Source organism: Variovorax stachyos (assembly GCF_051400855.1).
In the GTDB taxonomy this organism is placed as follows: Bacteria; Pseudomonadota; Gammaproteobacteria; order Burkholderiales; family Burkholderiaceae_C; genus Variovorax.
Map to the genome: position 1 here is coordinate 1 of NZ_JBLFFN010000027.1, position 55,712 is coordinate 55,712.

Consider the following 55,712-nt stretch of genomic DNA (forward strand, 5'->3'; position numbering starts at 1 on the left):
CGAAGCGCCGACCGCCCCAGCAGGAGCCCGGGCCGCAGACCGCCTTCCGCGGCGCGCAGGACGCACCCGCACCCGCATCCGCACCCATCGCACAGCTTCGTCAAAAACGAAGCCAGCGAATTCCGCCTCTCAGCCGCTCAGGTCACCCGCCAAGTTGGCCAGCGTCTCCGGCGCGATGACCGTCATCGCAGGGTAGTTCGTGTGGTCGCAACCCAGCTTGACCTGCGCACCCGCCCGCACCGCCGCACGCGCCGCGTCGTCGAACTCGAAGCGCAGGAAGTGCACCGCCGAGGTCTTCTCATCGGTCTCTCGATCCAGGTCCTCGTCTGCGATGGCGTAGACGCGCGCATGACCCTCGACCTCGACGAACATGCGGTCCTCCACGCCGATCAGCCGCGCCAGCTCGCGCTTGCGCTCGTGCACGTCGGTGTACTCGATCAGCATGGTCGCCTTCCAGTTGCTGCCGTCGGGCACCAGCGGCAGGTAGGCCTCGATCTCGCTGCGGATGCCGTCTTCCTCGAAGATCTTCTCGATGTGCAGCATCTCCTGGATCTGGCGGCGGATGGTCGTCTCGTCCTCGAACTGCACGCTCACATGCTCGCCCAGGCGGACCGTGCGCAGCTTGCGATGCGCAATGAACTCCGGAGCGCTGCTCTTGCGGATCTTCGCATAGGCCTCCAGCGTCATCAGGGTGTCGGGCGTGATCGTCATCGTCGCTACTCCAGGCCGTAGGCCATGCGCATCAGGCTCAGCGGGTGCTGCAGCTTCGCCGCAGGCAGGCCGTCCTGCGCCATGCCCTGCGCGATGTGGTGGCCGGCCAGCGCGCAATCGGAGCTGATGTAGTCGGGCTCGTTCTTGCCCATGGCCTTGAACACCGGCTTGCCGATCTTCATCGCCACCGGGTGGTAGGGCGTCTTCACGCCGTAGGTGCCGGCGTGGCCTGAGCAGCGCTCTACCGTGTTGAGCTGCACCGGGACCGTCTGTCCGATCAGCTTGAACATCTCCTCGGTCTTGCGGCCGATCTTCTGCACCCGGCCATGACACGGGATGTGATAGCTGAGCTTGCCCAGCGGGGTCTTGAAGTCGGTCTTGAGCAAGCCGTCCTTGTGGCGCGCCACCAGGTACTCGAAGGGATCGAACATGGCCTGCTGCACCAGCTTCACGTCGGCATCGTCTGGGAACAGCAGCGGCAGCTCCTGCTTGAACATCAGCGTGCAGGAGGGAACCGCCGTGAGGATCGCAAAGCCGTCCTTTGCGTACTTCGCCAGCACGGGGATGTTGGCCTCCTTGTGCTTCGCCACGCCTTCCAGGTCGCCGAGCTCGAACTTGGGCATGCCGCAGCAGCTCTCCTTCGAAACGATGGTGTACGGAATGGCGTTGTGGCGCAGGAGCTTGATCAGGTCGAAGCCGATGCCGGGCTCGTTGTAGTTCACGTAGCAGGTCGAGAAGATCGCGACCTTGCCGGGCGTGCGCTCGCCATCGACCACCGGCTGCGTGTCGTCGTCCTTGGGTGCGCTCCAGCGGAAGCGCTTGGTGGCCAGGTCGGGCAGCCACGCATCGGGATGCACGTGCAGCGCGCTGTCGAGCAGCTTGCGCATGGGCTTGGTCTTGTTCAGCGCGTTGACAGCCTGGACGACCACCGGGATGCCCGCGAACTTGCCGTGCACGTCGGTGGAGGCGAGCAGCTTCTCGCCGCCCGAAACCCCACCGTTCTTGAACTTGATGGCCTTGGCACGCAGCATGGTGTGCGGGAAGTCCACGTTCCACGGATGCGGCGGCACGTAGGGGCACTTCGTCATGTAGCAGAGGTCGCACAGGTAGCACTGGTCGACCACGCTGCCGTAGTGCTTGGGATCGACGCCGTGGACCTCGCCGTCCTCGGTCGCATCGACCAGGTCGAAGAGGGTCGGGAAAGCCTCGCACAGGCTCACGCAGCGACGGCATCCGTGGCAGATGTCGAAGATGCGCGTCATCTCGCGTTCGCAGGCGCCCTGGTCATAGAACTCGGGGTTCTTCCAGTCCACCGGGTGGCGCGTGGGCGCCTCGAGATTGCCTTCTCGACTCGTCATGGGATAACCGTGGCCTGGCGCGCGGCGTCAGCGGGCGGAATCCGCAGGGCCCCTGTGAACAAGTCCTTGCCCGCGGAGCGCCCGCGCGGGGCTCAGTCGACCAGCGCCTCGAGCGCCTTCGTATAGCGGTTGGCGTGCGAGCGCTCGGCCTTGGCCAGCGTCTCGAACCAGTTGGCGATCTCGTCGAAGCCCTCTTCGCGGGCCTGCTTGGCCATGCCCGGGTACATGTCGGTGTACTCGTGGGTCTCGCCGGCGACGGCAGCCTTCAGGTTCAGGCGGCTGTCCCCGATCGGCAGGCCGGTGGCGGGGTCGCCCGACCCGTGCTCGAGGAATTCCAGGTGGCCGTGCGCATGGCCGGTCTCGCCTTCGGCGGTGGAGCGGAACAGCGCTGCGACATCGTTCTGGCCTTCGACATCGGCCTTGTTCGCGAAGTAGAGGTAGCGTCTGTTGGCCTGGGATTCGCCTGCGAAGGCGTCCTTCAGGTTCTGCTCGGTTCTCGATCCTTTCAAGTCCATGGCTGTCTCCTCGGATTGGCTAGGCATGCAAGTGGAACCGTCGCTGCCGGCGGCAGCGGCGCCCTCGCAATCTACACCAAGCAGCGCGGCGTGCCATATAAAGCCTCAATAAGGATCATTGAGGCCGGCAATGGGCCCTGGTACGTCGCCCGGCAGCACGGCCTCGCGCAGCTGCGGGAACACCTTGGCCACCTTGGCGAGCAGGTAGTCGCCGTAGATGCCGTCGAAGGCATGCACATTGGCGTGGTCCCAGCGCGTGGCGCTGTCGTCGACCACGGCGGGCCGGGGCAGGCCTTCGATGGGCTTCACGCGGGCATGGAAGTTGGGGTCGAAGAAGAGCGGGAAGGACAGCCGGTCGCGGCCGGAGGTGTTGCGGACCACGCGGTGCGGCGTCGAGCGGTAGAGGCCACCGGTCATGCGGTCGAGCATGTCGCCGATGTTGATCACGAAGGTGTCCGGGATCGGCGTGGCGTCGATCCAGCCCTCGCCGGTGCGCACCTGCAGGCCGCCGATGTCGTCCTGGCGCAGGATGGTGAGCAGGCCGTAGTCGGTGTGCTCGCCCACGCCCCATGCGACATCGAGACCCTCGGGCACCGGCTGGGTCGGGTAGTTGAAGAGGCGGAACAGGATCAGCGGATCAGCCGTGTAGCGTTCGGCGAAGTAGGCCGCTTCCAGGCCCAGGCTCAACGCGATGCCTTCCATCAGCTGGTGGCCGAGGCGCGTGGCCGCAGCCATGTAGTCGAGGATGGTCTGCCTAAAGCCGGGGATGCCGGGGAACAGGTTGCGGCCGTGCACGGGAGTGCGCGCCAGCACCAGGGGATCGTCGTCGGGCAACTCGGTGCCGAGGTACAGGCCTTCCTTCCAGTCGGGCCGGCCCGAGGTGAGCTCGCCCGCGAGCGGGAAGTAGCCGCGCCAGGCACGCCCGCCCAGTTCCATGCGCCACTGCATCTTGGTGGCCTCGGGCAGTGCGAAGAAGGCGCGGCTCAGGTCCTCGAGGCGCTGGGTCAGTGCAGGGTCGACACCATGGCCGCTGACATAGAAGAAGCCGTGCGCGCGGCACGCCTGGCCGATCTGCGCGGCGACTTCGGCGCGCTCGGGCGTTCGCGCCACCAGCGGCGCAATGTCGATCACTGGCAAGGAAGGGGTCGAGGCGTTCATCTCGGGCAGCGTATCAAACGGCATGGGCAAAAGGCGTGCGGATGTCGGCAAGAAACTGCTGCGCGCGCGGGTGTTGCGGCCGGTTGAAGAAGTCGTCGGGCGTTGCGCGCTCCAGCACGCGGCCGGCGTCCATGAAGAGCACGCGATCGGCCACGTCGCGCGCGAAGCCCATCTCGTGCGTCACCACCACCATCGTCATGCCCTCGCGCGTGAGGTCGCGCATGACCAGCAGCACTTCGCCGACCATCTCGGGGTCGAGCGCGCTGGTCGGTTCGTCGAAGAGCATCAGCGGCGGCTGCATGGCCAGCGCCCGGGCGATCGCCACGCGTTGCTGCTGGCCGCCCGAGAGCTCGGAGGGAAATGCATGGGCCTTGTTCGCGAGGCCGACGCGCTCGAGCAGGGCCATCGCCCGCTCCGTCGCCTGGGCGCGCGAGAGCCCGCGCAGGTGCATCGGCGCCAGCGTGCAGTTGCCGATGACCGTGAGATGCGGGAACAGGTTGAACTGCTGGAACACGAAGCCGATGTGCGAGCGGAAGTCGTTGATGTCGATGCCGCGTGCATGGATGTCCTTGCCGTCGACCGTGATGCGGCCGGACTGGATGGGCTCCAGCCGGTTGATGGTGCGGATCAGCGTGGACTTGCCCGAGCCCGAGGGCCCGCAGACCACCACCACCTCGCCGCGCGCGATGGTCTCGCTCACCTCGACCAGCGCGTGATAGTCGCCGTACCACTTGTTGACCTTGTCGAATTTGATCATGCGGGTGCCTTGGGTGCTTCGCGGGCGGCGGTGCGCCGGCCCGAGCGCCGCTCCAGCCAATAGGCGAAGCGCGACAGCCCGAAGCACATCACGAAATAGGTGAGGCCGAGGACCAGGTACACCTGGACCGGCTTGGTGAAGACCTGGGTGTTGATCTGCGAGGCGATGAAGGACACCTCCGCCAGCCCGATGATGTAGCCCAGCGAGGTCTCCTTGATGGTGGAGACGAACTGGTTCACCAGCGAAGGCAGCATGCTGCGCAGCGCCTGCGGCAGCACCACGAAGCGCATCGCACGCCCCCAGCCGAGCCCCAGCGAACGCGCGCTCTCGACCTGCCCTCGCGGCAGCCCCAGGATGCCGGCGCGCACGATCTCGCCGATGTAGATGCCGTCGAAGACCACCAGCGCGATCAGCATGGTGGTGAACTGGTCGGTCTTCACGCCCGTCACGCTGGGCAGGAAGAAGTAGGCCCAGAACACCACCATCAGCAGCGGCGTGCCGCGCACCACGAAAGCCACGGTGGTGACCGGCCAGCGCAGCCAACGCCAGGGGCTCACGCGAGCCAGGCCCAGCAGCAGGCCGAAGGGCAGGGCGAGCACCAGCCCCATCGCGGCCAGCAGCACGGTGAGTGCCAGGCCGCCCAGCGGGCCGTTGGGATACTGGCCGATGAGGAAGTAGACCCAGTAGTCGCGGACGAGCTCGATCATGATGCGGCTGCGCCCCTCATAGCGCCCGCGGCGGAAAGCGGTGCTGGTACCAGCTGGCCGCGCCGGTGATCAGCATCGACACCGTGAGGTAGGCCGCGGTCGCGAAGGCGAAGGACTCGGCGCTGCGGAAGGTGGCGCTTTCCACCTGCCCGGCCTGGTACATCAGCTCGGCCACGCCGATCACGGTGGCAACGCTGGTGCCCTTCCAGAGGTTGAGGGTCTGCGAGATCAGCGGCGGAATGGTGACGCGCAAGGCCTGCGGCAGGATGACGCGGCGCATGGTAGCGAGGAAGCCGAAGCCCAGCGCACGGCCCGCTTCCATCTGCACCGCGGGAATGGCGCGGATGCCGCTGCGGATGTCCTCGGCCATGTAGGCCGCGGTGTAGAGGCCCAGGGCCACGACCGCACTCATCGCCTCGATGCGGCCCGCGTACAGGCGCTGCTTGATGTCCTCGGGCAACAGCTCCGGCGCGCCGAAGTACCAGAACAGCATGTGCGCGAGCAGCGGGATGTTGCGGATCGACTCGACGTAGGCGAAGCCGAGTCCGCGCAGCGCGGCCACCGGCGACAGGCGCAGCAGCGCCACCGCCAGCGCGACCGGCAGGGCCAGCATCAGCGAGGCGGCCAGCAGCTGCAGCGAGAGCAGGAAGCCCGCGACCAGCATGTCGTGGTACCTCCCGGTGAGAAGCAGGGAGTAGTCGAAGAGCGGCATGGACGATGGATGCGACCGCGCCCCGGCGGGCGGCCGCGGGGCACATGGTACGCATCCGCGGAGCGTGCGGGGCGCGACGCTCCTGCCTTCATCAGCTGTCGATCTTGTCGCTCTCGATCTTGAAGCTGCGCGTCTCGAAGCCCGACTTGGTCTTCGGGCCGTACCACTTGAAGAAGATCTTCTCGGCCTCGCCCGATTTCTCGAGCTCGCGCAGGGTGTCGTCCACCACCTTCTTGAGGCCGGTCTCGCCCTTCCTGATGCCGATGGCCAGCGCCTCGGTGCTGAGGTTCTGCTTGAGCACCACGTACTGCGCCTTCTGCGGTCCCAGCTTCGCGTAGCTGTTGAGCAATGCGGCCTCGTCGTCGACGTAGCCCACGCCCTTGCCTTGCTGCAGTGCCTGGAAGGCCTGCTGGCTGGTGTCGAAGGTCACGACCTCGGCACTGGGCACGGCCTTCTTGATGTTGGGTTCCTGCGTGCCGCCGCGGATGGTCAGCACCTTCTTGCCCGCGAGCTGCGGCACCTCGGTAATACCGCTGTCCTTCTTGACGATGGCCTTCTGGCCGGTCACGAAGGTGGTGAGCGAGAAGTCGATCTGCGACTCGCGCTCCTTGTTGTGCGTGAGGCCTGCAGCGATCAGGTCCACGTGGCCCTGCTGCAGCTCGGGAATGCGCGCGGCCACCGCGATCTGCTTGAGCACCGGCTTGACGCCGATCTTCTTTGCGATGGCGTTCACCAGGTCGACCTCGTAGCCGATGATCTCGCGCGTCTTCGGGTCGATGAAGGTTGCGGGCTCGTCGGTGCCGAGCACGCCGACGACCAATTGGCCCTTCTTCTTGATGTCGTCCAGCTGGTCGGCGTGGACCGCGGTGCCGGCCAGCAGGGCGGCTGCGGCGAGGACGGTGGCGGCGAAGCGAAAGCGCATGTTGTTCTCCTGGGAAGGCCCCGCACCATAGCAACAAAAGGCTGCGCGGTGAAATAGCTCTTTCACATATGCATACTGCCGTCATGCAAATCCAGGAAAAGCCCCCCTTCGACACGCTCTTCGAGTGGATCGGCGGCGAGGAAAAAGTCCATGCGCTGGTCGAGCGCTTCTACGACCTGATGGAGCTGGAACCCGGCTACGCGCGGCTGCGGGCGGTGCACGGCCCGTCGCTCGACAATGCGCGCCAGCGGCTGTTCTGGTTTCTTTGCGGCTGGCTGGGCGGGCCGCAGCACTACACCGATCGCTTCGGGCATCCGATGCTGCGCGCGCGGCACCTGCCGCACAGCATCGGCGGCCACGCCATCGGCATCAAGGAGCGCGACCAGTGGCTCGCATGCATGGACCAGGCGATGGGTGAAGTGGGCGTTGACGAGAAGCTGCGCGAGCGGCTGCGCGCGTCGTTCTTCCAGACGGCGGACTGGATGAGGAACAGGGCCGGCTGATCTGGGCTTCGGGTGATTCCGAGGTGATTCCGAATTCGCGGAAGGCGCGTTGAGCCTTGCGCGAGGGCGGCGCCTTGCGGAACTGGCAGCACACGGCTGTTACTCAAGCGGGAGTCCTCTTCACTACCGCAAGCGCCATGTATGTCCTGCCCCTGAACCTTCTCGTCGAAAACTTTTGCCGCTGCGAGAACGTGCCCATGCCGCAAGCGATGGTCGAGGGGCACTTCGAACTTCCGCTTGGTCTACAGCACCGCTTCGGCGTCCTGGCGGACGAACAAGAGGGCGAGCTGCTCTTCTTCGCGCATCCTGGCGAAGATCCACAGGAGCATTGCCGGGACGATGCCTTCCGTGAAGAGCACGAGGAAAGCTTCGAAGACCTTGCCATTGGATCGGACGAATGCGGGCCATGGTGGCTGCGCATCGATGACACGCATGCCCCGAAACACACGCTGTGGATTCGGGTCCCGCACCCAGGCATCGGGCACGCCGAGTTCGCGCGGGTCGTGGCGGGCATGAGGTCGCGTTTCGACATATGGACGGAAGTTCTCGCGGCGGCCTGAGCCGATGAGGACTCTCGATATGCGATCCCACTGTTGTGCTTCGAATTCACCATGAACTTCACTACTTGCCCTTCGACCAAGCCTGACTACCTTACTTCGCGTCCCCTCGGAAAGAGTCGCCCTGAGCCTCCTGGTCCAGAGAAATCGGTTGGCATGCGCCCTCCGAAAAAGCCGAAGCCCGGTAGCCCCCAGATCAGCTCGCCTTTGCAGGGTCGGTCGGAGCTTCCGGCAATGCATGAGATGCGGTCTGGCCAACCGCTCCCAGTGGGTCCGGAGTGGGACCACGTGTTTGACGTCTATGTCGAGGTCGTCGCAAGGTCGGATTCGGGCAAGTTCCCCGACCACGTCAAGCACACCCCAGCGGCATTGAAGCCTCAGCTTGCCAAAAGGCTTACGGATGACCTGGTCGCCGCTTTGACCGCGCAAGAGCAATCTCTGCCTGCCGACCACCCAGCGGTCTCTGGAAGGCCGACTGTCGTTGAAGCAATGACGCGGGTCGCAGTGGCTCTGAAAAACGGGCTGGCACTGGATCAGGTTGTCACGTGTCTCACTGAAGCGAAGCCGCGATCTTGTCAGGTGCCCGCCCTATCGTTGCTCCTGCGTGATTGCGCGACCGAAGGCAGCGGGCCGGTTGACCTTCTTTCGTGGACGCTGTGCATTGGAGAGTCAATATCCGAGCAGGAATGGACCGAGTTGGGCGAGTCATTGGCACCTGACTTCAAAAAAACAAGCGATGGTGAGCTGCTGCCGCGCTGGCTTTCGGCCATGACATCTCTCATCGATCAAGTCCAGACTCATCATCCGACGGCATCGGATCTCGTACTGGCGCTGCTGAATGGATTCGACAAGGGCTGCAACCCGGGTCCGGATATGGATGTGGATCTGGATCTGGATCTCAATGCGGAGGTAAACCAGGACGCATTCGACGAGGCGCGCGTGAAATGCGCCCGTCTTCGTGCGCAGCTGACGCGCGAGGCCGCAAGGCTTGTCGACGACCTCGATGCAGCCGTACGAAAGACAAGCGCCCTGGCAAACGACGACATTGCGCAGGCAAAAGGGGCAGAGCAATGCAAAAAGCCCATTCGGGAGGATCCACAGGTCAAGCAACTGTGCGGTGACATCGCCCATGGACTCGCCCGCGGAGTATTGACACTGAAGGAGGTGATTGACGCACTGGAGCAGCTTGCCACTGGGAGCGAGACGGTGGCAGCGCTCATGCATGTACTTGTGGTGCGGGCAAGAAGCAGAGGCGACGAGCTTCACGCGTTCTTCAGGACTGTGTTGGACGAAGCTGCTCGACCCGACGAGTTGGTGTTGTGCATGGCGCCTGCGCTGCTGGATGGTGGGGGTGATATCAACCAGGCAGCGGCGCTGGCGTATGGCCTTGCCCGCGAGGTTGCCGGAGCAATCACGCGACTCCTGCCCATCCTGAGGCTGATCGAGGCGTTGTGCCTTCTAGAAGGTTCCTCGACGCTTTTGCTGCTGCGTGAGCGGGTGAATGGAATGGTGCGGGAGGCCGCTGTCGATCTGGTCACGGAAGCAAGCCAACGCGTCGGTCACGCCACGGAACGTCTCTTCGAAGTTCCCAAGCTCGAGCCAACGGCAAGGCTCACGACAGACCAACTCGAAGGGCTCGGAGGGGTTGTCAAAGACTCCATCGAAGCGCTCGCGCGGCCCCTTAACAGCCCCATGGCCAGTGCCTATGTGCTGGAGGCCTTGCGCTCGTCCATCCATCTTCCGGCATGCGGCCACCTCGTGTCGCTTCTCGTTCGTGTCCTGTTGGAGCGCCAGACCGTGTTGGATGCATTCATGGGCGTTCTGGTCAATGCCGATGTGCCGCCAACGGCGACCAAGGCGCACGGCACGCTTGCCCGGCAGGTTGCGTTGGGGTTCGCGGATTGGGCTGTGCCCGGCCCGTCGCTCGTTAAGCGTGTAGACGCCTGGATCGACGCCGTCAAACCCGATGCATCGACAATGAAATTCGGGGTGCTTCAAGTCATCCTTGACAGTCTTGCCTCCATCAAATGGGGAAACAGCATCAAATCGAGCTTGGTCGAGCGCCGCCACCAGGTGGAAAAACGAATGAGGGCCAGGAGAGCGGAGTCCCACATCGCCCCAGCCATCGAGCTGATTGCCAGCACTCGCGGCGCCAAGGAGTGCTCGCTTGTCGAGGACAAAGAGGAAGTTCTGAAGAACGAGAATATAAGTGGCGCCGTCAACGACATCGTGCTTGCGGTGCGAAGCGGAGACATATCCATGGGCGAAGTGATCGAATGGTTCTCCGGGCAGGAGGCGACATTCGATAGGGACTTGCTTCTGTTCACGTTCATTGCCCCGCTGTTCGGAGAAGCGGCAGTTTCCCGGCATTACAACTTAAAAAACTTCCTGAAATCGCTGCTCGACGTTGACGACACATCGGAATTCTTCACTGAGGTAGGAATCGTTTTTGGGGTGAGGGAGGAAAGCGACACCGATCGGGATTGCATGATTGACACCATCGAGGCCCTCGCCATCAAGTGCAAGGACGACAAGCTGTTGCGGCTGCAGTGGTTTGCGAGTGAATATCTAGAAGCTTCGAATGGAGAAGATGCGAGATCCAAAAAACTTAGTGCGGTGATCGACGCGATAGACCGCAAGTTGGACGGCGAGGATGCTTCGCACACAGCTGCCGCTGAGCAAGATATCCCGTTGCTGACAACGGCAGGCATGAAGCCTGGGACTTACTCCCAGTCCGTCATCGAGTCCTGGAATCCTGTGCCCGAGGCGGGTCCTCCCTCCAACTCAGGCCGCATCGACCTCGGCATCAGAAATCAACGCCTGGCTATGGCGCCCCCGGTTGTGACGAACCCTCCTCTTCGACCCGGATTGCCTGCTGGAAGAATCCCGCCGCAGCGGGGTCCTGCCGATGGACTGCTCCCGACTACTTGGCTTTCTCCTCCCCATGGCAAGGATCCCCATGGCAAGGATAATCACCCCTTCCCCAACCTCGGCCGGCAACTTGTTGATGGGCTGTCGAGCGAGTATTCGTTGGCGGAGGGGCCGCCTCAGGACAGTACCCGCATCATCCCGATCTCCCCTCGGACGGAGACCGATACCTTTGCAAAAAGGGTGGTCGATGCGTTGAATAATCAACAATTCGCGTTTGCCAAGCGGCTGATCATGAGAACTCTTTCGAACGTTCTGAACTTGACCGGGCCAGGCGTCCCGAGGCTTCAGGAGCAAGGGCTTAAAACCCTGGGGAGAATCATTTCAGATCCGGAGATAGATTTGCGAGAGCTCGCCCTGGGGGAGGTGGCGCGGGGAATCCGCCACGTGATCGGAGCCATAGCGGAATCAAAATATCTGAAGGTGCTGAATCTCTATTCTTTCGTGGGGTGGGGGCAAGACGACGAAGGGCGCATCGGTGTCTACAAAATCCACAATGCGTTGGAACACATCGTGAATTTGTATCCATCGCAATCAATGCCCCTTCGGCTACTGATCGTTTCCAACGCAACAATCTCCGCCCACGAATCGGAACCGATGCTAGCTAAGCTCGAGGAGGCGTCAGGTGGTCGGCTGAAGGTGGAGCGGAGGAATTGAGTCGAGCCGCAAAGGCACTAGGGCGCTCATGCAGTTGCTGAATGGCAGCAGGATGCTGCGATCGCACGCTCAAGGCATGGCTGCGGCAACTCATGCAGGCCGCAGCAGAACCACCACCGCCCCCGCACCCCCTTCATCGGCCCGCGCCTGCACGAACGCAAGCACCTCGTCCTTCTGCATCAGCCAGCTCAGCACCTTGCCCTTGAGCACCGGCGTCTTGCCCGGTGAGCCCAGCCCTTTGCCGTGCACCACGCGCACGCAGCGCCAGCCGCGCCGGGTCGCTTCGCGCAGAAAGGCGGCAAGTGCTTCACGCGCCTCGTCGCGGCGCAGGCCGTGCAGATCGATCTCGCCCTGGATGGTCCAGCCGCCCTTGCGCAGTTTGCGGGTGACATCCACGCCGATGCCAGGGCGGCGAAAGCTCAGCGCGTCGTCGATATCCAGCAGCGTCGTCGCGTCGAACTCGTCGCTGATGGCTTCCTGCAGCACGCGCTGCTCGTCGAGTTGCTGCTGCACCGCGATCGGCGCCGGTGGCTCGGGCGCCAGATGCACGGCGGGCCGGCGGCGTAGCGGCTGCGTGGCGCCGATGGCGCGCGAGAACAGGTCCTGATCGGCAGCGCGCTTCTTCGCGGCCGCCGCGCGTGCGGCCGCTTCGGCGGCTTCGCGCTCGCGCTGCTCGGCCAGGGCCTTCTGCACGCCTTTGAGCTCGGCGAGGCTCTTGAGGGCTTTGGGTTTGCTTGGCATCGGCTTGTCGTCGGAGGATACGTCCTCCGCGCCGGGCTCGTTCACACCTTCTTCAGATCAGGCCGCGCGCAGCCATCGACAAGGCCTGGCCCGGGGCGACGATCACGTGGTCCAGCACCCGCACGTCGACCAGCGCCAGCGCGGCCCGCAGCGTGTGTGTCAGCGCCTCGTCGGCGCGCGAGGGCTCGACGCAGCCGCTCGGATGGTTGTGCGCCAGGATCACGGCCGCGGCATGGTGGTGCAGGGCGCGCATCACGACCTCGCGCGGGTACACGCTGGTCTGCGTCAGGGTGCCGCGGAAAAGCTCTTCCAGGGCAATCAGGCGCAGCTGCGCATCGAGGAAGAGCGCTGCGAACACTTCGTGCGGCTTGGCCGCCAGGTGCAGTTGCACATAGTGCTTGACGGCCTCCGGCGATTCGAACAGCTCCCGATCCTTCAGGCGCTGGGCCATGGTGCGCCGCGCCAGTTCGAGCACGGCGGCCAGATTGCCTCGCTTCGAGCTGCCGCCCAGGCCCTTGATGCGCTTCAGGTCGTCGAGCCCCGCGTGGAGCAGACCGCTCAGCCCGCCGAAGCTGTCGAGCAGCTCCTGCGCGAACTGCAGCACGTTCTTGCCGGGGACGCCGGTGCGCAGCAGCAGCGCCAGCAGCTCGGCGTCGGCAAGCGCGCCGGGCCCCTTGAGCATGAGCTTTTCGCGCGGCCGCGCTTCGAGCGGAAGATCGGTGAAAGACATGGCTGACATGGGCTCTTGGCCCCCTCCCTAAAATACAGGCCCCAGTCTAAAGCCATCCCCGACCGTGTCTCCCACTCTCTCAGGCCCCATCGTGGCGCCCGGTTCCTTCCTCACGCTGCACTACCGGCTGGCCGGCCCGGCGGGCGACATCATCAACACGTTCGGCGACAAGCCGGCCACGCTCTCGCTGGGCACCGGCGAGCTTTCGCCGGCTGTCGAGCAGCGGCTGATCGGCTTGCCCGAGGGCGCGCACGCGACCTTCGAGCTTCCGGCCGGCGAGGCCTTCGGCGAGCGCAATCCCGAGATGCAGCAGTGGGTGGCGCGCAAGCTGCTCGCGCAGATGGGCGATCCGGACGAGCAGTACGCGGTCGGCGACGTGGTGCAGTTCCCGACGCCCGATGGCAGTGGCAGCTACGCCGGCGCGGTGGTCGAGGCCAACGAGACGGCAGTGTGCTTCGACTTCAACCATCCGCTCGCGGGGCAGCCGGTGAGCTTCGAAGTGCAACTGATCGGCGTGCTCTGATCATGGCAGTACAGGAAGTCATCCTTGCCGAGCCGCGCGGGTTCTGCGCCGGCGTCGACCGCGCAATCGAGATCGTCGAGCGTGCCATCGCCAAGTTCGGCGCGCCGATCTATGTGCGTCACGAGATCGTGCACAACACCTACGTGGTGAACGAGCTCAAGGCCAAGGGCGCGATCTTCATCGAGGACCTGGCCGAGGTGCCTCCGGGCGCAACGCTGGTGTTCAGCGCCCATGGCGTGAGCAAGGCCGTGCAGGCCGAGGCGCGGGCGCGCGGCTTCGAGGTCTTCGACGCCACCTGCCCGCTGGTCACCAAGGTGCACGTGGAGGTTGCAAAGCTCGCAAAGGAGGGCTACGAGTTCATCATGATCGGCCACAAGGGGCACCCCGAGGTCGAGGGCACGATGGGGCAGCTGACCAGCGGCATTCACCTCGTGGAGGACGTTGCGGACGTAGCGCGTGTCCAGCCGGCGCAGTCGGAAAGGCTGGCCGTGGTCACGCAGACCACGCTCTCGGTTGACGACGCCGCCGAGATCTCAGCCGCGGTGCGCGCGCGCTTCCCGAAAGTCCGCGAGCCCAAGCAGCAGGACATCTGCTATGCCACGCAGAACCGGCAGGACGCGGTCAAGCTCCTGAGCCCGCAGGTCGACATCGTGATCGTGGTCGGCAGCCCGACCAGCTCCAACAGCAACCGACTGCGCGAGCTGGCACAGCGCCTGGGCACCGAAGCCTACATGGTCGATTCCGCCGACGAGCTGCAGCCGGCGTGGTTCGAAGGGAAGGCCCGCGTGGGCCTGACGGCCGGCGCCTCGGCGCCCGAGGTGCTGGTGCGCGAGGTGATCGAGCGCGTCAGGGCACTCGGCGCGGTGTCGGTACGCAAGATGAACGGCATCGAAGAAACCCTGAAGTTCCCGCTGCCCAAGGGCCTCAAGCTCGACGACATGCCCGCACCGGGGCATATCTCGTGACGAGCGCCGCCGCCATCGACTGGCGCCGCGACATCGAGGCCGCCGCGCGACGCATCCACGAACACGCCCCGCATTTCCTGCGCAGGACGCCGCTGTGGAAGCTGCCGGGCCGCGCGCTGGGCATCGAGGTGCCGGGCGTCGAGCTCTGGCTCAAGCTCGAGCATCTGCAGGCCGGCGGCAGCTTCAAGGCACGGGGCATGATGAACCGGCTGCTCGCCAATGAGATCCCCGCCAGCGGCGCCATCGTGGCCTCCGGCGGCAATGCCGGCATCGCGACCGCCGCAGCGGCGCAGGCGCTGGGCGTGCATTGCGAGGTCTTCCTGCCCATCGTGTCGCCGGAAGCCAAGCGCGCGAAGCTGCGCGCGCTCGGCGCCACGGTGGTGGTGGGCGGCGAGGTGTATGCCGACGCCTTGGCCGCCTGCCTCGAGCGCCAACGCGAGAGCGGCGCGCTGTTGACCCATGCCTACGACCAGGCTGAAGTGGTGGCCGGCGCCGGCACGCTGGGCCGCGAGATCGAGGAAGAGGGCGGCCTGCCGGACTCGGTGCTGGTCAGCGTGGGCGGCGGCGGCCTGATCGGCGGCCTCGCCGCCTGGTTCGAGCAGCGCAGCCGCGTGGTGGCGCTCGAGCCCGAGCGCGCGCCCACGCTCCATCGCGCGCGCGAGGCCGGTGAGCCCGTCGATGTGGACGTGGGCGGCGTAGCGGCCGATTCGCTGGGCGCGCGCCGCATCGGCGCCCTCGCCTGGGACATCACCCAACGCCATGTGCGCGATGCCCTGCTGCTGCCCGACGAGGCGATACGCGCCGCGCAGCTGTGGCTGTGGAAGGAGCTCAAGCTGGCCGTCGAGCCGGCCGCGGCCCTGCCGCTGGCGGCGCTGCACACGGGCGCCTATGCGCCGCGCGAAGGCGAGAAGATCTGCCTGATCGTCTGCGGCGCGAACGTGGACCCGGCGAGCCTGGCTTGAGGCAGGTCTGTTCGATCAGCTCTGCGGCTGGTCGACGTTGACCATCCACGGTACGCCGAACTTGTCTTCGAGCATGCCGAAGCCGGGCGACCAGAAGGTGGCGGCGTAGGGCATCGTGACCTTGCCGCCCTCGGACAGCGCCTTGAAGAGCTGTTCGCCTTCCTTCACGTCCTTGGCCTGGGCCGAGAGGGAAAAGCCCTTGTAGCCCTCGAAGGCCATGCCGGGCGGCAGGTCGGAGGCCATGATCTGCTTGCCCTGCGCTTCGAGCGTGGCATGCATGATCTTGTTCTTGTGCGAGTCCGGTGTGTCCTTGCCCATCGGGCTCTCGCCGAAAGTCATGCTGAAGAGGATCTTGCCGCCCAGGGTCTTGGCATAGAAGGCCAGCGCTTCGGCCGCGTTTCCGTTGAAGGACAAATAAGCTTGCATCGAATCTCCTTGGGTTGTTGGGAGGGGAAATGATCCTACGCCCCCGCCTAAAATCATTCGATGCTCGATATCACTCTGTTACGCAAGGACCTCGCGTCGGTCGTTGCCCGCCTCGAAACCCGCAAGAAAAACCAGACCTTCCTCGACGTGGCCAGCTTCAGCGCGCTCGAGGCCGAGCGCAAGACCCTGCAGACCCGCACCGAGGAACTGCAGGCCCGCCGCAACGCGCTGAACAAGCAGATCGGGCCCTTGAAGGCGAAGGGCGAATCGGTCGAGGCACTGATGACCGAGGTCAATGCGCTGAAGGCCGAACAGGAATCCTCCGCGACGCGCCTCGAGGCTATCCAGCCCGAGCTGCAGGCGCTGCTGCTGGCGGTCCCGAACCTCCCGCATCCGAGCGTACCCGTCGGAGACGACGAAACGGCGAACCTCGAGGTGCGGCGCTGGAGCCCCAAGGGCGGCAACGGCGCCGATGCGCCGGCACTCGGCTTTGAGGCGCGCGACCACGTGGACCTGGGCACGCCGCTGGGGCTCGACTTCGAGACCGGCGTCAAGCTGGCGGGGTCGCGCTTCACCGTGATGAAGGGACCGATCGCGAGGCTGCATCGGGCGCTGTCCCAGTTCATGCTCGACATCCAGACCCAGCAGCACGGCTACACCGAGTGCTACGTGCCCTATGTGGTCAACGCCGACACGCTGCGCGGCACCGGCCAACTGCCCAAGTTCGAAGGCGACCTTTTCGCGGCCAAGAAGGGCGGGCAGGAAGGAGAGCCGGCGCCGGACCATTCGGCGCTGTACCTCATCCCCACCAGCGAGGTGCCGCTCACGAACTTCGTGCGCGACGAGATCCTGGCCGAGTCGCAGCTCCCGCTGCGCCTGACCGCCCACACGCCCTGCTTCCGATCGGAGGCGGGCAGCGCAGGGCGCGACACGCGCGGCATGATCCGCCAGCACCAGTTCGACAAGGTCGAGATGGTCCAGGTCACGCATCCGGAGAGGAGCTACGAGGCGCTCGAGGCCATGACCACCCACGCCGAGGCGGTGCTCCAGGCGCTGGAGCTGCCTTACCGCGTGGTGCTGCTGTGCACCGGCGACATGGGCTTCGGGGCTGCCAAGACCTACGACCTCGAGGTCTGGCTGCCGGCGCAGAACACCTACCGCGAGATCAGCTCGGTGTCGAACTGCGAGGCCTTCCAGGCGCGGCGCCTGCAGGCCCGCTTCAAGAATGCGCAGGGCAAGAACGAGCTGGTGCACACCCTCAATGGATCGGGCCTCGCGGTCGGGCGGACCCTGGTCGCCGTGCTGGAGAATCATCAGCGGCCGGACGGATCGATCGTGGTCCCGGCGGCGCTGCGGCCCTACATGGGCGGCCTCGAAGTGCTGCGACCCTGAAAGGCGGCTGGAAGTCTCTGCTAGAATCGCCGGCTCGACAAACACCAGACTCCGGAGAGGTGGCAGAGTGGTCGAATGTACCTGACTCGAAATCAGGCGTACGGTAACCCCGTACCGTGGGTTCGAATCCCACCCTCTCCGCCAGAATAGCTCGCTCAGCTGGCAAACCAGTGCTGCGACAGGCTCTCGTCGCGGAAGCGCTGTTGAATGGGAGCACCGCGGCGCCCTGAGAAGGTGGCTGCCATCCTGATCGCTGGGTCGATCTTCACGCGTCTGGACTCGCGACCCCGCCCGCTACCATGAAAACTGACCGTCCGCTCAGAGCGTGCGGCTCCTCGATCGAGGACCGTTCGATGGTCAATCGATGACGCTCCGGGGTTGCGGCCGAACTGCGATGCCGACTATCGTGGGGCGTTCGTCCGCGATCCAGACGGTCACAAGATCGAGGCAGTGACCTACTCTGCAAAATAGCCGCTAACGGAGGCGCGCATGCCGACCCTTCCCTATGCAATTCTCGAAGCCCCCTCTACGCTCGGCTTGGCGACCGACGGTGTGGAGCACTTGCCCGACCAGCTCTTGGGCTTCGGTCTTGCGGAGCGCATCCATGCGCGCCGCGCCGAGCGGCTGACGGTGCCTCCAAAGGACCCTACGCCCGATCCCGAGACCGGCACCCTGAATGCCAGGGCAATTGCGGCGTGGTCGCCCAAGCTTGCCGACGCGGTGGAAGCGGTGCTTGACGCGGGCGAATTTCCGGTAGTACTCGGCGGCGATTGCACGATCGTGCTGGGCTCGATGCTCGCGTTTCGACGGCGCGGCCGCTATGGACTGTTCTTCATCGACGGCAACGCCGATTTCTTCCAGCCCGAGGCGGAACCCAATGGTGAGGGCGCCTCGATGGACCTTGCCCTGGTCACCGGCTACGGCCCGTCGCAGCTGACCGACATTGAAGGTCGCGGTCCTCTGGTCCATCCCGAAGACGCTGTCGCGTTCGCGTATCGCGATCATAAGGATCAGGAGGAGTACGGAAGCCAGTCGCTCCCCAAGGAGCTCAAGGCGATTGACCTTCCCGCCGTGCGCGCAATGGGCATCGAGGCCGCCGCGCGTGAAGCGGTCGACCACCTGACGCGAGAAGAGTTGGACGGCTTCTTCATCCATCTCGACGCCGATTGCCTCGACGACGCCATCATGCCGGCTGTGGATTTCCGCGTGCCCGGCGGGTTGTCGTGGGACGAGCTAGGGGCCGCGCTTCGGGTTGCCTTGGCGAGCGGTAAGGCAGTCGGAATCGAGATCACCATTTACAACCCGCGCCTTGATGAGGACGGCAGCGCCGGCCGCGGCCTGGCCGACGTACTGGCCGCAGCGCTCGGAACAGCAGCGCCCTGAACACGGCCGGCAACATCTGCTTTCCGGCGCCGTTGGGAGCACTCTGAACGACAGAGGTATGCCGCGTGTCGATGATCGGCGCGTCCTCTGCGCGCCAGCCTGGTGGACCACTAGTTCGACAAGTAGTCGAAGAAGGCTTCGAGTTCCGTGGACTTGTCGAACACCGCGTTGGCGCCGGCCATCGCGCACCGGCTCCGAATGTCAGGCGTTGCATAGTTTGTCAGCACCACGATCTTCTGGTCCGAACGTCGATCCTTGAAAGCTCTGAGCACGGTCAAGCCGGAGCCTTCCTTGAGAAACAGGTCCAGGATCATCAGGTTCCATCGGTCGGCGTAGCGCGCTGTCGCCAGGATGGCCTCTGAGGCGGTCTCTGCCGTCGCCAGGATTTCGACATCGGCAAACTCCAGCAGCGCAGCAATGAGGTTGTCGCGAATGGTCCTGCTGTCTTCGACAAGAATGGTTGCCAACAACACGCCCGCGACCTTTCCTCTGATTCTTGCCGGCACCGCGCCGGTGCGAGTGTTCTACGCGTCGGCGCGCTGCAGGATGTGTAGGCGGACTACCCGAGAAAGCTAGCGTGTCGATGCGCCCGCGGCGTTGTCCTCGTTCTCGCGGGACGCGTGTTTTTCCAGGGCTTCATGGACCTCCTCCAGTTGCTCAACAGAGCCGTTCAGGCGCTTCTCGGCCTCGCTCGTCTTCTCGACCGCCTGTTCGACGTCGTCACTGCGAGCCCGCCTGGAAATGCCGGCGTCGAGAACCTCATGGATGATCGCCAGCTCTTCGGCGACCTGCTTGACGGTTTCCGTTGCCTGCTTGCTCTTCTCCAGCGCCTCGTCGATGGGCGCTGTGCCCTCGGCTCCGGGAGTGGGGTGGGGCATCGATCTCTCCTCTTGGTGGAACTGCATGGTACCGGCAGATGTAAACAAGAGTGTTACTGCCTGCGATCGAACCCTGGCCATCTTCTCGTCGGGCGTTGATATGCGGCCGCAATCCGTGTGGGGCGGGGGCTGTTGCCGCGCGCTGCCCTTAAACCACCAGCGGCGTCGCCGCTCCGTCCATCGAGACGATGGCGCCCGAGATGTAACCGGCACGCGGCGAGCTCAGGAACACGACCGCATTGGCAATGTCTTCCGGCTTCGCGATGCGCCCGAGCGGCATGCGGGCCTCGGCCTCGCGCCGCACCTCTTCTTCGCTGCGCTGATGCAGGCGGGCGTCGGCAGCGAGGCCTTCGGCCATGCGCTCGGTCAGTGTCATCGCGGGATTGACTGCATTCACGCGCACCCCGAGCCGCCCGTAGGCGGCGGCCAGGCCTGCGGTGGCCAGCATCAGCGCCGCGTTGGCCGCGCCGCCGGCCAGGTGGGTGGGCGCGGCGACCTTGCCGCCCATGCCGATGATGTTGACGATGGCACCCGCGCCCCGCCCCGCCATGCGCTTGATCGCCGGGTCCATCACATGGATGTAGGTGAAGAACTTGGCCTGCATCGCGTCGTGCCAGGCCTGTGGCTGCAGCTCGCCGAAGGGCGTGCGCCGCGCCGCGCCGGCGGAGTTGACCAGCACCTCCACCGGGCCGAGGCCGGCCTCGGCCGCGTCCAGCATCGCGAGCGCCGCCTGTGCGTCGCCCAGGTCCGCGCTGTAGCCGCGCACCGCGGCATGGCCTTCCGAGCGCAGCTGCGCGAGGGCCGCGTCGAGGTGTGCCTGGCTGCGCCCGGCCAGGCTGACCTGCGCGCCCTCCCGCAGGAACTCGCGGGCGCAGGCCAGTCCGATGCCGCGGCTCCCGCCGGTGATGAGGACGTGCTTGCCGCCCAGTTGAAGATCCATGAAGCCCCCAGGCGTGGAATTGCCGACCGGAAGATCTTAGAGGAGGTCTTAAGGGGACTTGCCGAGCGCGCCCGGCGTGTGTTTTCATGCAGGGACACGTCCTGTTCGGAGACACAAGCGATGAAGACCGTGGCAGAAATCCTCAAGGAAAAAGGCGACCGGGCCGTGCACAGCATCGGGCCCGACGCCTCGGTGTACGACGCCGTCGCGCTGATGGCGCAGAAGAACATCGGCGCCCTGCTGGTGATGGAGGGCGATCGCATCGTCGGCATGCTGAGCGAGCGCGACTATGCGCGCAAGGTCGTGCTGATGGCGCGCTCGTCCAAGGACACCAAGCTGCGCGAGATCATGACCCCCACCGTGATTTATGTGCATCCCTCGCAGAGCAGCGAGGAGTGCATGGCGGTGATGACCGAGAACCGCGTGCGCCACCTGCCGGTGCTCGACGACGAGGGCCGGCTGATCGGGCTGATCTCTATCGGCGACCTGGTCAAGGGCATCATCTCGGAGCAGAAGTTCATCATCGAACAGCTGCAGCACTACATCGCGGGCGAGCACGCCTGAGCGTTCGGCCCATGGCGCGAACGGGCGCTAACTGGCAGCTTCCATCGACGCGCTGTATTCACCGAGCGTTGCCGCGCTGTTCAGCCTGGCGCGCTGCAGCAGCGCCTTTTGGGCCAGCTCCGCATTGGCCGCCTGGCCCCGCCAGGCCTGCATCGCCGGATCCTGCAGCGCACGTCCATAGGAAAAGCTCAATTGCCACGGATGAGGCCCAAGCCGGTTCAGCGCGTCCAGGTTGACCGTCGCCTCTGCCGGCGACTGACCACCGGAGAGAAAGTTGATGCCGGGCACCGCCGCAGGCACCGTACGCCGCAGCACCTGCAGCGTCTGCTCGGCCACCTCGGCCGGTGTGGCTTGCCGGGCCTGCGCCTTGCCGGGCACCACCATGCTCGGCTTCAGCAGCATGTGCTCGAGCGCCACGTGGTGGCGGTGAAGGGCCGCGAACACCTCCTGCAGGACGGCCTGCGTGACCTCGGCGCAGCGAGCCTGCGTGTGGTCGCCGTCGATCAGCACCTCGGGCTCGACGATCGGCACCACGTCCAGCGACTGGCAGACCGCCGCATAGCGCGCAAGCGCCTCCGCGTTGGCCTCGATCGCGGCCCGGCTCGGAAGCAGGCCGGAGACGTTGTAGACCGCACGCCACTTCGCAAAGCGCGCGCCTTGCTGCTTGTAGCCCTCGAGCCGCTGTGCGAGCCCGTCCAGGCCGTACGTGATCTCGTCGCCGGGCGCCAGCGCCAGCGGGCCCTTGCCGCCGTCGACCTTGATGCCCGGCACGATGCCCTGCCGAGCTGCTAGTTGCGGCAACGGATCGCCGCCGTCGGCCCGCTGGCCGAGTGTCTCTTCGTACAGGATGACGCCGCTGACGTACTGGCCGAGGCCCGGCGTCGCCAGCACGAGGCTGCGCCAGGCACGCCGGTTGTCCTCGGTCGACTCGACGCCGATCGCCTTGAAGCGTTTGGCGATGGTCGGACCGCTTTCGTCGGCGGCCAGGATGCCCTTGCCCTTCTGCACGAGCTCGTGCACGGTCGCTCGAAGTTCGCTGGTGGTCATTGGATAACCTCCGCTGTGCGCGCTGCGTGTTCGCCTTGGGACGGCCCTGCGGCGGCTCGTGGCGCGCCCCCTTGGAACCTCGCAGTCTCCGACGGCGCGCCCCGCAATGCAAGTCATTTGTCCGCCTCGATTGCGATGTAGATTAGCGGCCCAATGGAGACAAGCATGCTGATGACCACGCAGACGACGGAAGCAGCGCGCAAGGACGAGCGCCTGGAGGAGGTGGAGCAACTGGTGCGGACCAAGCTCCCGGCCGAATCGGTGGAAGAAGTGTGCAGCTTCGTGCGCCGCTACTTCGGCCAGGTCGATCCGGAAGACCTGGACGAGCGGCCGGCTGCCGATCTCTACGGCGCCGCGCTCTCGCACTGGAGCTTCGCGCGCAAGCGCCAGGCGGGGCGCGCCAAGCTGCGGGTCTTCAACCCGACGATCGCGGAGCACGGCTGGCAGTCGACCCACACCATCATCGAGATGGTGAACGACGACATGCCCTTCCTGGTCGATTCGGTCACGATGGAGGTCAACCGCCACGGGCTCACGCTGCACCTGATCATTCATCCGCTCATGGCCGTCGAGCGCGGTGCCGACGGCGTGCTGCGGGGCCTGGCCAGCGAGACAGGCGCATCAGCCGATGCACGCCGCGAGTCCTTCATCCATGTCGAAGTCGACCGCGTGCCGGAGCCGGCGCGCATGGAGGCGCTGGCGGCCGACCTCGAGCGCGTGCTCGACGACGTGCGCCAGGCCGTGGCCGACTGGAAGTCGATGCGCCAGCGGGTGCTCGCGATCGTGCAGGGCCTTGACGATCGCCCGCCGCCGATCCCGCCGCAGGAGCTGGCCGAGGGCCAGGCCTTCCTGCGCTGGCTGGCCGACAACCACTTCACCTTCCTCGGTTGCCGCAGCCACGAGCTCGTCAAGGTCGACGGCGACGATGCGCTGAAGATCGTGCCCGATTCCAGCCTGGGCATCCTGCGCGATGCTGAAGCGCCGAGCGCCAACGCCGCTTTCGCCGCGCTGCCGCCCGAGATACGCGCCAATGCACGCCGGCCCGAGCTGCTGGTCGTGACCAAGTCCACCTCGCGCTCCACCGTTCACCGGCCCGGCCACCTCGACTACGTGGCCGTCAAGCGCTTCGACGAGCGGGGCGAGGTGTGCGGCGAAGACCGATTCCTCGGGCTCTTCACCTCCACCGCGTACAGCGCCAATCCGGCCGAGATCCCGTTGCTGCGGCGCAAGATCGCCAGTGTGGTGGACCGTGCCGGTCTCGCGCCCGGCAGCCATTCGGGCAAGGCGCTGATCAACATCCTCGAGACCTACCCGCGCGACGAGCTGTTCCAGATCGGCGACGACGACCTGCTGCGGACGGCGATGGGCATCCTGCACCTGGGCGAGCGCCAGCGCTTCCGGTTGTTCGTGCGGCGCGACCCCTTCGAGCGCTTCCTGTCCTGCCTGATCTACGCGCCGCGCGAGAACTACACCACCGAGCTGCGCCAGAAGTGGCAGGACATCCTGATGCGCGAGTTCAACGGCATCGGCTCCGAGTTCAACGTGCACCTGTCGGAATCGGTGCTGGCACGCATCCAGATCACCGTTCGCACCAAGCCCGGGAGCATCCCCGCCTTCGACGTGCGCGAGCTGGAGGAGAAACTGGTGGCCGCCGCCCGCCGCTGGGACGACGACCTGAAGACCGCCCTGATCGAAGCCACCGGCGAGGCGCAGGGAAACGCCTTGCTGCGGCGCTTCGGCGCCGCCTTCCCGGCAGGCTACCGCGACGAGTTCGCGGCGCGCGCCGCGGTGCACGACATCCAGCTGATGGCGCAACTGAGCGATGAGCAGCGCCTGGGCATGAACCTGTACCGGCCGCTGGAGGCGCCCCCCGGCACGCTGCGCTTCAAGGTGCTGCGCCGCGGCGAGCCGATCACCCTGTCGGCCAGCCTGCCGATGCTCGAGCACCTCGGCATGAAGGTGCTCGACGAGCATCCGCACCGCGTCGCGCCGCAGCGCGAGTCGCCGTTCTGGATCCACGATTTCGGGCTCCTGGCCGCCTCGGGCGACACCGAGATCGAGGTCGATGCGCTGCGCCCGGTGTTCGAGGAGGCCTTCGACGCCGTGCTGAACGGCGAGGTCGAGAACGACGACTTCAACCGCCTGGTGCTGGCGGTGCAGTTGCCGGTGCACGAGATCGTGATCCTGCGCGCCTATGCCAAGTACATGCGGCAGATCGGCTTCGCGCTCTCGCAGTCTTTCATCCAGGCCACGCTGGCCACCCATGCCCGCATCGCGCGGGCACTGGTCGAGCTCTTCAAGCTGCGCTTCGACCCGCAGCCCGCGCCGGACGCGCAGGCGCGCGAGGAAGAGAAGGTGCGCGAAATCGAGGCCGCGCTGGACGACGTGTCCAACCTGTCTGAGGACCGCGTGCTGCGCCAGTACCTGGCGCTGATCCAGGCCACCTTGCGCACCAACTACTGGCGCCGCGATGCCGGGCGGCGGCGCGGCTTCCTGTCCTTCAAGTTCGATGCGGCCAAGGTGCCCGACCTGCCGGCGCCCAAGCCGCTGTTCGAGATCTTCGTGTATTCGACGCGCTTCGAGGGCGTGCACCTGCGCGGCGGGCGCGTGGCGCGCGGGGGCCTGCGCTGGTCGGACCGGCCGGAGGACTTCCGCACCGAGGTGCTGGGCCTGGTGAAGGCGCAGATGGTGAAGAACACGGTGATCGTGCCGGTCGGTTCGAAGGGCGGCTTCGTGCTCACTGCGAGACCTTCGGGCGGTGCCGCCCTTCGGTCCTCGCCCTTGGGGCGGCCCGGCGGGCTCGGGCGCGCACCGTCGCCGAGCGACCGCGACGCCTACATGCGCGAAGGCGTCGCGTGCTACCAGGACTACCTGCGAGGCCTGCTCGACATCACCGACAACCTGGCGGGCACCGCCATCGTGCCGCCGTCGCAGGTGCGCTGCCACGATCCAGGCGACGCATACCTGGTGGTCGCGGCCGACAAGGGCACCGCCACCTTCAGCGACTACGCCAACGGCATCAGCAAGGAGTACGGCTTCTGGCTGGGCGATGCCTTCGCCTCCGGCGGCTCGGTGGGCTACGACCACAAGGCCATGGGCATCACCGCCCGCGGCGCCTGGGAATCGGTCAAGCGGCATTTCCGCGAGATGGGCATCGACACCCAGAGCACCGAGTTCACCGTGGCCGGCATCGGCGACATGTCGGGCGACGTGTTCGGCAACGGCATGCTGCTGTCGCGGCACATCCTGCTCGTGGCCGCCTTCGACCACCGGCACATCTTCCTGGACCCGTCGCCCGACGCGGCGAAGAGCTTTGCCGAGCGCGAGCGCCTGTTCAAGCTGCCGCGCTCTTCCTGGGCCGACTACGACGCCAGCCTGATCTCCGAGGGCGGCGGCGTGCATGCGCGCAGCGCCAAGTCGATCCCGCTCACGCCACGGGTCAAGCAGCTGCTGGACATCCAGGCCGATGCATTGACGCCCACCGAGCTGGTCAACGCCATCCTCAAGGCGCCGGTGGCGTTGATCTACAACGGCGGCATCGGCACCTATGTGAAGGCGACCGGCGAGACCCACGCACAGGTGGGTGACCGCGCGAACGACGCACTGCGCGTCAATGGCCGCGAGCTGCGCTGCAAGGTTTTCGTCGAAGGCGGCAACCTGGGCTGCACGCAGCTCGGGCGCATCGAGTACGCGCGTGCGGGCGGGCGCATCAACACCGACGCCATCGACAACTCGGCCGGGGTCGACACCTCCGACCACGAGGTCAACATCAAGATCCTGCTGGGCCTGCCGATCACCGAAGGCGAGCTCACCGAGAAGCAGCGCAACGCGATCCTGCCGGAGATGACGGACGACGTGGCGGCGCTGGTGCTGCGCGACAACGTCTTCCAGACCCAGGTGCTCTCGGTCACCGGGCGCATCGCGCCGCAGCTGCTCGATGCGCAGACGCGCTTCATGCAGTACCTGGAGAAGGCCGGGCGGCTGAACCGCGCCATCGAGTACCTGCCTTCCGACGAGGAACTGGCCGAGCGCCGGGCGCAGGGGCAGGGGCTCACCAGCCCCGAGCGTGCGGTGCTGCTCGCCTACAGCAAGATCTGGCTCTACGACGAGCTCCTCGAGTCGACGCTGCCGGACGACCCCTGGGTGGCGACCGCGCTGGAGCGCTACTTCCCCTCGCTGCTGCGCGAGCGCTTCGCAGCCTGGATGCCGCGCCATCCGCTCAAGCGCGAGATCATTGCCACGCATGTCACCAACAGCACGATCAACCGGGTCGGCAGCACCTTCGTGCACCGGCTCGTCGAGACCACCGGCGCGCGCGCCTTCGAGGTGGTGCGCGCCTACCTGCTGTCGCGCGACATCTTCGGCATGGTGCCGCTGTGGGCCGCGATCGAGGCGCTGGACAACCGGGTAGACGACGAGGTGCAGTCCGGCATGCTGATCGACACCAGCCGGCAACTGGAGCGCGGCACCATGTGGTTCCTGCGCTCCCGCCGGCTGACCGATGACATGGCCTCGACAATCGAGCACTTCAAGTCCAACGTCGAGACGCTGTCGGCGCGGCTGCCGCAACTGCTCGACGCCGACGAGCGCGCCCGCGTCGATGCCGCGGCTGCCCACTACACGGCGCGCGGCGTGCCGCGCGAGCTGGCCGAGCGCGTGGTGAATTTCGGCACGCTCTACGCCACCCTCGACATCGCGGAGATCGCCGGCAGCGCGCGCTGGCCGGTCGAGCTGGTGGCGGCGATCTACTTCGATCTTGCCAATCGGCTCGGCATGCCCTGGCTGCGCGACCGCATCGCGGCGCTGCCGGGCGACCAGCACTGGCAGGCGCTGGCCAAGGGCGCGATGCAGGACGACCTCTCCGGCCTGCAACGCTCGATCACCCATGCGGTGCTCACCGGCGGTGGCGACGGAGAATCGCCGGCCGCGCGGGTCCAGGCCTGGCAGGCCGGCAACGGCCGCACGCTGGAGCGCGCGGCACAGCTGATGGGCGAACTGCGCGCGGTCCCTGTGCCCGATGCCGCGATGCTGGCGGTGGCGCTGCGCGAGCTGCGCGCCCTGGCCTAGCTCGACAGGGAATCCTGCCCGCCCGGTTGTCGCGGCGCGTGGTCGAGACCCTGCGCGTTGTGCCTGCGCGACGCGGCCGGCGGCGCATTGACAGCGCACCCAGTTAAGATCGCGCACGGTGGGCCGCCCTGTGCGGGCTTCCATGCCGCCCGACGGTTGCCGGAGCTTTTCGCAGCGCGCCTGAGAGCCGCACACAGGGGCCCCCTCGACAGGGGCTTTTTTTATGGCCGGACTGACATGGGGAGGGACCGTGAGCCATGATGGGTAATTCGTCGTTCGCGGGGCTGGGCAACTCGTCCTTTGCCAGCCTCACGCCGGCACCGGCCTCCGCCGACGAGGCCGAACCGTGGGTGCGCGGCGAGCTGATCCGCAGCCTGATGCGGGCCTCGCGCGGCTCCTACCTGCTCGCTGCGGCGCTGATGCCGGCCATGGTGGGCCTGAGCTGGGGCCATGTGCCGGCCTGGCAGCTCTTCACCTGGCTGGCGATCGGCATTGCCGCCACCGCTTGCCGGATCTGGGGCGAGCAGGTCTACGGCCGGCACTATGCCGACCGTGACTCCGCGGCCCAGCAGTACTTCGTCGAGCGCTACCGCTACCTCTGGAGCGCCAGCGCCTTCGCCTGGGGCCTGTCGATCCTGATCTTCTTCGAGCGCACGCCGCTGGTGAACCAGTTCATGAGCTGGCTCATCGTCGCCGGCGTGGCCACCTTCCCGCTCAATGGGCTGGCGCTGCATCCACCGCTGCTCAAGCGCTACGTCAACACGCTGTTCGTCACCATGCTGGCGGCGATCGTCTTCCGCGTCATCGAGCTCAAGTTCGAGCGCCCGCATTTCCACTACGGCTTCCTGCTGCTGCCGGGCCTGCACTGGTGGCTGCTCCTGCGCGCCGGCCGGCGCATCCACGAGACCGCGCGCAACAGCTTCGAGCTGCTGTTCCACAACCACATCCTGATCAACTCGCTGACCCAGCAGCGCCAGGCGGCGGTGTCGGCGGTGGCAATGAAGAACCGCTTCCTCGCCAGCGCGGCGCACGACATGCGCCAGCCGGTGCTGGCGCTGTCGCTCTACGCCGATTGGCTGCGCAACGAGCCGGAACTCGTCGCCGAGATCGCGCCGAAGATCGTGCGCGCCACCCACGCGGTCAATGCCCTGTTCGACTCGCTGTTCGACCTCGCGCGCATCGACTCCGGCCAGGTGCGGCTGCACATCGAGCGGGTGGACGTGGCCCAGCTGCTGCACGACCTCGAGCTGCAGTACCGCCCGGTCGCCGAGGCCAAGGGCCTGAGCTTTCGCATGCACGTGAGCTCGGGCACCGTGCTGACCGACCCGATCCGCGTGCGCCGCATGATCGGCAACCTGCTGGCCAACGCGATCAAGTACACGGCCGAGGGCGGCGTGCTGCTGGCCTCGCGCCAGACCCGCGACGGGTTGCGGGTGGAGGTGTGGGACACCGGCATCGGCATCGCGCGGGAGCACCTGCGCGACGTGTTCCTGGAGTTCTACAAGGTGGCCGACCATGCCGGCACCTCGGATGGCTTCGGCCTCGGCCTCGCGATCGTGGCGCGGCTGTCGCACGCGCTGGGGCATCCCGTCAGCGTGCGCTCCAGGCTGGGCCGAGGCAGCGTCTTCCGCGTGGCGCTGCACGACGCAGACGAGACGCAGGCGCAGACCCGCATTTCAGGCGCCGTGGGGTAAGAAGAACGGGCCGAGAGGCCCGCCACAACGACCGGGCCCTGAGGGCCCGGTTATCCTCTGTTAAGGGTTATTGGACAGCAAGCCGTTGGTGCGCGCGTGGTGCAGCGCCTGCGTGCGGCTCTTCACGCCAAGCCGCCTGAACAGGCGCCACAGGTGCACCTTGACCGTGTGCTCGCTGATGTCGAGCTCGGTCGCGATGTCGCGGTTGCTCATGCCCTGGTCCAGCATCGCGATCAGCTGGGTCTGGCGCTTCGAGAGCTTGCTGCTGGTCGCGGCAACCGGCTCCTCGGCCTCGGTGTCGGCCATCAGCAGGCCGCGCAGCGCCGCGGTGAGCTCGGCCGAGCTGGCCGACTTCTCGATGTAGGTGTCGGCGCCGGCCTCGATGCAGGCTTCTTCCATGTCGGCGGCCGGGGAGGCCGAGTAGACCGCCACCGGCACGTCGGGATAGATCTTCTTCACCGCGATCACGCCCGAAACGCCCGTGACGTCGGGCAGCTTCAGGTCGAGGCAGAACAGGCCGGGTTCTCCATGCTGCTTGACGGCGCTGGCCAGCTTGTCGAGCCGTTCGAGCTCCACGATGGTCTCAGCCGGCCGCAGGCGCCGCAGCACCATCACGATGGCGTCCCGCATCAAGGGGTGGTCGTCGATGACATAGATACTCATAACATTTTTCTCACTGTATGCGGGCCGGCTGGCCGGCCCTGTTGGTCGCGTGGAGTTCGTCTCTAGTCGGTCGTGTTGCCTGTGGCCTCGGCCGCGAGCGCTTCGAGTGCGTCCGTTGCCGCGCGTATGTTCGCATTGTCGATGGGTTGGAGCTGCGCGGCGAGCAAGCTCAGGGCCGCGCCGCGCTGTTCCCGCAGCGTGCCGATCGCGCGGCCCGCTTCCTGCGGCGATGCGAAACCCAAGCTTTGTAACAGTTGTGAGCCGTGTTCGTCGAGCAGCTTGAAATAAAAAAGGCCATCCTTGTCGCGGTATTGCTTGAACGTGGGCCTGGCCGCCTTGGCGGCTTTGGGCCGCGCCGCACCCCGGCTGCCCGCGGCGGCCAGGTTGCGCAGGCCGACCGCATGGCGCAGTTCGGCCATGAAGGGGCGTGAAATCGCCCGGGCCTTCTCGGCGCCGGCCAGCAGGGTTTTCTCGATCTGCGCCGGGTCGTTGATCAGGGCCTCGTACTGCGCCCGCATCGGCGCGATCTCGCGGTCGATGCGCTCGAACAGCCGCTGCTTGGCATCGCCCCAGGCAATGCCCTCGGCGAAGGCGCGCCGCAGCGCCTCCGTTTCTTCGGCGTCGGCGAAGGCCTGGTAGATCTGAAACAGCGCCGAGCCCTCGGTGTCCTTGGGCTCGCCTGGGGCGCGGGAGTCGGTCACGATGCCGGCGATCAGCTTCTGGAGCTGGGCGCGCGGGGCGAAGAGCGGGATGGTGTTGTCGTAGCTCTTGCTCATCTTGCGGCCGTCGAGGCCCGGCAGCGTGGCCACCGCGTCGTCGATCTCGGCCTCGGGCAGGGTGAAGTGCTCGCCGTACAGGTGGTTGAAGCGCAGCCCCATATCGCGGGCCATCTCGATGTGCTGGATCTGGTCGCGTCCCACGGGCACCTTGTGGGCGTTGAACATCAGGATGTCGGCGCCCATCAGCACGGGGTACATGAACAGGCCGGCGCTGACGTCGGCATCCGGGTCCTCGCCGCGCGCCGTGTTCTTGTCGACCTGCGCCTTGTAGGCATGGGCGCGGTTCAGCAGGCCCTTGCCGGTGACGCAGGTCAGCAGCCAGGTCAGCTCCGGGATCTCGGGGATGTCGGACTGGCGGTAGAAGGTCACGCGTTCCGGGTCGAGGCCGCAGGCCAGCCAGGTCGCCGCGATCTCCAGCGTTGAGCGCTGGATGCGCGCCGGCTCGTCGACCTTGATCAGCGCGTGATAGTCGGCCAGGAAATAGAAGCTCTGTACGTGGGCTTCGCGGCTGAAGCGCACCGAGTGGCGCACCGAGCCGACGTAGTTGCCCAGGTGCGGCGTGCCGCTGGTGGTGATGCCGGTGAGAAAGCGGATGGGCTTGGGGGAAGAACTTGCCATTGGAGGAACGTGGTCAGCGCAGCAGCGCCGTGACGGGCGAGATGAGCAGGCCGATGGCCTGGTAGCCGAAGCTCATCAGCGGGCGCAGCCACCAGGTGCTGACGATGCCGGCGATGACCAGGCCCATGACGATGAAGAAGCCGTAGGGCTCGATGCGCGCCAGGAAGTCCTGCGCGCCGCCGCGCGGCAGCAGCCCGGCGAGCACCCGGCCGCCGTCCAGCGGGGGCAGCGGGAACAGGTTGAAGGCCCACATCACCAGATTGACCAGCACGCCGCCGCGTGCCATCTCGAGGAAGAAGGTCTCCTCGACGCCGGCGGCCCGCATCAGCACGAAGGCCAGCGCCCACAGGATCGCCTGGATGAAGTTCGAGGCCGGGCCGGCCAGCGCCACCCAGATCATGTCGCGCTTCGGATGGCGCAGCCGGGCGAAGTTGACCGGCACCGGCTTGGCATAGCCGAACAGGAAGGCGCCGGAAGTGGCGAAGTAGAGCAGCAGCGGCATCAGGATGGTGCCGATGGGGTCGATGTGCTTGGTCGGGTTGAGCGTCACGCGGCCCATCATCCAGGCCGTCTGGTCGCCCAGGTAGCGGGCCACGTAGCCGTGGGCCGCCTCGTGCACCGTGATCGCGAAGATCACGGGCAGTGCATAGATCAGCACTTTTTCGATCAGGTTGGAAATATCCACCGAACAATTGTCTCAGACGGCCCCGGCCGGGCCGGACGCGTAGGCGTTCACAGGCCCAGCGCCGCCAGCGAGCCGCGGCCCTGGCGCACCAGGACCGGCTCGCCGCCGGTGCCCATGGGCGTCAGGTCGACCACCGTGGTGGGTTCCGAGGGGCAGGCGCCGCAGGCGATCACCGCGCCGATCTGCTTCTCGAAGCGCTCGCGGATCGCCTGCGCATCGTTGAGCGCCTCGGTCTCGCCGGGCGGGATCAGGGTGGTGGCCAGCAGCGGCTCGCCGTGCAGCATGAGCAGCTCGCCCAGCACCTTGTGGTCGGGCACGCGCAGGCCGATGGTCTTGCGCTGCGGATGGCTCACCCGCCGTGGCACTTCCTTGGTGGCTTCCAGGAGGAAGGTGTAGGGGCCCGGCGTCGCCGCCTTCAGGAGCCGGTACTGCTTGTTGTCCACCTTCGCGTAGCTCGAGAGCTCGCTCAGGTCCCGGCACAGCAGGGTGAGGTGGTGCTTCTCGTCGACCTGGCGGATGCGGCGCAGCTGGTCGACGGCGTCCCTGTCGTCCAGGTGGCAAGCCAATGCGTAGCTCGAATCGGTGGGCACCGCCACGATCTCGCCGCGCGCCAGCAGGGCGGCCGCCTGCTTGAGCAGGCGCTGCTGCGGGTTGTCGGGATGGAGTTCGAAGAACTGGGCCATGGGATTCGATGCATTCTGCCGACAAACGGTGGCGGGGGCCTGGTCAGGACTCCGCGGGCTCGATCGGCTCTCTCCGCTCGCGCACCGTGAGCCAGGCGCCGGCCGCGCCGCAGACCGCGATCATCGAGATGCCGATCAGCGACACCCGGTCCGGCACCTGCGAGAAGACCAGCCAGCCGCCCAGCATCGCAAAGGCGATCTGGGCGTAGAGATAGGGCGTAAGCGTGGAGGCCGGCGCCCGCTGATAGGCCAGGATCAGGATGAAGTGCCCGACCGTGCCCATGAAGCCCATCAGGCACAGCAGTGCCCACCAGTGCCAGCCCGGCAGCGCCGTCCAGACGAAGGGCAGGGCCAGCGAGGCGAGCAGCGTGCCCACCCAGCCGGTGTAGAAGTGCATGGTCAGCGGGTTCTCGGTGCGGGCCAGCTTGCTGGTGAGCACCTGGAACCAGGCATTGGTCAGCACGAGGCCGATGGGCAGGAGCACGGCCCAGCTGAAGGCCTCGCCGCCCGGCCGAAGGATGACCAGGGTGCCGATGAAGCCGCCCGCCACCAGCAGCCAGCGAAGCGGCGAGACCTGCTCGTTGAGCGTCGTCGCGGCCAGCAGGGTGATCACCAGCGGCGCGATCAGCACGATCGAGGTGAACTCGGCCAGCGGCATGTAGCGCAGGCTGAAGAAGGCCAGCGTGCTCGACGCCAGCAGCAGCGCGCCGCGCAGCAACTGGTACCGCGGGTGCTTGGTGTGCAGCAGCGCCGTGCCCTTCAGGGGCAGCAGCACGGCGGTGGTCGCCACGGCCTGGAAGGCATAGCGGAACCACACCCCCATCAGGATCGGCACGCCTGCGGTGGAGAGCTTGGTGGCGCTGTCCAGCGTGGCGAAGCAGGCGACGGCCAGGATCACCAGGCCGATGCCGGCCAGGATGCGCTCGGATTCGAGGTCGCGCGTGCGCTTGCGCTCTGCCAGGCCGCCGGTCGTCGTGGTCGGGCTGCTCACTGGATGCGGTCTTCGAGCAGTTCCCACACCGGGGTCAGCTGGCCCGGTAGCAGCGGCAGTTTGCCAAGGTCGCAATGGCTTTCGTCGGGGCTGTGGAAGTCGCTGCCGCGCGAGGCGGCGAAGCCGAATTCCAGCGCCTTGTCGGCGTATTCGACGTACTCGGCCGGCGAGTGGCTGCCGGTGACCACCTCGATCGCCCGGCCGCCGTGGTGCTTGAACTCGAGGAACAGCGCGTATTCCTCGTTGGCCGTGAAGTTGTAGCGGCCCGGGTGCGCGATCACCGCCAGGCCCTTGGCCCCGGTGATCCAGCGCACCGCGTCCTTCAGCGTGGCCCAGCGGTGCGGCACGTACCCCGGCTTGCCCTCGGTGAGGAACTTGCGGAACACCTCGGCGGTGTCGCGGCAATGGCCTTGCTCGACCAGGAAGCGGGCGAAATGGGTGCGCGAGATCAGTTCGGGATTGCCGACGAACTTGAGCGCACCCTCGTAGGCGCCCTTGATGCCGACCCGAGCCAGGCCCTCGGCCATTTCTTCGGCCCGCCGGCCGCGGCCGCCGCGGGTGTCGTAGAGGCCTTCGCTGATGGCCGCGTCGTCCGGGTCGAAGCCCAGCCCGACGATGTGCACCGTCTCGTTCGCGAAGGTGACCGAGATCTCGGTCCCGGTGAGATAGCGCATGCCCTGCGCGCGCGCCGCCGCGGCTGCGCGGTGCTGGCCGCCGATTTCGTCGTGGTCGGTCAGGGCCCAGAGCTCGACGCCGTTGGCGGCCGCGCGGGCCGCCAGTTCCTCGGGGGTCAGGGTGCCGTCGGACACCACGGAGTGGCAGTGCAGGTCGGCGTTCAGGATGGAAGACACCCGGTCGATCTTATTCTTTCTTGCATGGGCCTGCAGGGCCGATGGGGACTACCTCGTGCGCTATGGAATGCATAGCAGGCAACGGGCGTCCGCCCGCGCTTTCAGCGCTTCTTGCGGAAGGCCACCCAGGCCGCGACCACGGTGAAGGTGATCACGATCGCCACCAGCACCCAGAAACCGTGCTTGTCCTCGGCCAGCGGAATGCCGCCCACGTTCATGCCGAACAGGCCGGCCAGGATGTTGATCGGCAGCGCCAGCACGGTGACCACCGTCAGCACGAACAGGCTGCGGCTGGTGTCCTCGCTGACGTTGGCGGCGATCTCCTCCTGCAGCAGCTTGATGCGCTCCTGCAGCGCGCCCATGTCGCGCAGCACCACCGAGAATTCCTCGGTCGCGCCACGCAGCTTCTGGGTGTCGTCCTCGGCCATCCAGGCCGGCGGTTTCTGCAGCAGGCGGAACAGGGCGCCCGGCTCCGGAGCCAGCAGGCGCTGCAGCCGCACCAGCAGCCGGCGCATCTCGCCGAGGCGGGCGCGCTTGTGGTCGAGCCGGCCGGTGAGCAGCTCGTCTTCGATCGCATCGACGCGGGTCGTCACGCCCCGCACCACATTCACCAGCACGTCGGCCTGCACGCGCAGCAGGTGCTCCAGCAGCTCGGCGCTGGAGCGCGGCGCGTCCCCCGCCTTCACCGCCGTGCGCAGGGCGTCGACCGAGCGCAGCGGCTTGGCGCGGGCCGTCACCACCAGGCGCGGACCGACGCTGATCCACAGGGTGGAGATGTCCGAAGGCTCGAAGCTGAACTCGAAGTGCACGTCGTTGATGACGGCGATCAGCGAGTCGTCGGCGCGCTCGATGCGGGTCGAATGCATGCCGTCGCCGAGGGCCTCGAAGAAGGTGTCGGAAAGCTGCGCATGCCGGTGCAGCCAACGCTCCGCCTGCGCATGGCTCAGGTTGAAGTGCAGCCACAGGTAGGCGCCCTCCGATGGCGCCTGCTGCGCGAGCCAGGCCGCGGCCGCGTTGGAGTCGATCGCGCGCGAGGACTCCTCGGCTGCCGCGTCGAACAGGTAGCCGCAAATAAGCCCGGCTTCGTCGCCGCCGTACGAGGCGGCCGCAATATCGCGGGGTGAGGACAAGACGGGGCGGTTCAGGAGCGAGGCGGTGTGAGTTGCGTCCATGCTGTGCGCGCTTTGTGTCGGTGTTGTGACGACGCCGGCGGTCGATCCCGTCTGTCACAAGTCCGTCATTCCGCAGGGGCAGCATGGGTGTCTCCCCCTGATTCGAGGCCCCATGACGCTGCCCAGCACCCTCAGCGACCAGGACGAACTGATGCAGCGCATTGCGCGCGACCTGATCGACAGCTACGACGAAGAACTTGAACTCGAGATCGAGGACCGCAACCTGGACGAGCTCGAGTCCGGCCAGGCGACCGACAAGGCCGCGCGCCGCGCCTACTTCAAGGAGCTGTTCCGCCTGCAGGGCGAGCTGGTCAAGCTGCAGGACTGGGTGCAGCACAGCCGGCAGAAGGTGGTGATCCTGTTCGAGGGCCGCGATGCGGCGGGCAAGGGCGGGGTGATCAAGCGCATCACCCAGCGGCTCAATCCGCGCGTGGCGCGCGTCGCGGCGCTGCCGGCGCCCAACGACCGCGAGCGCACCCAGTGGTACTTCCAGCGCTATGTGGCCCACCTGCCGGCGGCCGGAGAGATCGTGCTGTTCGACCGCAGCTGGTACAACCGCGCCGGCGTCGAGCGCGTGATGGGCTTCTGCACCGACGACGAATACGAGGAGTTCTTCCGCACCGTGCCCGACTTCGAGCGCATGCTTGTGCGCTCGGGCATCAAGCTCATCAAATACTGGTTCTCGATCACCGACGAGGAGCAGCACATGCGCTTCCTGGGCCGCATCCACGACCCTCTCAAGCAGTGGAAGCTCAGCCCGATGGACCTGGAATCCCGCCGCCGCTGGGAGGAATACACCAAGGCCAAGGAAACCATGCTGGAACGCACGCACATCGAGGAGGCGCCCTGGTGGGTGGTGCAGGCCGTGGACAAGAAAAAGGCGCGCCTGAACTGCATCGTCCACCTGCTCGGCCAGATGCCGTACCAGGAGGTGCCGCACCCGCCGATCGACCTGCCCGCGCGCGAGCGCCATGCGGACTACCTGCGCCAGCCGGTGCCGGCGTCGATGTACGTGCCCGAGGTCTACTAGGGCGTCCTATGCGCGCCGGCGGCGCGGAAGCTCTGCTAAGGTGCGGGGCCGAACCTGGTCCCCGCACGCAACATGGCCCGTCGCCCTTCCTCGAGCTCTGCCGCCAAGGCGTTCACGCGCGCCTACCAGCGCAGCATGAAGGCGCTCACCACGGCCACCTTGCGCAACGGAAAGCGCATTGCGCGGCAGGTGCAGCGCGTGGCGGTCGAGCATCTCAAGCCGCCGCGCGGCCCCGGCGACTGGCTGGCGGGGGCGGCGCTCGGCCCTGGCGGTGCGCGGCGCTATCACCTGTACCGGCCGCCGGACATGCAGCTGGGCGAGCGCCTGCCGCTCCTGGTCATGCTGCATGGCTGTGGCCAGACCGGACGCGACTTCGCCGCCAGCACGCGCATGAACCTGCTGGCTGCGCGCGAGCGCTTCTTCGTGCTCTACCCGGAGCAGGACCGCATGGCCCATCCGCAGGGCTGCTGGAACTGGTACGAGCGCCGTTCCGGCAAGGCCGATGCCGAGGCCGCGACCCTGATGGCCGCGGTCGACCAGGCGTGCGTGCTGTACCCGGTGGACCGCGAGCGCATCGCCCTGGCCGGGCTCTCGGCGGGCGCCGGCATGGCAGCGCTGATGGCCACGCGCTACCCCATGCGATTCAGGGCCCTGGCCATGCATTCGGGCGTGGCGCCCGGCGCCGCCCGCTCGCCCGCGACTGCCCTGGGCGCCATGCGCGGGCGCCATGTGCCGCCCATGCCTGCCACCGCCGTCGGCAAGGCGATGGGAGCTGCCGCAGTCTTCACCACGCTGCCGCCGCTGCTCGTCCTGCACGGCGATGCCGATCTCGTGGTCTCGGCCAGCAATGCGCTGAGCACCGCGGCCGTCTGGGCCACGGCCACCGGCGCGCGTCCCGGCATCGAGCGCACCGTGCAGCGCGGCAAGCGCCACGCGATGCGGGTGACGGAGTTCAAGCGCAAGGGCCGCACCTTCGTCATGCTGTGCGAGGTCGCCGGGCTGGGCCATGCCTGGAGCGGCGGCGCGCCGCGCCTGCCCTTCAGCGACGCCGCCGGGCCCAACGCCTCCCGGCTGATCTGGGCCTTCGTCTCGAAGCAGTTCAAGGCGACCGCGGCGGCTTGAAGCCATGTCCGGCATCGCCTACGACCCCAGCCGCACCGCGCTCTATTCGCCGGAGCGCCGGGAGACGCTGTTCGAAGCGGGCCAGCGCTACACGCCGGCCCAGTGGGCCATCGAAGCCTCACGGCTGGCGTACTACCGTGCCGAGGCGTCGGACGGCGAGCGCCAGCGCCTGGCGGACGCGCTGGCGCGCGCGGGCTTCGGGCGGCCCACGCTGATCGCGCACGTCGACTCCCACAGCTTTGCCTTTGCAGCGCTGCACGCGGACGGCACGGCGCTGGTGTCCTTCCGGGGCACCCAGCCCGACGAGATCCGCGACCTGGCGACCAACCTGCAGGCACACCAGGTCGACTGGCCCGAGAGCGGCGGCCGGGTGCATGCAGGCTTCGCGCGGGCGGCGCGGGCGCTGATGCCGGTGCTGCGCGAATGGCTTGAGGAAGGCGAGGGCGCCGGCCGCAGCGCGCTGATCCTCACCGGCCACAGCCTCGGCGCCGCACTCGCCACGCTGACCGCCACCGTGCTTGTGCCCAGCCTGCTGGCCACGCTCGGTTCGCCACGCGTCGGCAACACGGCCTTCGCGGCGGCCTTGGCAGAGGTCCAGCTGCTTCGGCTGGTCAACGGCTGCGACGTCGTCACGCAACTGCCGCCGGCCTTCTCGCTCTACGCGCATGCCGGGCCGACCAGCTACATCAGCTGCGACGGCGAATGCATGCACAACCCCGACGTCAGCTTCATCGAGAGCGACCGCGCCCAGGGGCGCGCGCGGTACGTGGTCGACCATGCCTGGAAGCGCGGCGCCGTGTTGCTGCGCGACCTGGCGGACCATGCGCCGATCAACTACGCGCGGGCCTATTTCAAGTAGTGGATCAGTAGAGACTTGGTTGTTCTCAATTTTGCTACATTTGAAGCAAAATTGAGAACATGCCAGGCATCGCGGAATACCTTCTCGGCCCGGCGCGCACGCGCGTGCTGGCGACGCTGTTCCTTCATCCGGAACGGGCGTTGCATGTGCGTGAGCTGGCACGGATGGCGGGCGTATCTCCCGGTTCGCTGCATCGCGAATTGCGCGGGCTGAGCGATGCCGGGCTCCTGGTGCGCAACGAAGTTGGCCGGCAGGTGCACTATCGGACCAACGACGATAGCCCCGTGTTCGATGAAATCGCCGGCCTGCTGCGCAAGACCGCCGGCATCGCCGACGTGCTGCGCGACGCGATCTCCGCACTCGGCGACGCCGTCACGCTCGCCTTCATCTATGGTTCGATCGCATCGGGAACCGAGACACCCCGGAGCGATATCGATGTGATGGTGCTCGGGAGCGCAGGCTTTGCCGACGTGGCGGTGGCGCTGGCACAGGCTCAATCGGTGCTCGGCCGCGAGATCAATCCCACCCCCATGGCCGTCACCGAGTTCGCAGAAAAGCTGAAGAAAGGTGACGGCTTCGCGACAGCAATCGCCGTCGGCGCCAAGATCTGGCTGAAGGGAGAAGAGCATGACCTTGCAGACCTTGTTGCGCATCGGAAAACGCAAGGCGCACGTCGCCACCGCGCTTGAGATCAAGCGCCTGCTGGCAGCCGTCGAGCGGAATTTGGCGGATGCCGCCGTGGCGCAGGTCAGTGACGAAAACCGTTTCGACGCAGCCTACAAGGCCGTGATGCAGTGCGCCTTGGCAGCAATGATGGCTTCCGGCTATCGCCCGTCCACGAGCGAGCCCGGGCATCACGCCACGCTCATTCAATCGTTGCCCCTGACGTTGGGCGTCGCCGACGAGACGTGGGTTGTGCTGGACGCATTGCGCCGCAAGCGCAGTTCGAACGACTACACGGGCGACACCGTCACTGCCGACATGGTCGCGGAGTGTGCTGCGCAAGCAGGCCGCTTGATGGTGCTGCTGAAGAAGCACCTGAAGCAAAAGCATCCCGCGCTACTGCGCGCTTGATCCATGTACGCCACCCGGCGTATTTCCGCCGCGCGGCCGATTCCGCAGACTCCTGCGTGTCATTCAACCCAGGAGAAGAGTCCCATGCAACAACGTCGATTCACCCTCAAGGCGCTCACGGCGGCGGTCGCGCTGGCCGGCCTTTCCGCCGTGCCGGCCTTGGCCGCCGACACCATCAAGGTCGGCGTGCTGCACTCGCTGTCGGGCACCATGGCCATCTCGGAGACCGTGCTCAAGGACACGGTGCTGATGGCGATCGACGAGATCAACGCCAAGGGCGGCGTGCTCGGCAAGAAGCTCGAGCCCGTGGTGGTCGACCCGGCCTCCAACTGGCCGCTCTTCGCCGAGAAGACCAAGCAGCTGCTCGGCCAGGACAAGGTCTCGGTGATCTTCGGCTGCTGGACCTCGGTGTCGCGCAAGTCGGTGCTGCCGGTGGTCGAGGAAATGAACGGCCTGCTCTTCTACCCGGTGCAGTACGAGGGCGAAGAGCTCAGCAAGAACGTCTTCTACACCGGCGCGGCGCCCAACCAGCAGGCCATTCCCGCGGTCGACTACCTGATGAGCAAGGAAGGCGGCGGCGCCAAGCGCTGGGTGCTGCTGGGCACCGACTACGTCTACCCACGCACCACCAACAAGATCCTGCGCGCCTACCTCAAGAGCAAGGGCGTGAAGGACACGGACATCGACGAGAAGTACACCCCCTTCGGCCACAGCGACTACCAGACCATCGTCGCCGACATCAAGAAGTTCTCCTCGGGCGGCAAGACGGCGGTGGTGTCGACCATCAACGGCGACTCCAACGTGCCCTTCTACAAGGAACTGGGCAATGCCGGCCTGAAGGCCAAGGACGTGCCGGTGGTCGCCTTCTCGGTGGGCGAGGAAGAGCTGCGCGGCGTCGACACCAAGCCGCTGGTGGGTCACCTGGCCGCGTGGAACTACTTCATGTCGATCAAGAACCCGACCAACACCGCCTTCATCAAGCAGTGGGGCGACTACGCCAAGGCCAAGAACATCGCCGGCCACAAGGACAAGCCGCTCACCAACGACCCGATGGAAGCCACCTACATCGGCATCCACATGTGGAAGCAGGCGGTCGAGAAGGCCAAGAGCACCGACACCGACAAGGTGATCGCGGCCATGGCCGGCCAGACCTTCACCGCGCCCTCGGGCATCGTCTCGAAGATGGACGAGAAGAACCACCACCTGCACAAGAGCGTCTTCATCGGCGAGATCAAGGCCGACGGGCAGTTCAGCGTGGTGTGGAAGACGCCGGGTCCGGTCAAGGCCAAGCCGTGGAGCCCGTACATCGAGGGCAATGACAAGAAGCCGGACCACCCGGCTGGCAAGTCGCTGTAAGGCAACGAGCGGCCCCCTCTCTTTCTCCCTCCCCTTCCGGGGGAGGGCAGAGGTGGGGGCAGCGGCAGTGGTGCCCGCCGTACTTTTTTGCGCCGCGTGCCCCCACCCCGCCCTCCCCCGGAGGGGAGGGGGCAAAGCCCGAGACCCGCGACCTACGATGCTCCGACGAACTTTCCACCGCGTGCTCTGCGCCTCGACGCTGCTGATGGCGCTGGCCACCCACGCGCTCACCCTCGACGAGGCCCGCGCCATCGCCTCGGGCGAATCCGAAGCCCGCATCGCCGCGCTCAACAAGGCCGTCGCCACGGCCGACGAGAAGACCGCCGCCTTCATCCAGGCCATGTCGGACGACGCGGTCAAGTACACCGAGGACAAGGTCTTCCTCATCAAGGACGACAAGGCCTACGACCCCGTGAGCGGCGCCGAGCTGAAGCTGCCCGAGAACGCCGAGGACGTGGTCAACAACAACCTGATGCGCGGCGCGCTCGATGCCGCGCAGGCCGCGCTCAAGCTCACGAGCAAGGACGAGGCGGTGCGCGCCGAGGCGGCGCAGGCCCTCTTCAAGGAGCCTGACGAATCCCGCCTGCCCCTGGTCGAGAAGGCGCTGGCCGCCGAGACCAACGAGCGGATCAAGGCCCAGCTCGAACTGGTGCGCGCCGCCAGCATGCTGAGCAGCGCCGACAAGGCCAAGCGCCTCGCGGCCGCGAAGGCGCTGGGCGAGAGCCGCAGCCCCGACACCAAGCTGCTGCTCAACCAGCGCCTGGCCGACGAGACCGACGCCGAGGTCAGGAAGACGATCGAGGCATCCATCGACAGCATCGACGGTTCGCTGGTCTGGGGCGACCGCATCAACGCGATCTTCAGCGGCATCAGCCTGGGCTCCGTCCTGTTGCTGGCCGCGCTGGGGCTGGCCATCACCTACGGGCTGATGGGCGTGATCAACATGGCGCACGGCGAGCTGATGATGATCGGCGCCTACGCCACCTACGTGATGCAGGGCATCTTCCAGCGCTACATGCCCGAGTCGCTGTTCGGCTGGTACCTGGTCGCCGCGATTCCCGTCGCCTTCCTCGCCTCGGCGCTGGTGGGCGCGGTGCTGGAGCGCGGCGTGATCCGCTTCCTCTACGGACGTCCGCTCGAGACCCTGCTGGCCACCTGGGGGATCAGCCTGATGCTGCAGCAGCTGGTGCGCTCGCTCTTCGGCGCGCAGAACGTCGGCGTCGAGAACCCCGGCTGGATGAGCGGCGGCTTCACCATGCTGAGCAACGTCACGCTGCCCTGGAACCGCATCTGCATCGTCGTCTTCGCGGTCCTGGTGCTGCTGGCCATGGGCTGGCTCATCGGCCGCACGCGCCTTGGGCTGTTCGTGCGGGGCGTCACGCAGAACCGTCCCATCGCCTCCTGCATGGGGGTGAACACGGCACGCATCGACACCTATGCCTTCGCGCTGGGCTCGGGCATTGCCGGGCTGGCGGGCTGCGCGCTCTCGCAGATCGGCAACGTGGGCCCCGACCTCGGCCAGAGCTACATCGTCGATTCCTTCATGGTGGTGGTGATGGGCGGCGTCGGCCAGCTCGCCGGCACCGTGTACGCGGCACTCGGCCTGGGCGTGCTCAACAAGTTCATCGAAGGCTGGGCCGGCGCGGTGCTCGCGAAGATCGCGGTGCTGGTCTTCATCATCATCTTCATCCAGAAGCGGCCGCAAGGCATTTTCGCTGTCAAAGGTAGGAGTGCCGAAGCATGAGCCGCACGGCCGCTCCGAAGGCGAATAGCACCGCAGCCGAAGGCGAAGGTACTCCAGTGAGCCGCACGGCCGCTCCGAAGGCGAATACCGCAGCGCGAAGCGCGGAGGTTACCGAATGACCCGGGTCCCACTTCCTTCCAAAGGTCCGCTCCTCGGCGGCAGGGGCTGGACCGCCTTCTTCGTCGCGCTGATCGCCGTTTGCGCGCTCGCGCCGGTACTGAACCTGCTGGTGCCCGCGGGCAGTGCGCTGCACATGAGCGACTACGCCGTGGCACTGGTCGGCAAGATCATGTGCTACGCCATCTGCGCCCTGGCCATGGACCTGATCTGGGGCTACACCGGCATCCTCTCGCTGGGCCACGGCCTGTTCTTCGCGCTCGGTGGCTACATGATGGGCATGTACCTCATGCGCCAGATCGGCCGCGACGGCAACTACAAGAGCGACTTGCCGGACTTCATGGTCTTCCTCGACTGGAAGACGCTGCCCTGGCACTGGACCTTCAGCGACAGCTTCATCGCCACGCTGGTGCTGATCGTCGCCGTGCCGGGCCTGATCGCCTTCGTATTCGGCTTCTTCGCCTTCCGGTCGCGCATCAAGGGCGTGTACTTCTCGATCATCACGCAGGCCATGACCTTCGCCGCGATGCTGCTCTTCTTCCGCAACGAGACCGGCTTCGGCGGCAACAACGGCTTCACCGACTTCAAGCGCATCCTTGGCACGCCGATCGCAACGCAGGAGATGCGCATGACGCTCTTCGCGCTCACCGGGCTCACGCTGCTTGGCTTCTTCCTGTTCGCCCGGTGGCTCGTCGGCAGCAAGTTCGGCCGCGTGCTCCAGGCCATCCGCGATGCCGAGTCGCGCGTGATGTTCTCGGGCTACAACCCGCTGCCCTACAAGCTCACGATCTGGGTCATCTCGGCCGTGATGTGCGGCGTGGCAGGGGCGCTGTACGTACCGCAGGTGGGCATCATCAACCCGGGCGAGATGAGCGCGGCCAACTCGATCGAGATCGCGATCTGGGCCGCGGTCGGCGGGCGCGCCACCCTGGTCGGGCCGATCATCGGCGCCTTCATCGTGAATGGCGCCAAGAGCTGGCTCACGGTGGCCTATCCGGAGTACTGGCTCTACTTCCTCGGTGCGCTGTTCATTGCGGTCACGCTGTTCCTGCCGAACGGCATCGTGGGGCTGGTGAAACAATGGACGTCCAGGGACCGCAAGACGATGCCCGACGACGCGCCGCAGGCACCCATGCAGCGGGCCGTGGCCGCAGAGCAGGGCGCCGAGCCCAGCGCTCTCGCACCATTGCCGGTGCAGCCCGAAGGAGCCCGCGCATGACGCCGGACCTGATGGACGCAGGCGCGGAGCGCATTGCACGGCACAGCCGGCACAGCGACTTCGGCAAGCTCACCGCCTCGGGCGGCCGCGAGGCGGGCTACGGCCGGCATGCGACGCCCGGCGAGGTCGACGTCACGCACGGCCGCATCCTCTACCTCGAGGACGTGAGCGTGAGCTTCGACGGCTTCAAGGCCATCAACAAGCTCTCGCTGGACATCGCGCCCGGCGAGCTGCGTTGCGTGATCGGCCCGAACGGCGCGGGCAAGACCACGATGATGGACATCATCACCGGCAAGACGCGACCTGACGAGGGCACCGTCTTCTTCGGCAGCACCATCGACCTGCTGCGCCACAAGGAGGCCGACATCGCCCAGCTGGGCATCGGCCGCAAGTTCCAGAAGCCGACGGTGTTCGAGCAGCTGACGGTGTTCGACAACCTCGAGCTCGCGCTCAAGACCGACAAGGGCGTGAAGGCCTCGATGCTGTTCCGGCTCGACTCCGCGCAGTCCGACCGGCTGGCCGAGGTGCTGCACACCATCCACCTGGAAGACAGCGTCTCGCGCCTGGCCGGCAACCTGAGCCATGGCCAGAAGCAGTGGCTGGAGATCGGCATGCTGCTCATGCAAGACCCGAAGCTGCTGCTGCTCGACGAGCCTGTGGCCGGCATGACCGACGAGGAGACGGCGCGCACCGCCGAGCTCTTCCTGAAGCTCAAGGGCAAGCATTCGCTGATGGTGGTCGAGCACGACATGAGCTTCGTGCGGACCATCTCGGACATCGTCACGGTCCTGTGCGACGGGTCCGTGCTGGCGCAAGGCACGCTCGATGAGGTGCAGGCCGACGAGCGCGTGATCGAGGTCTATCTGGGACGCTGAGAAGGCAGGAACACCACGATGCTCAAGGTCAGGAACATTCACCAGTACTACGGCGGCTCCCACATCCTGCGCGACGTGAGCATCGAGGCGCACGCGGGCAAGGTCACGGTGCTGCTCGGCCGCAACGGCGTGGGCAAGACCACGCTGCTCAAGTCCTTGATGGGGTTGGTCCCCATCAAGAGCGGCAGCATCGAGTTCGACGGTGCGCCGATCCACAGGAAGACACCCTACGAGCGCGCCCGTGCCGGCATGGGCTTCGTGCCGCAGGGCCGCGAGATCTTCGCGCGGCTCACGGTCGAAGAGAACCTGCGCATGGGCCTGGCCTACCGCCCCGCCGGCACGCCGATCCCGGCCGAGCTGTTCGAGCTCTTCCCGGTGCTCAAGCAGATGCTCAAGCGCCGCGGCGGCGATCTGTCGGGCGGCCAGCAGCAGCAGCTCGCAATTGCGAGGGCGCTGGCGCCCAAACCCAAGCTCCTGATCCTCGACGAGCCGACCGAAGGCATCCAGCCCAGCATCATCAAGGACATCGGCCGCGTGATCCGCATGCTCGCGGACCGCGGCGACATGGCGATCGTGCTGTGCGAGCAGTACTACGACTTCGCGCAGGAGCTGGCCGACGACTACCTGGTGATGGAGCGCGGCGAGGTGATCGCGCGTGGCCTGGGCAAGGACATGGAGGCGCAGGGCGTGCGCCAGCTGGTCGCGATCTGAACACTGCCGGCGCGGCCCGCCGGCCCGACCCCTGCTGGATCGGCGCATCGCCAGGGCTGGGCGATGGCGCTACGCTAGCGCCTGTCGCCCCCTTGCGCCCCGTCGCCGCTACGCCATGCCTCCTGCCCGCCAGCGCCATCCTCGTCCAGCCAGGGCTCGCGCATGGAAACGCTGATCGCCCTGATGGTCGATCACGCCGTGGCGGTGGTCTTCGTCACCACCTTCGCCGCCCGCGTCGGCCTGCCGGTGCCGGCCGCGCCGGTGCTGGTCGTGGCCGGCGGCATCGCAGCCATCGCCGAGCCGGCGCTGCTTTTCGCCTTGGTCGCCGCCGCGCTGCTGGCCAACGTGCTCGGCGACGCCGTGTGGTTCTATGCCGGGCGCGCCTACGGCTATCGCTTCATGCGGCTGCTGTGCAAGATCTCGATCTCGCCCGACTCGTGCGTGCGCAGCAGCGAATCCCTGATCACCCGCTGGGGCGGCCTGTCGCTGGTGGCGGCGAAGTTCGTGCCTGGTGTGTCGGTGGTGGCGCCGCCGATGGCAGGCGCGCTGGGCATGTCCTCCTGGCGCTTCCTGGGCTTCGAAACCGTCGCTGCCTTGCTGTGGGTCGGCGTCTTCCTCGGCCTGGGCTGGATCTTCCGGGAGCAGATCGAGGCCGTGCTCGATGCACTGGCCAATGCGGGCGGCGTCGCGACCGCGGCATTGGTCGTGGTGCTGGCGGCGATGCTGGCGCTGCGCTGGTGGCGGCGCCGCAGCGTCCTGCGCATCGCAAGCATGCCGCGCGCCAGTATCGAGGAGCTGCTCGGACTGATGGCGGGCGAAGCGCCGCCGATCGTCGTCGACGTGCGCGGAGAGGCCGGCGTGCAGGTCGATTCGCGCCGCATCCCGGGTGCCCTGTCGATTCCGCTCAAGGCGCTGCAGCAGCGGCGCGCTGCGCTGCCCTTCGACGACAGGGGGCGCGAGATCATCCTCTACTGCAACTGTCCCAACGAGATCTCGGCCGCACTGGCCGCGCAGGCCCTGATGGCGCGCGGCTTCGTGCGTGCGCGGCCGCTGGCCGGCGGGCTGGAGGCGTGGGTCGACGCCGGCCATCCGACGCACCTGCACGAGGCGCCCGAGCCGCCGCCCTCAGGGGTCGCGCCCGCCGGGCGCTGAGCCCAGCGGCGGCGCCACTTCCTCCAGCGGCTTGCGTTCGGCATCGACCGCGAAGCGCAACGCCAGCAGCCCGGCGATCACCACCAGCGCCGCCCCGATCGCATAGCCGACGGCCACCGCGCCGCGGCTGCCGGTCTCGATCAGTGCGCCGAAGAGCACCGGCGCGATGAAGCCGCCCGCGCCTGTGCCCACCGCATAGAAGATCGCGATCGCGATCGCGCGCATCTCCAGCGGGAACACCTCGCTTACTGTGAGATAGGCCGAACTGGCCGCCGCCGAGGCCAGGAAGAAAACGGCCGACCAGGCCAGCGCCTGGCTGCGGGCATCGAGCCAGCCCTGCATGAAGGCCCAGCCGGTCAGCGCGAGGCCGATGCCCGAGCACACATAGGTCAGCGCGATCATGCGCCGGCGCCCGACGCGGTCGAACAGCGGCCCCAGGATCAGCGGCCCCAGCACGTTGCCGAGCGCGAAGGGAAAGATGTAGAGCGCCACCTTGCCCTCCGGCACGCCGTGGAAGCGTGTGAGCACCAGCGCATAGGTGAAGAAGATCGCGTTGTAGAAGAAGGCCTGCGAGATCATGAGCGCCAGCGCCACGCCGCTGCGCCGCGGGTAGAGGCGCAACAGCACCTGCGCGACCTCGCGCCAGCCTGGGCTGGAGCTCCGGCCGTAGTGCACGCGGCCCACCGCCGCGGGCAGCGGCCCATGCTGCGCGGCGACCTCCGCCTCGATGCCGGCCACGATTCGCTCCGCTTCTTCGGCGCGGCCATGGGCCATCAGCCAGCGCGGGCTCTCGGGCACGTTGCGCCGCACCAGCAGGATCGCCACCGCCAGCAGCGCGCCCAGCCCGAAGCCCGCTCGCCAGCCCCACACGGGCCCGAGCACCTGCGGGTCCAGCAGCACGAGGCTCAGTCCCGCGCCCAGCGCAGCGCCGATCCAGAAGCTGCCGTTGATCGCCAGGTTCACGCGCCCGCGCACGCGTGCCGGGATCAGTTCGTCGATGGCCGAGTTGATGGCCGCGTACTCCCCGCCAATGCCGAGTCCGGTGACGAAGCGGCACAGCGCGAAGAAGGCGAAGTCGGGGGAAAAGGCGGTGGCCAGCGTAGCCAGCGCATACACCGCGAGCGTGATCAGGAACAGCTTCTTGCGCCCCAGGCGGTCGGTGAGGCGGCCGAAGAGCAGGGCGCCGAGCACCGCGCCACCGATGTACAGCGAGCCCGACCAGCCGATCTGCGCGGCCGTCAGCGCCAGCGTGTCGGGCCGCTCCAGCACCCCGCCGATGGAGCCGACCAGCGTGACTTCGAGCCCGTCGAGCACCCAGGCGATGCCCAGTGCCAGCACCACGCGCCAGTGCCAGCGCGACCAGGGCAGGCGGTCGAGGCGGGCCGGGATGTCGCTGTGGACATCCGTCATCGGATCGGCTTTGCGCGGCAGGCCATGCCGCGAGCCTAATGCCGCCGGCGGGTTGCGCCTGTAGTCGCATGCCCCATGTGCGCGGCGCGGGCCCTGCGGGAAATCAGAAGACGCCGAACACCTTCAGCAGGATGATGACGCCGATCGGTACGCCGCACAGCCAGAGGATGATGCTTTTCATGGAGGTCTCCTGTTCATTGGAGTGCCCACCATAAGCCGGGGCCTGGCCGCCGCCGGGACGGAAAACGGCGAGCCGCCGGGTAGGGCAAGGGCCCACAGCGCAGCGGGCCGGCGCCTCCTACATTGCCCACATGCGCGGCGGCGCACCGCGCATCTGCCACAGCTCGGCACGCCAGGCCTGCCAGACCTGTCGCAGCAGCTGCATCGCCGGTTCCACCAGCGGCGCCAACACACGCAGCACGACGACGCCCGGCTGCGGACTGGTCACGCCGGCGCTGTCGCGCAGCGCATGGGCTTCGATCAGTGCGCGCGCGGCGTCGAGTGCGGCTTCGCGCCGCGACCGCGCGATCGGGGTACCCGTGACGAAGAACAGCGAGGCCAGGCAGCGATGCCCCGCCAGCCCCAGCGGGCCGTCGAGCAGCCGCGGGTCCGCGGCATCGATGCGCCCGCGCTCCAGCCAGGCGCCCGGCATCTCGATGTGCTGCAGCAGCGTGCCGCGCTCGAAGGGCTTGCCGGCGCTGGGCAGGCCCAGCGCCGTCACGTCCCAGCCGATGAGCTCCGCGCCTTCGGCGAGCTGCAGCGAGAGCCGGTTCTCCGCGCGGCAGCCGCTGAAGCAGATCGCTTCGAGCGGCAGCCATTCGAGCCGCGCCCCGGGCTCCAGCCGCAGCGCGGTGCGCTGCAGCGCGGGCTCGCCCTCGGAGCGATAGAAGCGGCTGGCGCCTGGGGTGGTGATCAGCCCATGGCTGCCGGTTGCCGCGCTCACCCGGATGTCGAGGGTGTCGCCGCCCACCAGCCCGCCCGGCGGATGCACCAGCACGTTGTGGCAGACCGCATCGCCCTCGGGGTAGAGGCTCTGCAGGATCCGCAGCGGGCCTTCGTGGCGGAAGCGCGCGACGCTGCGCGGGCCTTCCAGTCGGTAGTCGAGCTCGAGTCTTGCGTTCCAGGGCATCGGGCGAGTGTAGGGAGTAGGACGGAGGCGGCCCGGCGCGTCGGAATCCTTCCCCGAAAAGCGTGGACAAGCTTGTGGAAAACTCCGGGCACAACTCGCCAGAGCCTTGTCCCGCAAGGATTTGTGCTGGGTTGCCCAAGGAAACGGCAGAGGTGGGTGATGAAGGCTCGCTAGCTCTTCCATGCCCCCACGTGCGCCGCAATGGCTTCGTCGAGCAGCGCCGGCCCGATGCATTCGATCGGATGGGCCGAGGCCGCGAACACGTCGCGGCAGGACAACGCCGCGTCGCGCTGCTCCGGGCGCTCGCCGCGGAACACGCGCAAGCGCTCGGCATCGATACCGAAGACCACGCGGCCGATGCTCGACCAGAAAATGGCGCCCGCGCACATCACGCAGGGCTCGGCCGAGGAATAGATCGTGGCGGCCGCCAGCGCATCGCGCGAGAGGCCGCGCCCGGCCAGCATGCGCACCGCGTTGGTCTCGGCGTGGCCGGTGACATCGCCGGTCTCGGCCGTGTTGCACCAGGCCTCGGCCAGCACCTCGCCGTCGGCCGAGACGATCACCGCGCCGAAGGGCCGGTTGCCGCGGCGCCGCGCGGCATGCGACCACACGATGGCCTTGCGCAGGTAGCGCCCGTCTCGCTCGTCGAGCGGGGTCTCTGGGGGAAGGGTGGGGAGAAGGAGCGAATCCATGACTTTCATGCTATCCAAGCGTGCCGATGCGGATCGTAGGCGGGCCCGGATACCTGACGAAAGCAGGAGCCATGCCGCGACGCATCGCCTGCGCTCGCGCTTCGGAGCGACCGGCTGGCGCACAATGCAGGCGCGCAAATTGCTTGAAACGCTGCGCAGAGTAGAAGCGTTCAGCCCGGCATCCCGATCTTGGTGCCCGCGGCGGGAAATTGCTCTTTCATGGTCGTCACCCCACGCAACCGAAGGAGTTCGTTTCCCATGCTCGTCACGCAGCAACCCGTCTTCCGCAAGTTCTGGCATGCCGTCATGCCGCTGGCCGATCTGCAGCAGGGGCCCAAGCCCTTCACGCTGCTGGGCGAGAACATCGTGCTCTTCCTCGATGCCGAAGGGCAGCCCGCAGCACTGCGCGACCGCTGCTGCCACCGCACCGCGAAGCTCTCCAAGGGCTGGTGCGTGGATGCGCAGGGGCAGGCCTGCGGCCAGGGCGCGATCCAGTGCGGCTATCACGGCTGGACCTACGACCGCGGCGGCCGGGTGATCCGCATCCCCCAGTACGAGGCCGATCGCCCGATCTCCCCCGACTACCGCACCACCGCCTACGCCTGCAAGGCGCGCCATGGCTATGCCTGGGTGGCGCTGGAAGAGCCGATCGCCGACATCCCGCCCATCCCCGAGTTCGACGACCCAAGGTGGCGCACCATCTTCCAGTTCTACGAGGAATGGCAGACCAGCCCGATGCGCGCGCTGGAGAACTCCTTCGACAACTCGCACTTCAGCTTCGTGCATCGCGCCACCTTCGGCGTGGCCGCGAGCCCGAAGCCCAGCAGGTACGAGCTGGTGGAGAACGAGGGCGGCTTCCACGCGGAGACCGTCATCGACGCGGTCAACCCGCTCCGCTTCCAGAAGATCAGCGGCGTGAGCGAGCCCGTCACCACGCGCCACATGCGCAACGCCTACTTCCTGCCCTTCTCGCGGCGGCTGGACATCGAATACCCCTCGGGCATCCGCCACGTCATCATCAACTGCTTCACGCCCATCGACGACGGCCGCATGCAGCTGTGCCAATGGCTGTTCCGCAACGACACCGAGGCCGACTGCCCGGCGCAGATGCTGATCGACTTCGACGCCGAGATCACGCGCGAGGACAAGGACATCCTCGAATCGACCGACCCAGATGCACTGGTCGACACGCGCCGGCGCGGCGTCGAGTACTCGATGGAATCGGACCGGCCCGGCATGCTGATCCGCAAGCACCTGATGCAGCTGCTCGTGAGGCATGGCGAGTCCGAAGTGCATCGCTGAGGTGCAGAACAAGCCGGGCGCTGCGGCGGCGCCCGCCGACCCCCGCGCACGCGCACCCTAAAGCCCAAGCTCGTGCTTGGCGATGATGTTGCGCTGGATCTCGTTGCTGCCGCCGTAGATCGACATCGCGCGGCGCCAGAAGTAGTTGGGCGCGGCGCCGCGCACGCTGGCCTCGATGCCGTCGAGATTTCCTTCGCCGCGCATCAGCGCCGGGTCGAGCACCTGGCCCTCGGGGCCCGCGGCCTCGAAGATCAGCTCCGTGATGCGCTGGCCTATCTCGGTGCCGCGGATCTTCAGCGCCGAGGCCAGCCCGGCGCCGGGCGAGCTGCCCGAGCCCATGCTCGACAGCGCTCGCAGCGTCGTCACTTCCAGTGCCTTCAGCTGCGCCTCGGTGGCCGACACCTTGGCGCGGAACACCGGGTCTTCGATGAGCGGGCGGCCTCGATGCTGCACGCCCGATGCGATGCGGTGCAGCCGGCGCATCGCGAAGGTGGAGAAGCCGATGTTCGAGTTCTCGACGCGCTCATGCTCCAGCAGGAACTTTGCATAGCTCCAGCCGCGGCCCTCTTCGCCGACCAGGTTGGACTTGGGCACTTTCACGTCGGTCAGGAAGACCGCGTTGAACGAGTGCGTGCCCTCCAGCATCGGGATCGGCTGTATCGCGATGCCGGGCGACTTCATGTCGATCAGCAGGAACGAGATGCCGTGCTGCGCCTTCGCCTCGCGGCTGGTGCGCACCAGGCAGAACATCCAGTCGGCATGGTGAGCGTACGAGGTCCAGATCTTCTGGCCGTTGACCAGGTAGTGATCGCCGCGGTCTTCCGCGCGGGTGGCGAGCGAGGCCAGGTCCGAGCCTGAGGCCGGCTCCGAATAGCCCTGGCACCACCAGACGGTCGACGCCCGGATGCCCGGCAAGTGCTGCTGCTTCTGTGCAACGCTTCCGAAGTTGAAGATCACCGGGCCCACCATGCGCGGCCCGAAGGGCTGGATGGTCGGGCAGTTCAGCTCCGCGCTGATGGTTTCGAAGATGTAGCGCTGAGTTGCGCTCCAGCCCGGGCCGCCCTGCGAGACCGGCCACGTGTACGCATGCCAGCCGCGCCGTGCGAGGATCTGCTGCCAGCGCATGAAGTCCTCGCGATGCAGATGCAGGTCGTGCTCCACGCGACGCGCGATGTCGCGCGGCAGGTTGGCGGTGATGAAGGCACGCACTTCGTCGGCGAACGCCTGCTCTTCCTTCGAAAAGGCCAGTTCCATCTCTTGTCTCCTGGTGGATGCGGCGGATTGCCGCGTCAGTCCCGCGAACCCAGCGCAAAGTGGACGCCGCCGATGCGCACGCCCGCTGCATCCGCAGCGAGCCCTCGGGCTTGCGCTGTTGTGCGGATGGCCGAGGCGTCCCGCACCGCCAGCTCGATGCCCGCCAGCCCTTCGCCGCGGTCGTCGCGCGGCGCCACGAAGCGAAGCCTTGCGTTGTCGACCTGCAGCTGCCACCCATCGCCCGCGCGTTCGACCGGCCGCTGGAGGATGCGGCCCCAGCGCGCCGCCAGCGCGGCTGGATCGTCCGCCTGCAGCACGGCGCCCGTGATGCCCTGCACGCGCGCGTCCGACACCGCATCGCGCCAATGCGGGCCCGCCGGCCAGTAGGGTCCGTTCAGGTCCGCGCCGTTGCGCGTGGTGTTGATCTCGAGCAGCGCGCCCCCGGTATCGCGCGGGTGCAGCTGCATGCCTTCGTAGTCGCCCAGCGCGAGCGGCGCGGCGATGCGCACGCCGATCTCATCGACATGCGTGCGCCAGCGCGGCAGCGATTCGCTGTCGAGGATCACCATGTAGCCGCCATCGCCCTTGCGGCGCTCGAGGTAGCGACCCGCCGCGGTGCCTTCGCGCTGCGGCGCGACCACCTCGACGAAGCTGGTGCCGAAGGGCATGAGGGCGTTGTGCAACCCGAACTGCCCCACTTCGGGATCGCGATGGCAGACCCGCACCCCGAACACCGCGCAGAGATCCTCCTCCACCGGTGCCAGCCTGGAGGCCACCAGGCAGAGCTGGCGAAGTCTCAAATAGGTCGTCGTCAAAACGTCTGTCTCCTTGTGCTCGCCAACACTGGCAATTGTGAATATGATATAACAAATACACAAATCACAAGCCACAAGAGACAAGGCCACCCGACATGACATCGCTTGCTGGACTGCGCGTGCTCGACCTCTCGCGCTTCATTGCCGGCCCCTACTGCGCCATGATGCTGGGCGACATGGGCGCCGAGGTGGTGAAGATCGAGCCGCCGGGCGAGGGCGAGTACGCCCGGCGCGCCGCGCCGGCCGTCAATGGCCAGAGCCTCTACACCTTCATCGTCAACCGCAACAAGAAGAGCCTGGCCATCGATCTGCGCAGCCCCGCCGGCCTGCAGGTCCTGCGCGAGCTGATCGCCCGTGCCGACGTGCTGGTCGAGAACTTCCGCCCGGGCACGATGGAGAAGATGGGCCTCGGCTGGGAGGCGGTGCACGCACTCAACCCGCGCCTGATCATGGCGCGAATCTCGGGCTTCGGGCAGGACGGCCCGCTCGCCACCAAGCAATGCTTCGACGGCGTGGCACAGGCCATGAGCGGCCTGATGGACATGACCGGCCAGGAGGACGGCCCGCCCACGATGATCGGCTCGTTCATGTGCGACTACACGACCGGGATGTACACCGCGCTCGGCATTCTTGCGGCGCTCCATGCCCGCCATGCCTCGGGCGAGGGGCAGCTCGTCGACGTGTCGCTGCTGGAGAGCGCCACCTCGATGCTCATGACGGCGATTCCCCAGCAGAAGCTCTTCGGCACCACGATGACGCGGGTCGGCAGCCGCGACCGCTTCGTGGCGCCCTCGAACACCTTCCGCACGGGCGACGGCCGCTACGTGCTGATGGTGGGCGGCGACGACAACATGTTCCCGCGCGTCGTGCGCGCCATGAAGCAGCCCGCGCTGCTGGACGACCCGCGCTTCGCCTCGATGGCCTCCCGGCTCGAGCACCGCGATGCGGTCGAGGGTGCCGTGGCCGCGTGGATGCTGTCGCACCAGGCCGACGAGGTCGTCGCGCGCCTCGAGGCCGAGGGCGTGCCCTGCGCCAAGGTCGCGACCATCGACGAGGTGGTCGACAACCCGCAGTTGCGCCATCGCGGCGCCATCGCCGACATTCCCTTCGGCGGCGTGAACGTACCCGTGCAGGGCGTGACCATCCACCTGTCGGGCACCCCGCTGGCCATCGAGCGCGCAATGCCGGCGGTGGGCGAGCACAACGCCGAGGTGCTGCAGCAGTGGCTCGGCATGCCGGCCGAGCAGGTGGCCGCGCTCGAGGCCGAAGGCGCCCTCTGACCCACACCCCACCACCATCCGCAGGAGACAGGCACTTGACCACCGAACTCATCGAGCATCTCGAACAGGGCGTGCTGACGCTCACCCTCAGCCGGCCCGAACGGCTCAATGCCCTGACAGTGCCCATGACCGAGGCACTGCTGGCCGCGCTGCGTCGCGCCGCCGTTGACCCACGCGTGCGCGCCGTAGTGCTGACCGGCGCCGGGCGTGCCTTCTGTGCCGGCGGCGACGTCAAGGCCATGGCCGAGGATGGAGCGGCGTCGCAGACGCTCGAGTCCCGCACGCTTCAGCTGCGCGAGCACATGGAGTGTTCCCGCCTGCTGCACGAGATGTCCAAGCCGACCATCGCCGTCGCGCGCGGCGCGGTGGCGGGCGCGGGCCTGTCGCTCGCGCTCGCCTGCGACCTGCTGCTGGCGAGCGACACGCTCAAGCTCACCTCGGCCTTCGCCAAGGTCGGGCTGTCGGGCGATTTCGGCAGCACCTACTTCCTGACTCATCTGCTCGGCCCGCGCGCCCGCGCCTTCGCGCTGCTGTCGCCCGTGCTCAAGGCAGACGAGGCGCTCGCGCTCGGGCTGGTCACCCGCGTCGTCGCAGACGCCGAGCTCGACGCCGAAGGCCGGGCGCTCGCGCAGCAGCTTGCCGACGGCCCCTCGATCACGCTGGGCCACATCAAGGCCAACCTCAATGCCGCGGAGCAGGGCGCCACGCTGGCGCAGGCGCTCGACCACGAGGCCATCCGGCACATCCGCTGCGGCATGACCGAAGACCACCAGGAAGCGGCCCGCGCCTTCGTCGAGAAGCGCGCGCCGAAGTTCGTCAATCGCTGAAGGAACCGTCATGGACCGCTTTTCTCTCAAGGGCAAGACCGCCATCGTCACCGGCTCGTCGCGCGGCATCGGCCGTGCCATCGCCGTCGCCTACGCCCGCGCAGGGGCGCGTGTCGTCGTCACCAGCCGGAAGCTGGACGCCTGCAATGCCGTGGTCGAGCAGCTGCGCGGCGAAGGGCTGGAAGCGATGGCGATCGCGTGCAACATCTCCGGCAAGGAGCAGGTCGCCGCGCTGGTCGACCAGACCGAGCAGGCCTACGGGCCGGTCGACGTGCTGGTCTGCAACGCCGCCGTCAACCCGTACTACGGGCCGATGTCGGGCATCACCGACGAGGCGTTCTCCAAGGTGATGGACGTGAACATCCGCTCCAACCTCTGGCTGGTCAACCGCGTGGCGCCCGGCATGGCGGAGCGTGGCGGCGGCTCGATCGTCATCATCAGTTCCATCGCGGGCCTCACCGGGTCGCGGGTGCTCGGCGCGTACGCCATCTCCAAGGCGGCCGAC

53 protein-coding genes and 1 tRNA gene (1 of these 54 running past the window's edge) are annotated in these 55,712 nt (G+C 67.3%); 27 read left to right on the plus strand and 27 right to left on the minus strand.

Annotated features, from left to right (window positions below; translation table 11 throughout):
- Positions 1-129: 129 nt before the first annotated feature.
- The 8 genes from ACMGEZ_RS27715 to ACMGEZ_RS27750 all read right to left on the minus strand — a co-directional run bounded on the left by ACMGEZ_RS27715 (position 130) and on the right by ACMGEZ_RS27750 (position 6,840).
- Positions 130-711 (minus strand): DUF3501 family protein, encoded by a 582-nt coding sequence (locus ACMGEZ_RS27715; RefSeq protein ID WP_436825496.1) that lies wholly within the window; start codon positions 709-711, stop codon positions 130-132.
- A gap of 5 nt (positions 712-716) precedes the next feature.
- Positions 717-2,069: a (Fe-S)-binding protein gene (locus ACMGEZ_RS27720; protein WP_436825497.1), complete on the minus strand. Its 1,353-nt coding sequence runs from the start codon at positions 2,067-2,069 to the stop codon at positions 717-719.
- Positions 2,070-2,161: 92 nt separating this feature from the next.
- Positions 2,162-2,584 carry a rubrerythrin family protein gene (locus ACMGEZ_RS27725; protein WP_068680194.1) on the minus strand — a complete coding sequence of 141 codons (423 nt, stop codon included), beginning with the start codon at positions 2,582-2,584 and terminating at the stop codon, positions 2,162-2,164.
- Positions 2,585-2,689: 105 nt separating this feature from the next.
- Positions 2,690-3,766 carry an isopenicillin N synthase family dioxygenase gene (locus ACMGEZ_RS27730; RefSeq protein WP_436825498.1) on the minus strand — a complete coding sequence of 359 codons (1,077 nt, stop codon included), beginning with the start codon at positions 3,764-3,766 and terminating at the stop codon, positions 2,690-2,692.
- Positions 3,756-4,499, minus strand: coding sequence for an amino acid ABC transporter ATP-binding protein (locus ACMGEZ_RS27735; RefSeq protein ID WP_436825499.1), 744 nt, complete (start codon positions 4,497-4,499; stop codon positions 3,756-3,758). The genes ACMGEZ_RS27730 and ACMGEZ_RS27735 overlap by 11 nt, the downstream gene beginning before the upstream one ends.
- Positions 4,496-5,206 (minus strand): amino acid ABC transporter permease, encoded by a 711-nt coding sequence (locus tag ACMGEZ_RS27740; RefSeq protein ID WP_436825500.1) that lies wholly within the window; start codon positions 5,204-5,206, stop codon positions 4,496-4,498. The genes ACMGEZ_RS27735 and ACMGEZ_RS27740 overlap by 4 nt, the downstream gene beginning before the upstream one ends.
- A 16-nt stretch (positions 5,207-5,222) precedes the next feature.
- Positions 5,223-5,918, minus strand: coding sequence for an amino acid ABC transporter permease (locus ACMGEZ_RS27745; RefSeq protein ID WP_436825501.1), 696 nt, complete (start codon positions 5,916-5,918; stop codon positions 5,223-5,225).
- 91 nt (positions 5,919-6,009) lie between these two features.
- Entirely contained in the window at positions 6,010-6,840 is an 831-nt protein-coding gene (locus ACMGEZ_RS27750; protein WP_436825502.1) for an ABC transporter substrate-binding protein, read from the minus strand.
- Positions 6,841-6,923: 83 nt separating this feature from the next.
- Here ACMGEZ_RS27750 and ACMGEZ_RS27755 point away from each other — a divergent pair, with 83 nt between their 5' ends.
- The 3 genes from ACMGEZ_RS27755 (at position 6,924) to ACMGEZ_RS27765 (ending at position 11,485) form a co-directional block, all read left to right on the plus strand.
- On the plus strand, positions 6,924-7,343 hold the full coding sequence (locus ACMGEZ_RS27755) for a group II truncated hemoglobin (protein WP_436825503.1): 420 nt from the start codon (positions 6,924-6,926) through the stop codon (positions 7,341-7,343).
- A gap of 137 nt (positions 7,344-7,480) precedes the next feature.
- Complete coding sequence (locus tag ACMGEZ_RS27760; RefSeq protein ID WP_436825504.1) at positions 7,481-7,903, plus strand: hypothetical protein; 423 nt, start codon at positions 7,481-7,483, stop codon at positions 7,901-7,903.
- A 285-nt stretch (positions 7,904-8,188) separates the two neighbouring features.
- Positions 8,189-11,485, plus strand: coding sequence for a hypothetical protein (locus ACMGEZ_RS27765; protein WP_436825505.1), 3,297 nt, complete (start codon positions 8,189-8,191; stop codon positions 11,483-11,485).
- Positions 11,486-11,575: 90 nt separating this feature from the next.
- Here the strand turns inward: ACMGEZ_RS27765 and ACMGEZ_RS27770 are convergent, their stop codons facing one another.
- Positions 11,576-12,226 carry a Smr/MutS family protein gene (locus ACMGEZ_RS27770; RefSeq protein WP_436825506.1) on the minus strand — a complete coding sequence of 217 codons (651 nt, stop codon included), beginning with the start codon at positions 12,224-12,226 and terminating at the stop codon, positions 11,576-11,578.
- Between the two features lie 52 nt (positions 12,227-12,278).
- Positions 12,279-12,956 (minus strand): RadC family protein, encoded by a 678-nt coding sequence (radC, locus tag ACMGEZ_RS27775; protein ID WP_436825507.1) that lies wholly within the window; start codon positions 12,954-12,956, stop codon positions 12,279-12,281.
- Positions 12,957-13,020: 64 nt separating this feature from the next.
- Between radC and ACMGEZ_RS27780 the strand changes: the two genes are divergently transcribed.
- From ACMGEZ_RS27780 to ACMGEZ_RS27790, 3 genes are read left to right on the plus strand one after another with little or no spacing between them, the layout of a single operon-like run.
- Positions 13,021-13,479: an FKBP-type peptidyl-prolyl cis-trans isomerase gene (locus tag ACMGEZ_RS27780; RefSeq protein WP_436825508.1), complete on the plus strand. Its 459-nt coding sequence runs from the start codon at positions 13,021-13,023 to the stop codon at positions 13,477-13,479.
- A gap of 2 nt (positions 13,480-13,481) precedes the next feature.
- Positions 13,482-14,444, plus strand: a complete 963-nt coding sequence (gene ispH / locus ACMGEZ_RS27785) for a 4-hydroxy-3-methylbut-2-enyl diphosphate reductase (RefSeq protein WP_436825509.1) — start codon at positions 13,482-13,484, stop codon at positions 14,442-14,444.
- Positions 14,441-15,406 (plus strand): threonine/serine dehydratase, encoded by a 966-nt coding sequence (locus ACMGEZ_RS27790; RefSeq protein WP_436825510.1) that lies wholly within the window; start codon positions 14,441-14,443, stop codon positions 15,404-15,406. Before ispH ends, ACMGEZ_RS27790 begins: the two co-directional genes overlap by 4 nt.
- A 15-nt stretch (positions 15,407-15,421) precedes the next feature.
- Here the strand turns inward: ACMGEZ_RS27790 and ACMGEZ_RS27795 are convergent, their stop codons facing one another.
- Positions 15,422-15,832: a VOC family protein gene (locus tag ACMGEZ_RS27795; RefSeq protein ID WP_436825511.1), complete on the minus strand. Its 411-nt coding sequence runs from the start codon at positions 15,830-15,832 to the stop codon at positions 15,422-15,424.
- Between the two features lie 60 nt (positions 15,833-15,892).
- Between ACMGEZ_RS27795 and serS the strand changes: the two genes are divergently transcribed.
- The 3 genes from serS to ACMGEZ_RS27810 all read left to right on the plus strand — a co-directional run bounded on the left by serS (position 15,893) and on the right by ACMGEZ_RS27810 (position 18,607).
- Entirely contained in the window at positions 15,893-17,224 is a 1,332-nt protein-coding gene (gene serS / locus ACMGEZ_RS27800; protein ID WP_436825512.1) for a serine--tRNA ligase, read from the plus strand.
- 53 nt (positions 17,225-17,277) lie between these two features.
- Positions 17,278-17,368, plus strand: a tRNA-Ser gene (locus ACMGEZ_RS27805).
- 345 nt (positions 17,369-17,713) lie between these two features.
- On the plus strand, positions 17,714-18,607 hold the full coding sequence (locus ACMGEZ_RS27810) for an arginase family protein (protein ID WP_436825513.1): 894 nt from the start codon (positions 17,714-17,716) through the stop codon (positions 18,605-18,607).
- 110 nt (positions 18,608-18,717) lie between these two features.
- Here the strand turns inward: ACMGEZ_RS27810 and ACMGEZ_RS27815 are convergent, their stop codons facing one another.
- From ACMGEZ_RS27815 to ACMGEZ_RS27825, 3 genes are all read right to left on the minus strand, one after another.
- Complete coding sequence (locus tag ACMGEZ_RS27815; protein WP_436825514.1) at positions 18,718-19,080, minus strand: response regulator; 363 nt, start codon at positions 19,078-19,080, stop codon at positions 18,718-18,720.
- Between the two features lie 99 nt (positions 19,081-19,179).
- A complete protein-coding gene (locus tag ACMGEZ_RS27820) occupies positions 19,180-19,485 on the minus strand; it encodes a hypothetical protein (RefSeq protein ID WP_436825515.1) in 306 nt (101 codons plus the stop codon).
- 148 nt (positions 19,486-19,633) lie between these two features.
- Entirely contained in the window at positions 19,634-20,425 is a 792-nt protein-coding gene (locus ACMGEZ_RS27825) for an SDR family NAD(P)-dependent oxidoreductase (protein WP_436825516.1), read from the minus strand.
- Between the two features lie 120 nt (positions 20,426-20,545).
- Here ACMGEZ_RS27825 and ACMGEZ_RS27830 point away from each other — a divergent pair, with 120 nt between their 5' ends.
- Positions 20,546-20,989, plus strand: coding sequence for a CBS domain-containing protein (locus ACMGEZ_RS27830; RefSeq protein WP_436825517.1), 444 nt, complete (start codon positions 20,546-20,548; stop codon positions 20,987-20,989).
- Between the two features lie 27 nt (positions 20,990-21,016).
- On the opposite strand, the gene ACMGEZ_RS27835 is transcribed toward ACMGEZ_RS27830, so the two are convergent.
- Positions 21,017-22,036, minus strand: a complete 1,020-nt coding sequence (locus ACMGEZ_RS27835; protein ID WP_436825518.1) for a class I fructose-bisphosphate aldolase — start codon at positions 22,034-22,036, stop codon at positions 21,017-21,019.
- 171 nt (positions 22,037-22,207) lie between these two features.
- Between ACMGEZ_RS27835 and ACMGEZ_RS27840 the strand changes: the two genes are divergently transcribed.
- Together ACMGEZ_RS27840 and shkS are read left to right on the plus strand one after the other, a co-directional pair.
- Positions 22,208-27,103 carry an NAD-glutamate dehydrogenase gene (locus tag ACMGEZ_RS27840; RefSeq protein WP_436825550.1) on the plus strand — a complete coding sequence of 1,632 codons (4,896 nt, stop codon included), beginning with the start codon at positions 22,208-22,210 and terminating at the stop codon, positions 27,101-27,103.
- Positions 27,104-27,360: 257 nt separating this feature from the next.
- The gene (gene shkS, locus ACMGEZ_RS27845; RefSeq protein WP_436825519.1) at positions 27,361-28,797 is read left to right on the plus strand and encodes a surface-behavior sensor histidine kinase ShkS; all 1,437 of its coding nucleotides are present in this window, start codon (positions 27,361-27,363) and stop codon (positions 28,795-28,797) included.
- A gap of 60 nt (positions 28,798-28,857) precedes the next feature.
- On the opposite strand, the gene ACMGEZ_RS27850 is transcribed toward shkS, so the two are convergent.
- The 7 genes from ACMGEZ_RS27850 to ACMGEZ_RS27880 form a co-directional block, all read right to left on the minus strand.
- On the minus strand, positions 28,858-29,460 hold the full coding sequence (locus ACMGEZ_RS27850) for a LuxR C-terminal-related transcriptional regulator (RefSeq protein ID WP_436825520.1): 603 nt from the start codon (positions 29,458-29,460) through the stop codon (positions 28,858-28,860).
- A gap of 62 nt (positions 29,461-29,522) precedes the next feature.
- Positions 29,523-30,857, minus strand: coding sequence for a tryptophan--tRNA ligase (locus ACMGEZ_RS27855; RefSeq protein WP_436825521.1), 1,335 nt, complete (start codon positions 30,855-30,857; stop codon positions 29,523-29,525).
- A gap of 13 nt (positions 30,858-30,870) precedes the next feature.
- A complete protein-coding gene (locus tag ACMGEZ_RS27860) occupies positions 30,871-31,542 on the minus strand; it encodes a site-2 protease family protein (RefSeq protein WP_436825522.1) in 672 nt (223 codons plus the stop codon).
- 47 nt (positions 31,543-31,589) lie between these two features.
- A complete protein-coding gene (locus tag ACMGEZ_RS27865) occupies positions 31,590-32,225 on the minus strand; it encodes an L-threonylcarbamoyladenylate synthase (protein WP_436825523.1) in 636 nt (211 codons plus the stop codon).
- 43 nt (positions 32,226-32,268) lie between these two features.
- Positions 32,269-33,186: a DMT family transporter gene (locus tag ACMGEZ_RS27870; protein ID WP_436825551.1), complete on the minus strand. Its 918-nt coding sequence runs from the start codon at positions 33,184-33,186 to the stop codon at positions 32,269-32,271.
- Positions 33,187-33,212: 26 nt separating this feature from the next.
- Entirely contained in the window at positions 33,213-34,067 is an 855-nt protein-coding gene (locus ACMGEZ_RS27875; RefSeq protein ID WP_436825524.1) for a 3',5'-nucleoside bisphosphate phosphatase, read from the minus strand.
- Between the two features lie 101 nt (positions 34,068-34,168).
- Positions 34,169-35,239: a transporter gene (locus ACMGEZ_RS27880; RefSeq protein ID WP_436825525.1), complete on the minus strand. Its 1,071-nt coding sequence runs from the start codon at positions 35,237-35,239 to the stop codon at positions 34,169-34,171.
- Positions 35,240-35,351: 112 nt separating this feature from the next.
- Here ACMGEZ_RS27880 and ppk2 point away from each other — a divergent pair, with 112 nt between their 5' ends.
- The 11 genes from ppk2 (at position 35,352) to ACMGEZ_RS27935 (ending at position 46,498) form a co-directional block, all read left to right on the plus strand.
- On the plus strand, positions 35,352-36,269 hold the full coding sequence (gene ppk2 / locus ACMGEZ_RS27885) for a polyphosphate kinase 2 (protein ID WP_436825526.1): 918 nt from the start codon (positions 35,352-35,354) through the stop codon (positions 36,267-36,269).
- 72 nt (positions 36,270-36,341) lie between these two features.
- On the plus strand, positions 36,342-37,391 hold the full coding sequence (locus ACMGEZ_RS27890; RefSeq protein WP_436825527.1) for an extracellular catalytic domain type 1 short-chain-length polyhydroxyalkanoate depolymerase: 1,050 nt from the start codon (positions 36,342-36,344) through the stop codon (positions 37,389-37,391).
- A 4-nt stretch (positions 37,392-37,395) separates the two neighbouring features.
- Positions 37,396-38,250, plus strand: a complete 855-nt coding sequence (locus ACMGEZ_RS27895) for a lipase family protein (protein ID WP_436825528.1) — start codon at positions 37,396-37,398, stop codon at positions 38,248-38,250.
- A gap of 59 nt (positions 38,251-38,309) precedes the next feature.
- Complete coding sequence (locus ACMGEZ_RS27900; protein WP_436825529.1) at positions 38,310-38,939, plus strand: nucleotidyltransferase domain-containing protein; 630 nt, start codon at positions 38,310-38,312, stop codon at positions 38,937-38,939.
- A complete protein-coding gene (locus ACMGEZ_RS27905) occupies positions 38,878-39,324 on the plus strand; it encodes a DNA-binding protein (RefSeq protein ID WP_436825530.1) in 447 nt (148 codons plus the stop codon). The genes ACMGEZ_RS27900 and ACMGEZ_RS27905 overlap by 62 nt, the downstream gene beginning before the upstream one ends.
- Positions 39,325-39,408: 84 nt before the next feature.
- Complete coding sequence (gene urtA, locus ACMGEZ_RS27910) at positions 39,409-40,680, plus strand: urea ABC transporter substrate-binding protein (RefSeq protein WP_436825531.1); 1,272 nt, start codon at positions 39,409-39,411, stop codon at positions 40,678-40,680.
- A 157-nt stretch (positions 40,681-40,837) separates the two neighbouring features.
- Complete coding sequence (gene urtB / locus ACMGEZ_RS27915) at positions 40,838-42,424, plus strand: urea ABC transporter permease subunit UrtB (protein ID WP_436825532.1); 1,587 nt, start codon at positions 40,838-40,840, stop codon at positions 42,422-42,424.
- A 115-nt stretch (positions 42,425-42,539) separates the two neighbouring features.
- Positions 42,540-43,760, plus strand: a complete 1,221-nt coding sequence (urtC, locus tag ACMGEZ_RS27920) for an urea ABC transporter permease subunit UrtC (RefSeq protein ID WP_436825533.1) — start codon at positions 42,540-42,542, stop codon at positions 43,758-43,760.
- On the plus strand, positions 43,757-44,635 hold the full coding sequence (urtD, locus tag ACMGEZ_RS27925; RefSeq protein WP_436825534.1) for an urea ABC transporter ATP-binding protein UrtD: 879 nt from the start codon (positions 43,757-43,759) through the stop codon (positions 44,633-44,635). Before urtC ends, urtD begins: the two co-directional genes overlap by 4 nt.
- 18 nt (positions 44,636-44,653) lie before the next feature.
- Positions 44,654-45,346 carry an urea ABC transporter ATP-binding subunit UrtE gene (gene urtE / locus ACMGEZ_RS27930; RefSeq protein WP_436825535.1) on the plus strand — a complete coding sequence of 231 codons (693 nt, stop codon included), beginning with the start codon at positions 44,654-44,656 and terminating at the stop codon, positions 45,344-45,346.
- A 162-nt stretch (positions 45,347-45,508) separates the two neighbouring features.
- Complete coding sequence (locus ACMGEZ_RS27935) at positions 45,509-46,498, plus strand: rhodanese-like domain-containing protein (RefSeq protein WP_436825536.1); 990 nt, start codon at positions 45,509-45,511, stop codon at positions 46,496-46,498.
- Here ACMGEZ_RS27935 and ACMGEZ_RS27940 read toward each other — a convergent pair.
- The 3 genes from ACMGEZ_RS27940 to ACMGEZ_RS27950 all read right to left on the minus strand — a co-directional run bounded on the left by ACMGEZ_RS27940 (position 46,472) and on the right by ACMGEZ_RS27950 (position 49,729).
- Positions 46,472-47,908, minus strand: coding sequence for an MFS transporter (locus ACMGEZ_RS27940; protein ID WP_436825537.1), 1,437 nt, complete (start codon positions 47,906-47,908; stop codon positions 46,472-46,474). The genes ACMGEZ_RS27935 and ACMGEZ_RS27940 overlap by 27 nt on opposite strands.
- A 298-nt stretch (positions 47,909-48,206) precedes the next feature.
- Positions 48,207-49,037, minus strand: coding sequence for an urease accessory protein UreD (locus ACMGEZ_RS27945; RefSeq protein WP_436825538.1), 831 nt, complete (start codon positions 49,035-49,037; stop codon positions 48,207-48,209).
- Between the two features lie 170 nt (positions 49,038-49,207).
- Entirely contained in the window at positions 49,208-49,729 is a 522-nt protein-coding gene (locus ACMGEZ_RS27950) for a nucleoside deaminase (RefSeq protein WP_436825539.1), read from the minus strand.
- A gap of 258 nt (positions 49,730-49,987) precedes the next feature.
- Here ACMGEZ_RS27950 and ACMGEZ_RS27955 point away from each other — a divergent pair, with 258 nt between their 5' ends.
- The gene (locus ACMGEZ_RS27955; RefSeq protein ID WP_436825540.1) at positions 49,988-51,031 is read left to right on the plus strand and encodes an aromatic ring-hydroxylating dioxygenase subunit alpha; all 1,044 of its coding nucleotides are present in this window, start codon (positions 49,988-49,990) and stop codon (positions 51,029-51,031) included.
- A 57-nt stretch (positions 51,032-51,088) separates the two neighbouring features.
- On the opposite strand, the gene ACMGEZ_RS27960 is transcribed toward ACMGEZ_RS27955, so the two are convergent.
- Together ACMGEZ_RS27960 and ACMGEZ_RS27965 are read right to left on the minus strand one after the other, a co-directional pair.
- On the minus strand, positions 51,089-52,285 hold the full coding sequence (locus ACMGEZ_RS27960) for an acyl-CoA dehydrogenase family protein (protein ID WP_436825541.1): 1,197 nt from the start codon (positions 52,283-52,285) through the stop codon (positions 51,089-51,091).
- A gap of 35 nt (positions 52,286-52,320) precedes the next feature.
- On the minus strand, positions 52,321-53,100 hold the full coding sequence (locus ACMGEZ_RS27965) for a VOC family protein (RefSeq protein ID WP_436825542.1): 780 nt from the start codon (positions 53,098-53,100) through the stop codon (positions 52,321-52,323).
- A gap of 95 nt (positions 53,101-53,195) precedes the next feature.
- On the opposite strand from ACMGEZ_RS27965, the gene ACMGEZ_RS27970 reads away from it, so the two are divergent.
- The 3 genes in view from ACMGEZ_RS27970 to ACMGEZ_RS27980 are tightly spaced (at most 35 nt apart) and all read left to right on the plus strand, a layout consistent with a single transcriptional unit that may run on beyond the window.
- Complete coding sequence (locus ACMGEZ_RS27970) at positions 53,196-54,380, plus strand: CaiB/BaiF CoA transferase family protein (protein ID WP_436825543.1); 1,185 nt, start codon at positions 53,196-53,198, stop codon at positions 54,378-54,380.
- 35 nt (positions 54,381-54,415) lie between these two features.
- The gene (locus tag ACMGEZ_RS27975) at positions 54,416-55,207 is read left to right on the plus strand and encodes an enoyl-CoA hydratase-related protein (protein WP_436825544.1); all 792 of its coding nucleotides are present in this window, start codon (positions 54,416-54,418) and stop codon (positions 55,205-55,207) included.
- Positions 55,208-55,217: 10 nt separating this feature from the next.
- Positions 55,218-55,712, plus strand: the 5' portion of a protein-coding gene (locus ACMGEZ_RS27980) for an SDR family NAD(P)-dependent oxidoreductase (protein WP_436825545.1). 276 nt of this gene lie beyond the right edge of the window; only the first 495 of its 771 coding nucleotides appear in the window; the start codon lies at positions 55,218-55,220; the stop codon falls past the right edge of the window.

Excerpts from the sequence above, each read along its gene's own strand:
- ACMGEZ_RS27715 (WP_436825496.1), bottom strand. The coding sequence starts at position 711 with ATGACGATCACGCCCGACACCCTGATGACGCTGGAGGCCTATGCGAAG.
- ACMGEZ_RS27720 (WP_436825497.1), bottom strand. The coding sequence starts at position 2,069 with ATGACGAGTCGAGAAGGCAATCTCGAGGCGCCCACGCGCCACCCGGTG.
- ACMGEZ_RS27725 (WP_068680194.1), bottom strand. The coding sequence starts at position 2,584 with ATGGACTTGAAAGGATCGAGAACCGAGCAGAACCTGAAGGACGCCTTC.
- ACMGEZ_RS27730 (WP_436825498.1), bottom strand. The coding sequence starts at position 3,766 with ATGCCGTTTGATACGCTGCCCGAGATGAACGCCTCGACCCCTTCCTTG.
- ACMGEZ_RS27735 (WP_436825499.1), bottom strand. The coding sequence starts at position 4,499 with ATGATCAAATTCGACAAGGTCAACAAGTGGTACGGCGACTATCACGCG.
- ACMGEZ_RS27740 (WP_436825500.1), bottom strand. The coding sequence starts at position 5,206 with ATGATCGAGCTCGTCCGCGACTACTGGGTCTACTTCCTCATCGGCCAG.
- ACMGEZ_RS27745 (WP_436825501.1), bottom strand. The coding sequence starts at position 5,918 with ATGCCGCTCTTCGACTACTCCCTGCTTCTCACCGGGAGGTACCACGAC.
- ACMGEZ_RS27750 (WP_436825502.1), bottom strand. The coding sequence starts at position 6,840 with ATGCGCTTTCGCTTCGCCGCCACCGTCCTCGCCGCAGCCGCCCTGCTG.
- ACMGEZ_RS27755 (WP_436825503.1), top strand. The coding sequence starts at position 6,924 with ATGCAAATCCAGGAAAAGCCCCCCTTCGACACGCTCTTCGAGTGGATC.
- ACMGEZ_RS27760 (WP_436825504.1), top strand. The coding sequence starts at position 7,481 with ATGTATGTCCTGCCCCTGAACCTTCTCGTCGAAAACTTTTGCCGCTGC.
- ACMGEZ_RS27770 (WP_436825506.1), bottom strand. The coding sequence starts at position 12,226 with ATGCCAAGCAAACCCAAAGCCCTCAAGAGCCTCGCCGAGCTCAAAGGC.
- radC (WP_436825507.1), bottom strand. The coding sequence starts at position 12,956 with ATGTCTTTCACCGATCTTCCGCTCGAAGCGCGGCCGCGCGAAAAGCTC.
- ispH (WP_436825509.1), top strand. The coding sequence starts at position 13,482 with ATGGCAGTACAGGAAGTCATCCTTGCCGAGCCGCGCGGGTTCTGCGCC.
- ACMGEZ_RS27795 (WP_436825511.1), bottom strand. The coding sequence starts at position 15,832 with ATGCAAGCTTATTTGTCCTTCAACGGAAACGCGGCCGAAGCGCTGGCC.
- serS (WP_436825512.1), top strand. The coding sequence starts at position 15,893 with ATGCTCGATATCACTCTGTTACGCAAGGACCTCGCGTCGGTCGTTGCC.
- ACMGEZ_RS27810 (WP_436825513.1), top strand. The coding sequence starts at position 17,714 with ATGCCGACCCTTCCCTATGCAATTCTCGAAGCCCCCTCTACGCTCGGC.
- ACMGEZ_RS27820 (WP_436825515.1), bottom strand. The coding sequence starts at position 19,485 with ATGCCCCACCCCACTCCCGGAGCCGAGGGCACAGCGCCCATCGACGAG.
- ACMGEZ_RS27825 (WP_436825516.1), bottom strand. The coding sequence starts at position 20,425 with ATGGATCTTCAACTGGGCGGCAAGCACGTCCTCATCACCGGCGGGAGC.
- ACMGEZ_RS27830 (WP_436825517.1), top strand. The coding sequence starts at position 20,546 with ATGAAGACCGTGGCAGAAATCCTCAAGGAAAAAGGCGACCGGGCCGTG.
- ACMGEZ_RS27835 (WP_436825518.1), bottom strand. The coding sequence starts at position 22,036 with ATGACCACCAGCGAACTTCGAGCGACCGTGCACGAGCTCGTGCAGAAG.
- ACMGEZ_RS27840 (WP_436825550.1), top strand. The coding sequence starts at position 22,208 with ATGACCACGCAGACGACGGAAGCAGCGCGCAAGGACGAGCGCCTGGAG.
- shkS (WP_436825519.1), top strand. The coding sequence starts at position 27,361 with ATGATGGGTAATTCGTCGTTCGCGGGGCTGGGCAACTCGTCCTTTGCC.
- ACMGEZ_RS27850 (WP_436825520.1), bottom strand. The coding sequence starts at position 29,460 with ATGAGTATCTATGTCATCGACGACCACCCCTTGATGCGGGACGCCATC.
- ACMGEZ_RS27855 (WP_436825521.1), bottom strand. The coding sequence starts at position 30,857 with ATGGCAAGTTCTTCCCCCAAGCCCATCCGCTTTCTCACCGGCATCACC.
- ACMGEZ_RS27865 (WP_436825523.1), bottom strand. The coding sequence starts at position 32,225 with ATGGCCCAGTTCTTCGAACTCCATCCCGACAACCCGCAGCAGCGCCTG.
- ACMGEZ_RS27880 (WP_436825525.1), bottom strand. The coding sequence starts at position 35,239 with ATGGACGCAACTCACACCGCCTCGCTCCTGAACCGCCCCGTCTTGTCC.
- ppk2 (WP_436825526.1), top strand. The coding sequence starts at position 35,352 with ATGACGCTGCCCAGCACCCTCAGCGACCAGGACGAACTGATGCAGCGC.
- ACMGEZ_RS27890 (WP_436825527.1), top strand. The coding sequence starts at position 36,342 with ATGGCCCGTCGCCCTTCCTCGAGCTCTGCCGCCAAGGCGTTCACGCGC.
- ACMGEZ_RS27895 (WP_436825528.1), top strand. The coding sequence starts at position 37,396 with ATGTCCGGCATCGCCTACGACCCCAGCCGCACCGCGCTCTATTCGCCG.
- ACMGEZ_RS27900 (WP_436825529.1), top strand. The coding sequence starts at position 38,310 with ATGCCAGGCATCGCGGAATACCTTCTCGGCCCGGCGCGCACGCGCGTG.
- ACMGEZ_RS27905 (WP_436825530.1), top strand. The coding sequence starts at position 38,878 with ATGACCTTGCAGACCTTGTTGCGCATCGGAAAACGCAAGGCGCACGTC.
- urtA (WP_436825531.1), top strand. The coding sequence starts at position 39,409 with ATGCAACAACGTCGATTCACCCTCAAGGCGCTCACGGCGGCGGTCGCG.
- urtB (WP_436825532.1), top strand. The coding sequence starts at position 40,838 with ATGCTCCGACGAACTTTCCACCGCGTGCTCTGCGCCTCGACGCTGCTG.
- urtC (WP_436825533.1), top strand. The coding sequence starts at position 42,540 with ATGACCCGGGTCCCACTTCCTTCCAAAGGTCCGCTCCTCGGCGGCAGG.
- urtD (WP_436825534.1), top strand. The coding sequence starts at position 43,757 with ATGACGCCGGACCTGATGGACGCAGGCGCGGAGCGCATTGCACGGCAC.
- urtE (WP_436825535.1), top strand. The coding sequence starts at position 44,654 with ATGCTCAAGGTCAGGAACATTCACCAGTACTACGGCGGCTCCCACATC.
- ACMGEZ_RS27935 (WP_436825536.1), top strand. The coding sequence starts at position 45,509 with ATGGAAACGCTGATCGCCCTGATGGTCGATCACGCCGTGGCGGTGGTC.
- ACMGEZ_RS27940 (WP_436825537.1), bottom strand. The coding sequence starts at position 47,908 with ATGACGGATGTCCACAGCGACATCCCGGCCCGCCTCGACCGCCTGCCC.
- ACMGEZ_RS27945 (WP_436825538.1), bottom strand. The coding sequence starts at position 49,037 with ATGCCCTGGAACGCAAGACTCGAGCTCGACTACCGACTGGAAGGCCCG.
- ACMGEZ_RS27950 (WP_436825539.1), bottom strand. The coding sequence starts at position 49,729 with ATGGATTCGCTCCTTCTCCCCACCCTTCCCCCAGAGACCCCGCTCGAC.
- ACMGEZ_RS27955 (WP_436825540.1), top strand. The coding sequence starts at position 49,988 with ATGCTCGTCACGCAGCAACCCGTCTTCCGCAAGTTCTGGCATGCCGTC.
- ACMGEZ_RS27960 (WP_436825541.1), bottom strand. The coding sequence starts at position 52,285 with ATGGAACTGGCCTTTTCGAAGGAAGAGCAGGCGTTCGCCGACGAAGTG.
- ACMGEZ_RS27970 (WP_436825543.1), top strand. The coding sequence starts at position 53,196 with ATGACATCGCTTGCTGGACTGCGCGTGCTCGACCTCTCGCGCTTCATT.